Annotated in this window: 47 protein-coding genes and 1 pseudogene (2 of these 48 only partly in view); 27 read left to right on the top strand and 21 right to left on the bottom strand. The window is 42.0% G+C overall.

Annotated elements, in window-relative coordinates; all coding sequences use genetic code 11:
* The 5 genes from map to V7L31_RS19210 form a co-directional block, all read right to left on the bottom strand.
* On the bottom strand, window positions 1-392 hold the beginning of the coding sequence (gene map / locus V7L31_RS19230) for a type I methionyl aminopeptidase (protein ID WP_334697714.1). The gene continues 436 nt to the left of window position 1, outside the view; only the first 392 of its 828 coding nucleotides appear in the window; it begins with the start codon at window positions 390-392; its stop codon lies off the left edge, out of view.
* Between the two features lie 286 nt (window positions 393-678).
* Window positions 679-1,203 (bottom strand): plastocyanin/azurin family copper-binding protein, encoded by a 525-nt coding sequence (locus V7L31_RS19225; protein ID WP_334697713.1) that lies wholly within the window; start codon window positions 1,201-1,203, stop codon window positions 679-681.
* 97 nt (window positions 1,204-1,300) lie between these two features.
* Window positions 1,301-4,165: a M16 family metallopeptidase gene (locus V7L31_RS19220; protein ID WP_334697828.1), complete on the bottom strand. Its 2,865-nt coding sequence runs from the start codon at window positions 4,163-4,165 to the stop codon at window positions 1,301-1,303.
* A 137-nt stretch (window positions 4,166-4,302) separates the two neighbouring features.
* A complete protein-coding gene (locus V7L31_RS19215) occupies window positions 4,303-4,746 on the bottom strand; it encodes a VOC family protein (protein ID WP_334697712.1) in 444 nt (147 codons plus the stop codon).
* 78 nt (window positions 4,747-4,824) lie between these two features.
* Entirely contained in the window at window positions 4,825-5,337 is a 513-nt protein-coding gene (locus V7L31_RS19210; RefSeq protein ID WP_334697827.1) for a TIGR02652 family protein, read from the bottom strand.
* A gap of 239 nt (window positions 5,338-5,576) precedes the next feature.
* Between V7L31_RS19210 and V7L31_RS19205 the strand changes: the two genes are divergently transcribed.
* The 3 genes from V7L31_RS19205 to V7L31_RS19195 all read left to right on the top strand — a co-directional run bounded on the left by V7L31_RS19205 (window position 5,577) and on the right by V7L31_RS19195 (window position 8,012).
* A complete protein-coding gene (locus tag V7L31_RS19205) occupies window positions 5,577-6,104 on the top strand; it encodes a gamma carbonic anhydrase family protein (RefSeq protein ID WP_334697711.1) in 528 nt (175 codons plus the stop codon).
* Between the two features lie 304 nt (window positions 6,105-6,408).
* Complete coding sequence (locus V7L31_RS19200) at window positions 6,409-6,534, top strand: photosystem II protein Y (protein ID WP_179067906.1); 126 nt, start codon at window positions 6,409-6,411, stop codon at window positions 6,532-6,534.
* Window positions 6,535-6,680: 146 nt separating this feature from the next.
* Window positions 6,681-8,012, top strand: coding sequence for a bifunctional folylpolyglutamate synthase/dihydrofolate synthase (locus V7L31_RS19195; RefSeq protein WP_334697710.1), 1,332 nt, complete (start codon window positions 6,681-6,683; stop codon window positions 8,010-8,012).
* 29 nt (window positions 8,013-8,041) lie between these two features.
* Here the strand turns inward: V7L31_RS19195 and V7L31_RS19190 are convergent, their stop codons facing one another.
* Window positions 8,042-9,340 carry an ABC transporter substrate-binding protein gene (locus V7L31_RS19190; protein WP_334697709.1) on the bottom strand — a complete coding sequence of 433 codons (1,299 nt, stop codon included), beginning with the start codon at window positions 9,338-9,340 and terminating at the stop codon, window positions 8,042-8,044.
* 152 nt (window positions 9,341-9,492) lie between these two features.
* On the opposite strand from V7L31_RS19190, the gene pilM reads away from it, so the two are divergent.
* From pilM to V7L31_RS19170, 4 genes are all read left to right on the top strand, one after another.
* Entirely contained in the window at window positions 9,493-10,599 is a 1,107-nt protein-coding gene (gene pilM, locus V7L31_RS19185; protein ID WP_334697708.1) for a type IV pilus biogenesis protein PilM, read from the top strand.
* 4 nt (window positions 10,600-10,603) lie between these two features.
* On the top strand, window positions 10,604-11,380 hold the full coding sequence (locus V7L31_RS19180; RefSeq protein ID WP_334697707.1) for a PilN domain-containing protein: 777 nt from the start codon (window positions 10,604-10,606) through the stop codon (window positions 11,378-11,380).
* Window positions 11,377-12,147, top strand: coding sequence for a pilus assembly protein PilO (locus tag V7L31_RS19175; RefSeq protein WP_334697706.1), 771 nt, complete (start codon window positions 11,377-11,379; stop codon window positions 12,145-12,147). Before V7L31_RS19180 ends, V7L31_RS19175 begins: the two co-directional genes overlap by 4 nt.
* Window positions 12,148-12,286: 139 nt before the next feature.
* Window positions 12,287-14,617: an AMIN domain-containing protein gene (locus tag V7L31_RS19170; RefSeq protein WP_334697705.1), complete on the top strand. Its 2,331-nt coding sequence runs from the start codon at window positions 12,287-12,289 to the stop codon at window positions 14,615-14,617.
* A 125-nt stretch (window positions 14,618-14,742) separates the two neighbouring features.
* Here V7L31_RS19170 and V7L31_RS19165 read toward each other — a convergent pair whose 3' ends face one another.
* The 3 genes from V7L31_RS19165 to V7L31_RS19155 all read right to left on the bottom strand — a co-directional run bounded on the left by V7L31_RS19165 (window position 14,743) and on the right by V7L31_RS19155 (window position 19,223).
* A complete protein-coding gene (locus V7L31_RS19165) occupies window positions 14,743-15,381 on the bottom strand; it encodes a lysophospholipid acyltransferase family protein (RefSeq protein ID WP_334697704.1) in 639 nt (212 codons plus the stop codon).
* A gap of 579 nt (window positions 15,382-15,960) precedes the next feature.
* Window positions 15,961-17,952, bottom strand: coding sequence for an ATP-binding protein (locus V7L31_RS19160; RefSeq protein WP_334697703.1), 1,992 nt, complete (start codon window positions 17,950-17,952; stop codon window positions 15,961-15,963).
* Window positions 17,949-19,223, bottom strand: coding sequence for a DUF4255 domain-containing protein (locus V7L31_RS19155; protein WP_334697702.1), 1,275 nt, complete (start codon window positions 19,221-19,223; stop codon window positions 17,949-17,951). The genes V7L31_RS19160 and V7L31_RS19155 overlap by 4 nt, the downstream gene beginning before the upstream one ends.
* A gap of 631 nt (window positions 19,224-19,854) precedes the next feature.
* Here V7L31_RS19155 and V7L31_RS19150 point away from each other — a divergent pair.
* Entirely contained in the window at window positions 19,855-21,807 is a 1,953-nt protein-coding gene (locus V7L31_RS19150) for a protein kinase domain-containing protein (protein WP_334697701.1), read from the top strand.
* A gap of 213 nt (window positions 21,808-22,020) precedes the next feature.
* Here V7L31_RS19150 and V7L31_RS19145 read toward each other — a convergent pair whose 3' ends face one another.
* The 3 genes from V7L31_RS19145 to V7L31_RS19135 form a co-directional block, all read right to left on the bottom strand.
* Complete coding sequence (locus V7L31_RS19145) at window positions 22,021-22,971, bottom strand: AAA family ATPase (RefSeq protein ID WP_334697700.1); 951 nt, start codon at window positions 22,969-22,971, stop codon at window positions 22,021-22,023.
* 52 nt (window positions 22,972-23,023) lie between these two features.
* Window positions 23,024-24,106 (bottom strand): DUF4350 domain-containing protein, encoded by a 1,083-nt coding sequence (locus V7L31_RS19140; RefSeq protein WP_334697699.1) that lies wholly within the window; start codon window positions 24,104-24,106, stop codon window positions 23,024-23,026.
* A gap of 78 nt (window positions 24,107-24,184) precedes the next feature.
* Window positions 24,185-26,296: an O-linked N-acetylglucosamine transferase, SPINDLY family protein gene (locus tag V7L31_RS19135; protein WP_334697698.1), complete on the bottom strand. Its 2,112-nt coding sequence runs from the start codon at window positions 26,294-26,296 to the stop codon at window positions 24,185-24,187.
* Between the two features lie 356 nt (window positions 26,297-26,652).
* Between V7L31_RS19135 and V7L31_RS19130 the strand changes: the two genes are divergently transcribed.
* Window positions 26,653-27,144: a VOC family protein gene (locus V7L31_RS19130; RefSeq protein ID WP_334697697.1), complete on the top strand. Its 492-nt coding sequence runs from the start codon at window positions 26,653-26,655 to the stop codon at window positions 27,142-27,144.
* A gap of 115 nt (window positions 27,145-27,259) precedes the next feature.
* Window positions 27,260-28,141, top strand: a complete 882-nt coding sequence (gene ylqF / locus V7L31_RS19125) for a ribosome biogenesis GTPase YlqF (protein ID WP_334697696.1) — start codon at window positions 27,260-27,262, stop codon at window positions 28,139-28,141.
* Here ylqF and V7L31_RS19120 read toward each other — a convergent pair.
* Complete coding sequence (locus V7L31_RS19120) at window positions 28,138-28,275, bottom strand: hypothetical protein (protein ID WP_334697695.1); 138 nt, start codon at window positions 28,273-28,275, stop codon at window positions 28,138-28,140. The two genes, ylqF and V7L31_RS19120, sit on opposite strands and share 4 nt — an antisense overlap.
* A gap of 166 nt (window positions 28,276-28,441) precedes the next feature.
* On the opposite strand from V7L31_RS19120, the gene V7L31_RS19115 reads away from it, so the two are divergent.
* On the top strand, window positions 28,442-30,094 hold the full coding sequence (locus tag V7L31_RS19115; protein ID WP_334697694.1) for an adenylate/guanylate cyclase domain-containing protein: 1,653 nt from the start codon (window positions 28,442-28,444) through the stop codon (window positions 30,092-30,094).
* Window positions 30,095-30,283: 189 nt separating this feature from the next.
* Here V7L31_RS19115 and V7L31_RS19110 read toward each other — a convergent pair whose 3' ends face one another.
* A complete protein-coding gene (locus tag V7L31_RS19110) occupies window positions 30,284-30,907 on the bottom strand; it encodes a Uma2 family endonuclease (RefSeq protein ID WP_334697693.1) in 624 nt (207 codons plus the stop codon).
* Between the two features lie 476 nt (window positions 30,908-31,383).
* On the opposite strand from V7L31_RS19110, the gene V7L31_RS19105 reads away from it, so the two are divergent.
* Together V7L31_RS19105 and V7L31_RS19100 are read left to right on the top strand one after the other, a co-directional pair.
* Window positions 31,384-32,751, top strand: coding sequence for an NAD-dependent succinate-semialdehyde dehydrogenase (locus V7L31_RS19105; RefSeq protein WP_334697692.1), 1,368 nt, complete (start codon window positions 31,384-31,386; stop codon window positions 32,749-32,751).
* Window positions 32,752-32,934: 183 nt separating this feature from the next.
* Window positions 32,935-34,578, top strand: a complete 1,644-nt coding sequence (locus V7L31_RS19100) for an acetolactate synthase large subunit (RefSeq protein WP_334697826.1) — start codon at window positions 32,935-32,937, stop codon at window positions 34,576-34,578.
* Between the two features lie 271 nt (window positions 34,579-34,849).
* Here the strand turns inward: V7L31_RS19100 and V7L31_RS19095 are convergent, their stop codons facing one another.
* Entirely contained in the window at window positions 34,850-35,086 is a 237-nt protein-coding gene (locus V7L31_RS19095; RefSeq protein WP_334697691.1) for a hypothetical protein, read from the bottom strand.
* 214 nt (window positions 35,087-35,300) lie between these two features.
* Here V7L31_RS19095 and V7L31_RS19090 point away from each other — a divergent pair, with 214 nt between their 5' ends.
* The 4 genes from V7L31_RS19090 (at window position 35,301) to V7L31_RS19075 (ending at window position 39,673) form a co-directional block, all read left to right on the top strand.
* Window positions 35,301-36,395: an ATP-binding protein gene (locus V7L31_RS19090; RefSeq protein WP_334697690.1), complete on the top strand. Its 1,095-nt coding sequence runs from the start codon at window positions 35,301-35,303 to the stop codon at window positions 36,393-36,395.
* A gap of 17 nt (window positions 36,396-36,412) precedes the next feature.
* Window positions 36,413-36,631, top strand: a complete 219-nt coding sequence (locus V7L31_RS19085) for a hypothetical protein (protein ID WP_334697689.1) — start codon at window positions 36,413-36,415, stop codon at window positions 36,629-36,631.
* Complete coding sequence (locus tag V7L31_RS19080) at window positions 36,628-37,020, top strand: type II toxin-antitoxin system VapC family toxin (protein ID WP_334697688.1); 393 nt, start codon at window positions 36,628-36,630, stop codon at window positions 37,018-37,020. Before V7L31_RS19085 ends, V7L31_RS19080 begins: the two co-directional genes overlap by 4 nt.
* 61 nt (window positions 37,021-37,081) lie before the next feature.
* On the top strand, window positions 37,082-39,673 hold the full coding sequence (locus V7L31_RS19075) for an AAA family ATPase (protein ID WP_334697687.1): 2,592 nt from the start codon (window positions 37,082-37,084) through the stop codon (window positions 39,671-39,673).
* 32 nt (window positions 39,674-39,705) lie between these two features.
* Here V7L31_RS19075 and V7L31_RS19070 read toward each other — a convergent pair whose 3' ends face one another.
* Window positions 39,706-40,020, bottom strand: coding sequence for a hypothetical protein (locus V7L31_RS19070; protein WP_334697686.1), 315 nt, complete (start codon window positions 40,018-40,020; stop codon window positions 39,706-39,708).
* A 365-nt stretch (window positions 40,021-40,385) separates the two neighbouring features.
* Between V7L31_RS19070 and V7L31_RS19065 the strand changes: the two genes are divergently transcribed.
* The gene (locus V7L31_RS19065) at window positions 40,386-41,468 is read left to right on the top strand and encodes a class I fructose-bisphosphate aldolase (protein ID WP_334697685.1); all 1,083 of its coding nucleotides are present in this window, start codon (window positions 40,386-40,388) and stop codon (window positions 41,466-41,468) included.
* Between the two features lie 56 nt (window positions 41,469-41,524).
* Here V7L31_RS19065 and V7L31_RS19060 read toward each other — a convergent pair whose 3' ends face one another.
* Window positions 41,525-42,193: a ribonuclease T2 family protein gene (locus tag V7L31_RS19060; protein ID WP_334697684.1), complete on the bottom strand. Its 669-nt coding sequence runs from the start codon at window positions 42,191-42,193 to the stop codon at window positions 41,525-41,527.
* A 172-nt stretch (window positions 42,194-42,365) separates the two neighbouring features.
* Here V7L31_RS19060 and V7L31_RS19055 point away from each other — a divergent pair, with 172 nt between their 5' ends.
* From V7L31_RS19055 to V7L31_RS19040, 4 genes are all read left to right on the top strand, one after another.
* Complete coding sequence (locus V7L31_RS19055) at window positions 42,366-43,532, top strand: pyridoxal phosphate-dependent aminotransferase (protein ID WP_334697683.1); 1,167 nt, start codon at window positions 42,366-42,368, stop codon at window positions 43,530-43,532.
* Between the two features lie 241 nt (window positions 43,533-43,773).
* Window positions 43,774-44,961, top strand: a complete 1,188-nt coding sequence (locus tag V7L31_RS19050) for a tetratricopeptide repeat protein (protein WP_334697682.1) — start codon at window positions 43,774-43,776, stop codon at window positions 44,959-44,961.
* Between the two features lie 192 nt (window positions 44,962-45,153).
* A complete protein-coding gene (locus V7L31_RS19045; RefSeq protein WP_334697681.1) occupies window positions 45,154-45,618 on the top strand; it encodes a GAF domain-containing protein in 465 nt (154 codons plus the stop codon).
* 122 nt (window positions 45,619-45,740) lie between these two features.
* Complete coding sequence (locus V7L31_RS19040) at window positions 45,741-47,018, top strand: ribulose bisphosphate carboxylase small subunit (protein ID WP_334697680.1); 1,278 nt, start codon at window positions 45,741-45,743, stop codon at window positions 47,016-47,018.
* Between the two features lie 136 nt (window positions 47,019-47,154).
* On the opposite strand, the gene ilvB is transcribed toward V7L31_RS19040, so the two are convergent.
* The 3 genes from ilvB to V7L31_RS19025 all read right to left on the bottom strand — a co-directional run bounded on the left by ilvB (window position 47,155) and on the right by V7L31_RS19025 (window position 51,157).
* Complete coding sequence (gene ilvB / locus V7L31_RS19035) at window positions 47,155-49,050, bottom strand: biosynthetic-type acetolactate synthase large subunit (protein ID WP_442944451.1); 1,896 nt, start codon at window positions 49,048-49,050, stop codon at window positions 47,155-47,157.
* 137 nt (window positions 49,051-49,187) lie between these two features.
* On the bottom strand, window positions 49,188-50,465 hold the full coding sequence (locus tag V7L31_RS19030) for an MFS transporter (RefSeq protein WP_334697678.1): 1,278 nt from the start codon (window positions 50,463-50,465) through the stop codon (window positions 49,188-49,190).
* Window positions 50,466-50,542: 77 nt separating this feature from the next.
* Window positions 50,543-51,157 (bottom strand): hypothetical protein, encoded by a 615-nt coding sequence (locus V7L31_RS19025; protein WP_334697677.1) that lies wholly within the window; start codon window positions 51,155-51,157, stop codon window positions 50,543-50,545.
* A 240-nt stretch (window positions 51,158-51,397) separates the two neighbouring features.
* On the opposite strand from V7L31_RS19025, the gene V7L31_RS19020 reads away from it, so the two are divergent.
* From V7L31_RS19020 to V7L31_RS19010, 3 genes are all read left to right on the top strand, one after another.
* Complete coding sequence (locus V7L31_RS19020; protein WP_334697676.1) at window positions 51,398-51,907, top strand: LemA family protein; 510 nt, start codon at window positions 51,398-51,400, stop codon at window positions 51,905-51,907.
* Between the two features lie 10 nt (window positions 51,908-51,917).
* Window positions 51,918-53,924 (top strand): DUF3137 domain-containing protein, encoded by a 2,007-nt coding sequence (locus V7L31_RS19015; RefSeq protein WP_334697675.1) that lies wholly within the window; start codon window positions 51,918-51,920, stop codon window positions 53,922-53,924.
* Between the two features lie 539 nt (window positions 53,925-54,463).
* Complete coding sequence (locus V7L31_RS19010) at window positions 54,464-55,579, top strand: ferrochelatase (protein WP_334697674.1); 1,116 nt, start codon at window positions 54,464-54,466, stop codon at window positions 55,577-55,579.
* 175 nt (window positions 55,580-55,754) lie between these two features.
* Here V7L31_RS19010 and V7L31_RS19005 read toward each other — a convergent pair.
* A pseudogene (locus tag V7L31_RS19005) lies at window positions 55,755-55,874 on the bottom strand (transposase family protein); the annotation flags it as partial.
* 582 nt (window positions 55,875-56,456) lie between these two features.
* Here V7L31_RS19005 and V7L31_RS19000 point away from each other — a divergent pair.
* Window positions 56,457-57,515 carry an LLM class flavin-dependent oxidoreductase gene (locus V7L31_RS19000; RefSeq protein ID WP_334697673.1) on the top strand — a complete coding sequence of 353 codons (1,059 nt, stop codon included), beginning with the start codon at window positions 56,457-56,459 and terminating at the stop codon, window positions 57,513-57,515.
* 41 nt (window positions 57,516-57,556) lie between these two features.
* A protein-coding gene (locus V7L31_RS18995; protein WP_334697672.1) for an SfnB family sulfur acquisition oxidoreductase crosses the window boundary here: on the top strand, window positions 57,557-57,671 show its start. The gene runs 1,091 nt beyond the window's last position; 115 of the gene's 1,206 nt are visible here — the first part of the coding sequence; its start codon is at window positions 57,557-57,559; the stop codon falls past the right edge of the window.

The following is a 57,671-nucleotide window of genomic DNA, read 5'->3' as shown; positions in this document are numbered from 1 at the left end:
ATGCAAGAATCACCATGAAAACCTTGGTAATAAGCACCCGTATCTACTTTTAATACATCACCGACTCGAATCACTTTCTTGGGACTAGGAATACCGTGTACTGCTTCATTATTAATACTGGAGCAAATAGAACCGGGAAAACCGTGATATCCTTTAAAACTCGGTGTTGCACCCATTTCGCGGATGCGTTTTTCGGCATAATTATCTAAATCAGCCGTTGTCATTCCTGGCTTTACTAGCTCGGCAATTTCTTTTAGGACAGTTGCCACAATTATCGCTGATTGCCGCATGATTTCAATTTCACGCGGCGATTTAATTTCAATTCCTCGGCGCTGTTTTTTTGCAGTTGCAGGCTGAGTTGTTTGAGAAAGTAAGCTACTGAAAATGTTCATAGGAAATTAATCATTACTGGTGGCTTTACTGCTAAAGTATCAATGCTTTCTCTAGATTACTTGAGAAATAATATCTATAATTTAAGTTATTTTAGTCCTTGATAGGGATTCTTCCAGTTTAGGCGCTAACGTATATAGAATAACACATTCGCACGCTCCCAATGGTTGGAGTTGCATCAAAAGCGCTCTAAGTTATTTTTCACTCCACACTACGAAATTTAGCTCAATTATCTTTAATTGCAACATTAGACTGCTGCCAAATACTGAGGCTAATAATTTTGATTTTTTAACTCTTGATCGCAATCTCTCCAGTCATACCGGCTTCTGTATGTCCTGGTATTGTACAACGCAAGCCATAATTACTAGATTTTAGAGGCACAAATACCCATTCTGCCTCTGCACCTGGCTTGAGTTCTAGCTCGTGAATGGCTCCTTTGATTTCTACTTTGCCTGCTTGGACTTTTTGTGTCCAGATGCCATCGGCAAAATCTTTCGCAGTAAAATAGTGCTTCAGTTGGCTGGGATTGGTAAGTGTTAGTTGATAGCGTTTCCCAGCTTGGAATTCCAGATGATTTGGTTCAAACTTCAGTTCGTTAGCCGAATTACCCAAGCTAATTGTAATTTCTGTAGCTGGTTGCTTGAGCAAATCGCCAGACAAACTTGCCGCCATTGCGGGAGTAGCAACGATGAAATTTAGTCCCAAAAGCAACGTAAATATCACGTAGCTACGCCGTAATATTTGTAGCCAAGTAGTAGCGGCAAAAGTAAGAGATGTAATTACAATTTGGAATAAATGGTTGTAACTTTTCATCGGTAGTTCTCAAAAGGCAATGGTGATGAGTAGAAACAATTAATTAATAGATATTCTTCATTATCCATGCCCAGTGCCCCATTCCCAATGCCCATTTTCACCTAATATTTTTCTCTGCTAACACAGATGGGCCAGCAGTAACAACCACGATTTGCTCTGGGTGGAGTAACTCACGAGCCGCTTGATTAACTTGGTCAAGAGTGACTTTCTGAATTTTATCAGTGAAGGAGTGCAATTCTACTTTATCTAGTCCATACACTTCATTCATCAGAATTCTATCTGTTAATTCTTCTGGGTTGGCCAGGGAAACGTTGTAGTTGCTGATGAGAGTGCGTTTAGCTGTTTCAACTTCCAGTGCGGTGACGCCTTGTTGATGGATTTGCTGTAGAATTTCGCGGGTACTAGCGATCGCTTTACTGCTATCTTCAGGACTAGTTTGCATTTCTATCAAAAAAGTGCCCGCATTCTTCCCAGCTTGGAAGTAGCTATAAATTCCATAGCTCAAACCTTGGCGATCGCGCACTTCTGCACCCAGTCTACTAGATAAGGTATCGCCTCCCAAAATCTGGTTCAATACTAAGGCGGCATGAAACCGAGAATCGTAACGGTTAATGCCTGTGTAACCCATATATGTAACAGCTTGGGTTTTATCTGGTAAAACTGGGTTGACACTCACGATTTTCTCCGGCATTGATACCGTAGGATATTTTAATGTGGGTGCTTGGCCGCTAACTTCCCAGTCTCCAAACTCATTTTTAATCAGCGATCGCACTTTGTCTAGATCAAAATCTCCCACCAGCGCTAGCACCGTCGTATCTGGACGATAATGTTTAGCTTTAAAATCAATCACATCCTGGCGTTGAATCTGCTGTAAACTCTCCTCTGTGGGAAAGGTATGTAAGGGATGTTTTTTCGGGTAAATTGACTGAACAAATATTCTTCTAGCTACTTCTGATGGTTCATCTAATTCAAGTTGCAAATCGGTTAAAGTTTGTTGGCGATGCAGTTCCAATTCTTTGACTGGAAAGGTACTATTTTTTACAACATCTGCTAATACTTCAACGAGTATCGGTAAATCCTCTGCTAAACTATCGCCCTCGATATGCACACCTTCGCGGTGGGTTTGAAAGTCTAAACTCGCCCCTCTTTCTGCCAAGACTTTGGCAATATTTAAAACATCCTTGTTATTAGTGCCATTTAGCAAGTTCTCTGCTACAAAAGCAGCCAATCCAGCTTTATTGTCTGGATCAAATTCCGTCCCGGCTTGAATATGGCCGCTTAGGGTAACGGTGGGAGTACTACGATCGGGTAACAGTAATATCCGCAGTCCATTAGTAAATTTAAATTCCTGTGGTAATACTTGAGCGATTGCATCTGTAGCCAAATCCACAGGTGGTAAGTATTTCATCACCTCAGAAGGAAGCACAGGTGCTAGAGGAGAGAAATTTTCTGTAGTTTGGGCTGAGTCTGGTTTGTCGCTAACTTCTGTTATTAGTTTCTGAGTTGGTTCAAAAAAGCCTACTGTCCGCGCTTCTTTTGTGAGATATTTGTTAATTACATTCACAACATCTGTCGGCCTCACCAACCGGACATCTGCCAAATAGCGGTCTGTGTAGCGATAATCACCAGCAGTTGTCTCATCAGTGCCCAATCGCATGGCTTGAGAGGTGATATCACGGTTACTCAAAATTACATCTGCGATTAATTGGGTTTTGGCTTGTTCAACTTCCTCAGATGTTACGCCTTTTTCTGCTACATTAGCGATCGCACTACTCAACATCGAGTCAATTTTTTTCAAATCTTGTTTAGATCCAGCCGTCACCAACACCTCATACCAGCCAGATTCTCGCAAACTGGTAACGGAGGCTGTAACTTCACTCGCTAAACCTGATTCCACTAATGCCTGATAAAGTCTAGAATTCCGCCCCTCTGTCAAGATGTAATCCATCACATCCAGTGCAGGTACATCTGGTTGATTTGCATCCGGTAGCGGATACACAACTTGTAACAGCCGCCCTACTCCCGGTTCTCGCAATACGATGGGAGACGAGGAATAAAGACTTTCCCCTCTGCTCCTCTGCTCCTCTGCTCCTCTGCTCCTCTGCTCCTCTGCTCCTCTGCTCCCCCTGCTCCCCCTGCCCCCTTCCTGCCCCCTGGGTATTTTGCCAAACGTCTCTTTAATTGTTTCTAGAGTGTTTGCAGTTTGAAAATCTCCCACAATTACTAAGACAGCATTATCGGGATTGTAAAAATTGCGGTAATATTTCTCTACCTGCTCAACTTCAAATTTCTCAACATCAGCTTTAGTACCACCTACAGGCAACCCATAAGCATGATTGGGAAACACCGCTTGCATGACGGCACGATTGAGGCGATATTCTGGACTATTTTCGTAACCTTGCAACTCGGAAATTACTACCCGCTTCTCACTCGCTAGTTGCTCTGGCTCAATCTGGGAATTTTGCATTCTGTCTGCTTCTAGCACTAAAAGCGCTTTTAGCTTGTTTCGTTCCACAGTACCGTAATATGCCGTTTGGTCGTAGCTGGTAAAAGCATTGGAATCACTACCTAAAGCACTAAACAAACGTCCAAATTGAATCGGACGATTTCGAGTGCCTTTAAACATCATGTGTTCTAACTGGTGGGCAATGCCATTCACGCCCGGTTCTTCGTTACGTGAGCCAACCTTGTACCACACCTGCACCGTCACCACTGGCGCAGTATGTACTTCCTTTGTCAGGACAGTTAGACCATTTTCTAGCACTGTCTTGCGGACATTTTCTGTCAGTGTTGAGGGCATTATTCTTTTTACTAGCAAGGTTGACTGATATTTTTCTTTATTAGAGATAACTGAATGTTGGCTATGAGCAGGTTGATCGCTCAATAACAAAACTGCTAGTAGCCATAAGCTTAAAATTAATAACGGCAAAGGATATCTATAAAATTTGGAAAATCCATATATGTACCTAGAAAATATATCTGTAAAATAAACTACATAGTTTTTTGAGTGAATACATTTTTATCTGGTAAAAAAATCTTTTACCTCAGCAACAATACAGAAAAACAATATATTAGCAATAAAGGTAATAAAAAGCTAAATTATGGGAGTTTTGCTAAAACCCGAATGAATTCCAGAGGTAAGCCATCGGTATCAGCGATGAAAGCTACTTCGTAAATGCGATCGCCTATTTGCTGTTGTGTCGGTTCTAAAAGTATCTTCAACGGTTGTAATTCTTGGGTTTGACTCTCAGCAGCAAGTAATACACGTTCTTGTAAATTTGTCAACCAGCTAGGTAAATCTGGTGTAATCTCAGTTAAATCGAACGAGAGATGATAATACCCCACATAATGCTCATCATTAAAGGCATCTGGGGCTGGCTTTGGTTCGGGAATTTGGATTAGTTCAATTCTGCCGCCCAACCCTTCCATCCAGCAAGCTAGGGTGTAGCCTGTGGTAAAGCGTTCCGAGATTGTAAACCCTAAATGTTCGTAGAAAGCGATCGCTCGATGAATATTCGCAGTCCGAATAGAAGCGTGATGCATATTAGTCCTTAGTCCTTAGTCCTTAGTCATTTGTCCTTTGTTATTCACTAATGACAAATGACTAATGACAAATGACCACTACTCAAACAACCTGAAATAAGGGTAGCGTACAGGTACGCCAGGCTCTTTTTCCAAGTCAAAATTAATTACTTCCCAAGAGGGATCATCTGAGGTATCGGGGCTAAACTCCACGGGTAAGCCGTACAAACGCGCAGCAGTCGCTTCTGGTTGTCCAGAACGCCAAGGCGTGCTGCGTTCTAAATAGCCACTCATCAATTCCTGATAGCGTCGGGCAATAATCACTCGTGTTGCTCGAAAGCCTTGGGTATAGAGCTTATCTAATGCTTCGTGAATTTCAAAGCGAATACCATCAGGATGAGTATGCTGTCTATACCATTCATTATTCCACCTCCGCCAATGACGCCCCGATTGCAAATGGATTAGCTCTCCATTTTTCGGATTAGCTTCAAAGGCGCCATGACGAGGACACAAATAGGTATCTGTTAGTGTCAGCGCCGGAATAGTCTGGCGACAATGGGGACACTGTATTTCCGGCCCAAACATCGGGTACTGCAAACCTGGATTCATCATGAAGTGCATACAAACATAATTTTGTCTTCACCAGCACTAGTGGGTTGGATTATACAATTCGGCTCAACCACTTTGGGTTACTTGCTCACTGCTGCATAGACACGGTGTTGCGGCAGGAACATTATTCACTAGTGTTTTCCTCAGCGTAGAGGTTTGACGCTGTGATATTCTGGTTATGCAGCCAGCCTCAAAGGTTGGAGTTTCTCCAGTGTTCCTGAGTACCATATTCATATTCTATCGTGTCTACCGCTTCTTACTGGACATCTCCTGATTTTTCTCAAGCTGCCTTTATCGCAGATAATGCTGTTGTTATGGGTTTGGTAAACATAGCACCAGGAGTGAGCATTTGGTATGGAGCAGTGGTTAGGGGAGATGTAGAACGGATTGAAATTGGCGAATGCACAAATATTCAAGATGGGGCAATTCTACATGGCGATCCTGGTTTTCCAACAATCTTAGAAGATTATATTACCGTAGGACACCGGGCTGTGGTGCATTCTGCTTACATTGAGCGTGGAAGTTTGATTGGGATTGGCGCAGTGATTTTAGATGGGGTAAGAGTAGGCGCTGGTAGTATTATTGGTGCTGGTGCAGTAGTAACTAAAAATGTACCGCCTTTATCCCTAGTTGTCGGTATTCCTGGTAAAGTATTACGCCAGGTAACAGAAGTTGAAGCCGCAGAACTGATTGAACACGCTAAACGTTATCAAAAGTTAGCTTTAGTTCATGCTGGTAAAGGTACTGATATTGGTTTTAGCAAGGCTTAGGGGGTGGAGAGAAATCAATTAAAAATTAAAAATTAAAAATTAAAAAAAGACTGAAAAAGAGTTAGCTAAAGCTGCCCGCAGGGTGATGACGCGATCAGGGTAAATAACCAATGTTCAATAATTCTCCACGAAAGGCGACATCAACGACAAGGCTCAGTACAAGTGCGCCATGTTCAATGCTCCATGCCCCACAATTTAAATATTCTTTACATATATAGTTGGAAAAATTGCCCACTTCAGCTAAAAATAAAAATGAGAGCAGTTGACAAAACTTTAATTTCTACTTAAGAGAGGGGTTCTAGATATGGATATCGATTTCCGTATAGCGATCGTTTTAGCACCAGTTGCCATTGCCGCTGGTTGGGCAGTGTTTAATATTGGCGCTGCCGCTTTAAGACAAATTCAAGGCTTTTTGGACAAGGAAGCCTAATTCATTAGTTGGGCATGGGGCATGGGGCATAGGATTTAATATTCTCCCTTATCCCCTTGTCTGCCTCAGCCCGCAAGAAACTTTAGCTATCTCTTTTTTTTAATTTTTAATTTTTACTTTTTAATTGATTTCTCCCCAGTCCCTTCTTGAATATCGATTCTGTAATACAACCCCTGCAACGCTTTGGTGTCCATCTTGGACTCGATCGCATTGTCAATCTATTGGCAAATCTTAGCAATCCTCATCATCAAGTACCAGTAATTCACGTTGCTGGCACTAATGGCAAAGGTTCAGTCTGTGCCTATCTTTCCTCAGTACTCACTGAAGCTGGTTATCGGACAGGACGCTACACTTCCCCCCATTTAGTTGATTGGACAGAACGTATTTGTCTGAATGAACAGCCAATTTCCTCAGAGGAATTGAGTCAATTATTAGAAAAAGTCCAAGGGTTGATTCGCCCTGATGAAGAATCGCCAACTCAGTTTGAAGTAATTACGGCGGCTGCTTGGTTATATTTTGCACAGCAGAAAGTTGATGTCGCTGTGGTAGAAGTTGGACTAGGAGGGCGCTTAGATGCGACAAATGTCTGTTTGGAGCCCCTGGTTACAATCATCACTTCCATTAGCCGAGAACACTGGCAGCAACTTGGCCCTACCATTGCTGACATTGCAAGAGAAAAAGCAGGTATTCTCAAACCTGGATCTCCTGTTGTGGTTGGGCCATTGCCACCAGAGGCAGACAAGGTGGTGCGATCGCGTGCTTTAGAATTAGAATGTCTGCTTTTTACGCCTCAACCCGCCCATGAAATCGCTACAGGATGGGCAGAGTATAGATATGAAGCAGAGGGGCAGAGGGGCAGAGGGGCAGAGGGAGAAATTAAAGAATCAGCCCATCACTCTATTAAATATCCTTTGCCATTAGCGGGACAAATTCAGTTAACTAATTCAGCCTTGGCTTTAGCTGCGTTAGAAATTCTCCAGCAACAAGGTTGGCAGATTTCAGAAGAAGCCATAATTTACGGTATGGCAAAAACCCAATGGCCAGGGCGGATGCAATGGACTACTTGGAAAAACCATAAATTATTAGTTGATGGCGCTCATAATACCGCCGCCGCCCAAGTTCTCCGCCAGTATATTGATAGCTTAGACGCAGTTACTCATAAGCCAGTCAATTGGATTATAGGAATGTTTGCCGATAAGGATCATACTGATATTTTTACCGCTTTACTGCGACCAGGCGATCGCCTTTTTTTAGTACCAATACCAGTAGAACCCTTCCCCGGTAGAACTTCCGCCGATTTAGACTACTTATCAAACCTAGCTTACAACCTCTGCCCCGAATTAAGCGATCGCCAAATCCATCCAGATTTATTCACAGCCCTAGAAGCCGCTACCACAGACGATTTAATCGTTTTGTGCGGCTCCCTCTATTTAGTAGGCGATTTTTTAGCGACCACCAATATAACTCGTAAATCATAATTACGAATTACGAATTACGAATTACGAATTTACCGCTGATTCCACTCTTGCGCCGCATCTTCTACAGCTTTATCTACAGTCTTCTCGCCTAACATTGCTGCTTGCAAGTTCTCATAAATTGCCTTTTGTAGTTTGTTGAAATCCTTTAAAGTAGGGGTTAATATTTCTGCATTTTGTAGTTCTTTAGCAGTGAGAACTCGCGCTTTTTCGATGATTGAAGCATTAGCTGGAATATCTTTAAAGTAACTATCAGACAATGCTTTGGTTGTAGAAGGTAGGACATTTGCAGCTTTCGCAAAAGCTAATTGATTTTCGTCATTGGTGACAAATAAAGCAAACTTCACAGCGCCGTCTGGTTGTTTAGTATCGCGCGGAATAACTATGTTCATCACCGCGACATTTTTCTTGCCTGTGTCACCAGTGAGTTGAGGTGCTACTCCGGTAGCTTGAGCAATCTTTGGGGCATTATTTGCGATCGTTTTGAGAAACTCTGGCCCAGAAGCTAGAAGCACAGTCTCACCGGATTGGTATAAATCGATCGCGTGGCGATGTCCTTGGGTTAAAGCCTCTTTAGGAAGCAACCCTTTTTTATACAAATCTACCCAATACTGAAATGCGGCTTTCCCTTGTGCCGAATTAAACGCCGCTTTCCCATCAGCATCTATGAGATTAACTCCCATTTGCACGAAAGATTCCAGCACTTCACCGGAGTCTTGCGGTACGAAAGTCACAAAAAAGGCATATTTCCCTGTCTTATCTTTAATTTGTTGGGCTGCTTGTGCTAATTCTCCGTATGTCGCGGGTACTTTATTGATACCTGCCTGTTTTAATAAATCAGTGTTATAAATGGTTAGCCGTGTGGTGAGATACCAAGGAATCCCAAAACTCTTGCCATTCAGCACACTTGCTTTCCAGATATTCGGCAGATAGGAGGAACGTACATCATTTGGGACTTTCGCATCTAAATCTAACCAGGCATTTCGTCCGGCAAGTTGGGAAGCAAAACCCGGATTGAGGTTAACTACATCAGGTGGCGTTTTTGCGGAGACAGCTGTTAATATTTTGTTCTCCATTGCTGCCCAAGGTATATCAACCCAGTTAACCTTTATACCTGGATTTTGCGATTCAAAATTTGCAATTAAGCTTTTGAAGTAGTCGGTAAATTGAGGTTGGAGTTGCATTGTCCAAAACTCAACAGTTGCCACTCTTGAAGTAGCTTGTTTTGTACTTTTACTAACATTGCCTGTGCTGCAACTTACAATCCAAGTGGTTAATAAGCCAAGCAGTACGAAAGCAACAAGTTGTTTAAATTTTCGCAATTGAATCATTTTCCCAGTATTTTTACGCTTGATCAGTGTGAAAAGCTTAGACAGAATTGTTGAGATTATAGGCTAAATAAATTACCTGTAGAGACGTAATATATAACGTCCCTATCACAATAAATTTAAATTTTCAATTTAGTAGTCCAGCGGGCACAACTGTGGTAAAAAGTTTCACTAGTCTGTTTGGCAAATCGAAAAAAGGGGTCGGTATTGAACTTGCTCCCGAACGGGTAAATGTAGTTCAACTACGCAAGCACGGTCAAGGCTTGAAACTAGAAACTTTTATATCGGTAGCAGTTCCAGAAGGCATAGTTACCGATGGTCAAATTACCGATCCTCCAGCAATGGCGCAATTAATCCAGCAGGCGCTAACTGAGAGTAAAATCAAAACTTCTCGCGTTGCTACTGGTGTTCCAGGACGAGATTCTATCGTTCGGATTATACCAGTGCCAGCAGAGTTAGATGATAAAGAACTGCGAGAAATGGTGCTGAACCATGAAGCAGGTTTGTATTTACCCTATCCTCGTGAAGAGGCTGATGTAGATTATCAGAAACTTGGGTACTTTGTAGATGAAGATGGCATTGAAAAAGTACACGTACTCCTAGTTGCCACCCGTAAGGAGATCACGGATACCTATATAAGTACATTCGAGCAGGCAGGATTACAAATTGATGTTTTAGAAATTAACAGTTTTGCTCTAATTCGGACTATTCGCGAACAACTGCGACAATTTGGGCCGCAAGAAGCAGCAGTACTTGTTGATATCGAGTTCGATAGTACAGAAATCGCCATCATCGTTAACGGAGTGCCGCAATTTTCGCGCACAGTTCCAATCGGGACTTATCAAATGCAAACTGCCTTAGCAAGGGCAATGAGCTTACCTACATCACGAGATATGGAACTGTTACACGGAATGGTCATTCCTCAAACTTCCCTAGACGGCGGTAAAACTGGCGTTACTGAAATCGATCCTGGCATGGCTGCCATATTGAGAGTCTTGGGAGAACTAACGGATGAACTGCGCCGTTCCATCGATTTTTACCTCAATCAAAGTGAAAATTTGGAAGTAGCGCAGATTTTATTAGCCGGGCCAGGAGGTGGACTGCAACAGCTAGATGAATTTTTTACTCAACGATTGAGTTTGCCAACTACCCAAATAGATCCAATCGGGGCTTTGTCTTTGGATGTTGACACTGAGAAATATCCACAGGTACAACGCTCTGGTTTAGCGATCGTACTCGGTCTAGGAATGCGGGAGGTGTAACAAAATGTACAGCCTAGATGTTAATTTTCTTAAAGACCGCCCAGCATACCAGAAAAAGCCTGAGGGAAAGGGAGGAATAGCCTTCAAGTTTCCTACGGGGGATTTGACACTAGTGTATGTGGGAGTTGGAATAGGTGTAGGTCTTCCAGTTTTACTGGGAGTTGCTTGGTGGTTATTGCAAGGGAAGATTGTGGAATTAGAGGGGACAGTAGCACAACTAGATCAGCAAAGCAAACAGTTAGATACAGAAATCGGAAATCTTAACAAAATCAAAGCCGAAACGAAGTCAGTTAAAGAGGAGACTCAAGCTTTAGTCACTGTCTTTGACCAGATTCGTCCTTGGTCGGCAATGCTGCAAGATTTGCGCGATCGCATCCCCGCACCAGTGCAAATTAAGAGCATTAAGCAAATCCCACCCATTGCGGTAGTGGCAGGTCAGCCACCAAACAATCCTGCTGGGGGATTAGAAATTACTGGATTGGCTCGTTCTTTTAATGATGTCAATGATTTCTTATTGAGTTTACAACAGTCTCAGTTTTTGAAGCCCACAGAAACGAGAATTATCACCGCAGGATTAGTAGACGCCCCTTTACCTCCAAGTGTGGGTAAACCTACTAATAGTGTAATAATTAAGCCACCACAAGTAGTTGAATACACTATTCAGTCCAGCATGAACGATGTTCCAGCTTCCGAATTAATTCGGGAGTTAGAGAAAAAAGGCACAGTGGGGTTAGTGACTCGAATTCGTAGTATCCAACAAACAGGAGTCATTCTAAAATGACGCTGAGTGATGATTTAAATTTTGGCGAACAAGGTGGGGAATTCGAGCAGGCAACGCCAGCATCCCCCGTGGTCTTTGGTATTGCTTTTACACCAAAAATTATTGGAATTTTGGTGGGGGTAATTGGTTTAGGGATAGCAGGTTACATATTGGTAAGCCTGCTGATGCCAGCTTGGGAAAACTATCAGCAGCAGCAGGCCAAAAGCTCAGAACTACAAGGGCAAATTGAGCAAAAAAAAGCCAATATCAAACAGATTGATAAACTTAAAGACGAACTAGCGCAGGCAAAGCAGCAAAAAGTTCAGGTTTTAGCTTTATTTGCTAATGAGAAAAGCTTAGATACATTGTTGTTGGATTTGAACCGCTTAATTGAGTCTGGCAATACTCCAACCTCTGTGAGTACGGTAAGAGCCAAACTGGATAAATTCACGCCAGTTTCCCAAAAACCAGAACCCGTTACCGATGGAAGTCTTGGACTACAGGTTGACAACAAGCTAAAACGCAGCATTATCAATGCCCAAATTACAGGAACTTATGAACAAACACAATCGATAATTCGTAACATTGAGCGGTTACAGCCTTTGTTAATAGTTAAAGATTATCAATCAACTTTGGCTCCAGCCCAAGCAATATCTCCATTAGATAAAAGTCCGGTGCGGGTAGGCCCAGCAGCGATTAATACATTATTTCAGCTACAGGTATTGATGCCACTTAGTCCAGAAGAAATAGCAGCGGCCGCGGCGGCTAAAGCTGCCCCGAAAAAGTAGTTAGGAATGAGAAGTTAGGAGTTAGGAGTTAAGAATTATGAATTACGAATTATCATTCCTAACTCATAACTATTCACTTCTAACTTCCAACTTCTCATAATTGTTTGTAAACAAGGTTTTATCAGGTGAGGAATGAACTGTGAAACAGCTTCACGGTAATAGTTTTATTTTAGGTACTGCCGCTTTTGTTTTTTTGGCAAGCCAACCAGTTTGGGCACAAATTAGTCAAGTGACTGGTGTCCAATTAAATCCAGTTGATGGTGGAATTAGCGTTGCTTTGAAAACATCTTCAGGGTCGCGCCCCCAAGTTTTCACTACGAAAAGAGGCAAGGCTTTAGTTGCAGATGTTATCAATGCTCAATTACGATTACCACAAGGTAATAGCTTTCGTCAAGATACCCCAGCACCAGGAATTGCGTCTGTTGAGGTTAGTCAGCTTGATGCCAATAGCATTCGGGTAACGGTAACTGGTAGTAACAACACGCCTAACAGTCAACCTGTGGTGCGATCGCCAAATGGAATTACACTCAGCTTTAGCCCATCGGCAGGCAATATAGCATCAGCACCAACGCCAACAGCACCAACATCCACAGCACCGCCTGTTACTACTCCAGCCCAACCTGGTCAAAAGCCAGGTGTTCTTGTTCCTAACCCCCAAGTCACTATTGACGGGCAACCTGCACAAGCCGCCGGGCCAGGTCAACCTCTGAGTCAGGCTCCACCTTTCTTACCCAGAGCCGTCGCCCCACCAGTGGGAGATATTGCCATCTCTAATACTGATGCTTCTCCTAGCACTATTGACTTGGGAAGTCAGGAACGCGTTCCTCGTCTAGTGCTGCGAGATGCGCCGGTGCGTGAGGTTTTGTCATTGCTTGCCCGTGCTGCTAATTTGAACTTGGCTTATATCGGAGGCGATCAAGCTGCTGGAGGTCAAGGTGGTGCAGCATCACCAATCTCTCAAACAATCTCCCTAGATATAGAAAATGAGCCAGTGCAAGATGTGTTTAACTACGTTTTGCGCCTGAGTGGTTTAGAAGCTAATCGTAGTAATCGCACAATTTTCGTTGGGCCTAAACTGCCAAATTCCACACGCGACATGGTTATGCGTAACCTGCGACTCAATCAGGTAACAGTAGGAGTTGCTATCAATTTTTTGGTTGGTTTGGGAGCAGAAAGTGCCATCAGCCGCGAACGACAAGTTACCAGCGTTAATGCTGTGGCTGTGGGTACTGGAGTTGCGCCTATCACACAAACTCAGACGACCACGGAAAGCAGAGTTGAAACTCAACGCGTTAATTATACAGATTCTAGCCCATTACTTAGAGGTTTACAGGCATTAGGAGATGAACGCACCAATTCTCTAACCTTAATCGGGCCTCCTAAACTCATTGAGATTGCAATGGCTCAACTAACTCAGCTTGATATCCGCCGTCGCCAAGTGGTAGTTAATGTCAAGATTATCGATGTTAACCTCTTGAACACTCAGGACTACAATACTAGTTTTTCTTTTGGACTTGGTAACAACTATTTCACCAATGATGGAGGTGCAGCATCTCTGAATTTTGGTGGTTCCAGACCAGCTACGGCTGCCGAAACATCAAGTAGTGTAACTAGTACACCAATAATTACAAATCCCATTTCAGGACAAACATTTCTGGGTGATGGATTTTTTAACCCAGGAAATTCAAGACCATCTGCTGATGCACCCGTATCCACTAATGCTCTAGGCACTGGAATTACAACATTTACTCCCGGAACTGTATCTAATGGTGTTAAAAGCCCTGATACATACGCATTCTCTCTAGCATCTCTTTATCAGTTTCCTAAGCGTTTTCTGGGAAGCTTACAGGCTCAGGTTACAAATGGCAATGCCAAAATTTTGACTGACCCTACCTTAATTGTGCAAGAAGGTCAAACGGCTAATGTCAAGCTGACGCAAGAAGTGCTAGGAAACGTTACGAGCTTGATAACTAATGCTAATAGTCTCGCTACGCAAACAATTACTGCTGAGAAAACAGAGGTGGGTTTAACCTTAGCAGTCAAAGTAGATCGGATTGATGACAATGGTTTTGTATCCCTATCCGTAGCTCCCATTGTTAAAGCACCACAATCGTCAGCTAATCTAAATTTGGGAGGAGGTAATGTCCAACAAATATTCTTAGTATCTGAGCGATCGCTAAATTCTGGCACAATTCGTCTACGAGATGGTCAAACACTCATTCTTTCAGGCATCATTCAAGATACAGACCGGACAACTATCTCCAAAATTCCTATTTTGGGTGATTTGCCCTTAATTGGTTCGCTGTTTAGAAAAACAAACAGAAATAATCAGCGAAATGAAGTGATTGTATTACTCACACCTCAAATTATGGATGATTCTGAGAACTCCTCCTATGGCTATAACTACAACCCTAGCCCAGAGGTACGGCAAATCCTTGAGCGTCGAGGTTTGAAGCTTCCTAGTAAGTAATAAAAGTAATGGTTAGGTGAGTCACCTCTCAATACGGTTTGACTAAAGGGGAAAGGTTTTGAATATATCCTTTGCCCTTTTCGTTTTTCCACAAGAGTGCGATTTTTATTTGTCAGTACCTAAATTCAACGTCCTAAATCATGCATTTCGTTAATTACTGTCGCACACTTTTGTGTCAACGTTTCTAATTCCTCTTTATTTGTGGAACTGGGAGCATCAATCAAGTTACCAATTCTCACAGTGATAGTAACTGCGCGAGGGATTTTCGAGCCTTTGTCTAAAATACCGTCAGTACCCCAAACACTCACCGGCAATATTGGGGCTTTTGCTTTCGCCGCCAACAGCAGCGCACCTCTTTTCGGGTCTGTAATCCGACCATCTGGGGTACGAGTACCTTGCAAGAAAACACCGACAGCCCAACCGTTATCCAGATATTCTATGGCAGAACGGATGGCATTGCGATCGGCATTTCCCCGACTTACTGGGTAAGCGCCATACAATTTAATCGCTTGCGCCAAAATGGGAATATTAAATAACTCTTCTTTAGCCATATACGCCACTGGACGACGTACACAATTAGAAACAATCGGCGGATCAAAATAACTAGCGTGATTACTCACTACCACTAGCGGCCCTGATTGGGGGACATTTTCCGTACCATAAATCTGGCCCCGAAAGTAAGCGTGAAACATGGGGCTGACGACTGACCATTTAAAGGCGTGGTAAAGTGCCAGACTGATAAACGGTTCGCGGTTTTTGTCCACAGAAGATAATGCAAATCAAACTCAACTTAGCATAAGCGATCGCAACCCCCAGAGCAAACGCAAAATTGAAGGAATGGGAAGTCGTAAGGGCACAGCATTGCTCATAGGTGTCAACTTCAGCTGGAAATAGCTTAACTGTTGGCTTCGTCGCCCCCCAGAGAATAAATTCTCTGGCTAATAGCTAAAGTCTACTGAAGTAGACTGGAGATTTTTGGCGATATTTAGTCATCTTCAGATGACTTTAGCTATGAGACGGGGATTTCAATTCCCGGCGGACAAGCGGTTTGGCATTAAGTTGAACTAATGAGCATTGCTGTGCCCCTACTGCGTGGTCTATTTACCTGAAAATAGCTGTAAATATCCGCTTTGCTCCATTCGCAATGACATTGTGTAATTATAGGACTAGTATTTGATTTATGAAAAAATCCAAGTATGTGTAAGGTGTGTTACGGTTTCCGTAACGCACCAAAATCTTCGGGTGGTGCGTTAGCCTACGGCATAACACACCCTACAAGGCTACTGAGATATTTTCAGAAATCAAATATATTCCTATAATTCTGTCTGGATTACTTAGAATCCTCACGTCCAACCTCCAATTTCCGCCTCAGTTAAAGGCTTCTCTAACTTACTATATTCGGTTTGAGCAGCCCGCAATACGTGTTTCATCTGCACTGCTTCCCCAGCATCGGCAGCGAGGAAAGCTGCATTTAAGGCGATGTTACGGATATTTCCTCCAGCGACATTGAGCCGTGCTAGTTGCAGAGCATCTAAACCTCTGGTTGGTGTATCATCTGGGAAGACGCGTCGCCAAATTTCGGCTCGTTGTGTTGTGTCGGGGAAGGGAAACTGCACTACGAAGCGAATCCGCCGCAAAAATGCTGTATCAATTGCACTCTTCAAGTTTGTAGTCAGGACTGCTAAACCTGGGTAACTTTCCATCCGTTGCAATAGGTAGCTAACTTCTATATTGGCATAGCGATCGCGGGCATCTTTAACTTCACTCCGTTTACCAAATAAAGCGTCAGCTTCATCAAATAACAAAATCACCCCGCCTTGTTCGGCGGCATCAAATACCCGGCGCAAATTCTTCTCTGTCTCGCCAATATATTTGCTGACTACCGATGATAGGTCAATGCGATAGAGATCGAGGCGTAATTTATGAGCTAGCACTTCTGCCCCCAAGGTTTTACCAGTGCCGCTACCGCCTGCAAATAGAGCGCTGATTCCCAATCCTCTAGCACTCTTGCCCCCAAAACCCCAATTGTTATATACAGTACTACGTTGGCGTACATGAGCCGCAATTTCCCGAAGAACTTGTTTCTGTGCCTCTGGTAATACTAAGTCTTCCCAATCACCAGATGGCTCAATTCGTTGGGCGAGTTCATCCAAGCGTGGACGTGCTTGCACACGGCAGGCATCCCATAAAATATCACCGATATCGGTTTCTGGGGTTTGTGCTAACTGTCCGGCGGCTTCTGCACAAGCAGCGCGAATGGTTGCAGCACTTAGGTTAAATTGCTCCACTAAGGTTTTAACTTGCCCGTTCATTGTTGGTGCAATCCCATTTAGTGCATCTTGCCAAACTGCACCTTGTTCTTTGCTGGTTGGTTGATGTACGTCAAAAGTAACTACTAGGCGTTGTGATAAACCTATGCGTTCCCGACTTGTGACTATTAAAAAGCCCTTGATGCGTTCAATGAAATGAGCGATCGCATTTAGCCGCGCTATATCATTAGTATCCAGTTCGTTGCAATCTATGAGTAAGGCACATTTACTTAAAATTGTCTCACGAGTCCACAAGCGGATGAGGTTATCCAACTCGCCAGGTGCTAAGGGAATGGCTTGTGCAGCCATTACCCACACACTTAAACCATGAAGCTGAGAAATTTTGGCGGCAATGGCACGTTTACTAGTAGTTTCCCTACCACATAACTGGACGATTGGCAAGCTATTAACCTTGGAAGCTTGTGACCAAATTGCTGCGACTCGCTCTGCTAAATCTTGGTGCGAAGGTACTAAATCACTAACTTCTGGTAATGGTTCAATGATGCCAGCCAAGCGTTCGTCAAGATATTGAATGCCGGTGAGATAATGTAAAATCCGCTCGTCAATTCTTAGGGGACTGAGAGTCAAGGCATGACCATCACCAATTTGAATTAACCGCCAATGACGTAAGGGAGCATTTGGTGCGATCGCATCCCAGTGGACATCGGGTAAAGCTGCCAGAGCTAAACCCAAAGTTGGGTAAGCTCGTTGCGAATCGCCGTGGATTATAGCACATAATTTGGCAAAATCCCCATTTAATTCCATACCTGCACACAACAGCAACAAATCACGTTCAAAGGATGAGAGGCTAAACATTTTGCCTACTCTCTCCAATGTCGATGGTGCAGGCATAGCAGCAGCAGCTTCTTGTAAAGCTTGCTGTAAAAGCGCTTGGTTTTTCTCTGGAGCTTGATTTTGCTCTTTTGCCGTGTGATTTTCTAAAATACCACGCACCACGGCTAGGGCTGCTGATAGGTAGCGGTAGTTCGCCTCATCCCAATTGCGATTAATTGTTGTAGCATTCATAAAATATTCACCTGTGGCGAATCATAAGCCCCAGACTGATTTTTGTGCAGTAGACTTTGGGCGCCATCTACCCGCACCTGGACAAGATAAGTTCCTGGCTTGACATTTTTGATCGGAATAGTGATTGCATCAGTATCTTCAGGGCGTGATGGCACAACAAAAGAGTAAGCAGATGGAGTATCATCTGACACTTCATTGAGTAGTAAAACTACTCGCTGTGCTTTACCTACCTTGGGCTGGAATTTAACGTTAATTTCTGCTGTGCGTAAATTGTCGCCACTATTTTCCACTTGGGTGACGAATGCTGTAATTGTTGGATGTAGGACAAAAGCCGCAACGTTTGATTCAACGAGATGATCCATTTGCCCCCCATTGCCCATTGTCAGGTGTACGATTTGAACACCCTGCACACTTGGGTACAAATCTAGCGGAACTAACAAGCTGATTTGGGTTTCTTTAACTTCTTGAGGTACTAGTAATGTCTCCGTATTACCCAAACGAACCCGTGTGATTTCACCGCGTAACCGTTTACCACGAATTACTAATTTTGTGCCTGCAACAATCATTTGCTCAGTCTTTGCCGGAGACATCACTTGCTCTATAATCGGCTGAGACGAGGGCATCATGTAGAAACCTTCGGGGTTGTCAGATTTGCTACTCTCAATCAATACCATTGATGCCAGATAGGTAGCTGAAGGTCGATAGTGCGTTTGTAAAGCAGACCATAACTTAGAAGTTTCTTCCATGTTAAAAAACTCTGGAGTCAGTTTGATCTGTCCAATTTGTTCAGCTAAATCGGATACAGATACATTTGCTACAGCTTGCGAAAAAGCACTTGAAGTATTGGTTGTGGACGCATTGATCAAAGTATTTTCAATAATATCAGATGTGATCGCTGGTGTTTTGTGTAATAAATGCATCGCATAGCCAAGTAAAAGCTCCGCCTGAAAATCCTTGGCCCCGTAGGCTGTTAGCAAGTAATGGAGGTCAAGCGCTAGTGGGGGAATTGGAGAAAACAAGTTTTTATTTATACGTGAGTGCTTGCTCCGAAATTCCTGAGATACCCAATCGACATTGCGATTCTGTGTCACTTGATAGAGAAAGAGGTTGAGTTGAGCGCGTTCATCAGCTTCAACTGAAATTCGATCGGGTGGTAGGGCAGTTACAATCACATCACCAACACTAGCAGCGATCGGATCGCTGACTAAACCATTTTCCAGCAAGACTTTTAGTACTGCTGTCACGGCGGCTATAGAGAGCATATTACCCATCCTCATTCCTCATGGCAATAGCACATACTAATCATGTACGCCAGAGTACATTGACAGAATATATTTTGCAAAACTTTAAATATTCTGGGGATTGGGGATTGGGGACTGGGGATTGGGGACTAAATATCTATAAGTTCTGCGATAATACAATGTATTAGGATTTACACACATTCTATGAATTATTCTTTTCTTTACAAGAGGCTGCGTGTACTCCTGCAAAGAAGCAAGCTATACGTAGTATTTCGTAGAAAATGGGGTTCGATAGATTAAGCTTTTTGGCAGTTTTTGCGTAAGTGCTGTATGTAAATCTCCCACCAAATTTTCCCAGACCCAATCTCAATCCCTAGTCCCCAATCCCCAGTCCCCGATCCCCAGTCCCCAGCCTAATTTACCTTAACTTCACATCAGGAACCAATTTCAACTACCAAAAGTCTTAATTTTTAAACATTTTATCAAATTGTCAGCCTTAGTTTTATGTTAAGCTGAGTATAATTAGATAAACGGATAGTAGCATATATTACAAATATTCATTTAACCTACGAAGCAAGTAAAAAATTGTAATATTTGTAACAATAGTATTATCTTTGACTAAAGTTAAAACTTTAACGTAACTTAAGATGGGTTGCCCCAGATGAAATCCCCACCTTCTTCAAATTCTTGGAATGGTCGCTTAGTAGGTGATAACCAGCGATACCGTTTAGACAGACGGTTAGGCGGGGGTGGTATGGGAGAAGTCTTCCTAGCAACGGATACCCGTGTTGGTCAACAGGTAGCTTTGAAGTTGCTCAAAGATACGCTGGTAGCATCACAAGAAATGAGAAAGCGTTTTGAGCGTGAAGTGGCAGTTTGTGCTGCTTTGCAAAGCGATCATATCGTCAAAATTAGTGACTGTGGTGTAACTCCAGAAGGTTTTCCATTTTATGTGATGGAATATTTGCGGGGGCAAACGCTCAGACAATTACTGCTACGCGAAAAGCGGTTATCTGTTGAGCGGACTGTAAAGATTATGACGCAAGTTTGTAAGGGTCTACAACTTGCCCATCAAGGAGTTACTCTGCAACGAGAAGGTGGCAAAACTACTGAGCATATTCAGGTAGTTCACCGCGACTTAAAGCCAGATAATATATTTTTAACGCCTACAGATTTGGGAGAGTGGGTCAAGGTTTTGGATTTTGGTGTTGCCAAAATTCGTAGTGAATCTTCAGAAAATTCCAATATTACAAATATAACTAGTACATTTATTGGTACATTTCGTTACGCACCACCTGAACAAATCCAAAGCGATCAAAACTTGGATGCCAGGGGTGATATTTACAGCTTAGGGATTATCCTTTATGAAATGCTGAGTGCATCTGACCCATTTGGAATCAGCATTAAGGGTAGTCATATTAGCGAGGCTTCTTGGGTATTAGCTCATGCTTATGAGCCACCAAAACCACTGCGATCGCAATCAGGATGTGAGCATTTACCCGTACAATTGGAAGATGTGGTGATGAAATGCCTCCACAAAAACCCAGCTAACCGATTTGCAACTGTAGAAGAACTCAGTCAAGCTTTACAATCTGCTGCCAAATTTGTTACGGGTAATACTAGTGTATCTGGACAGATTACTGGGCGATCGCAATCTTCCGATAATCAGGGTTCAAATCACGAAACTATTCCCAGACAACCGAACGACGACACCATTCTGCGTCCTTCATCTGCACACAATCAGGGTTCAAATCACGAAACTGTTCCCAGACAATCGAACGACGACACCATTCTGCGTCCTTTATCTGCACACAATCAGGGTTCAAATCACGAAACTGTTCCCAGACCATTTAACCCGATTGAGCAAAACCAACCTGAGGAAACTGTTCCTCCTCTTCAGCCTGAGTACAATCAAGGTTCAAATCACGAAACTGTTCCCAGACCGTTTAACCCCGTTGAGCAAAATCAACAGAGTCCTGTGAATAATCCGAACACCAGCAAACCAGACGTAACGTTATATCAACCACGACAGGCATCTAATCAAGGCGGGCAACAAGTACCACCAGATAAAACGCTGTTTCAACCACGACAGGCATCTAATCAAGGTGGGCAACAAGTGCCACCAGATAAAACGTTATTTCAGCCACGACAGGCATCTAATCAAGGTGGGCAACAAGTGCCACCAGATAAAACGTTATTTCAGCCACGACAGGCATCTAATCAAGGCGGGCAACAAGTGCCACCAGATAAAACGTTATTTCAGCCACGACAGGCATCTAATCAAGGTGGGCAACAAGTGCCGCCAGATAAAACGCTGTTTCAACCACGACCAGCGTCTAATCAAGGCAGACCACAAGTGCCACCAGATGTGACGTTGTATCAACCTCGGACTGCATCTCATCAAGGCAAACCACAAGTGCGAACCGATGACACTATTTACCAACCAAGGCTAAATGAGCAGCTAGCTACGAAAATTACTCCCAATTTCTTGCGAATCCTGGGAGTGATCTTAGCCATTGGACTGACTTTAGCGTTAGTAACCTATATATATACTCAATCGCAATCTCGTAAAGAGCCAAGCAACCAGCAAGATTTACCTAATAACAGAATTTAGAACTAAGCAACCCAAAGGACGGTTAGAAATCGCAGGCTATTAGTCTCTTTCTTAGCACCTTAAAATCAAAATTTTATATGTCAGAAATTTAGTATTGTATAGAAATAACTCTTGTGGGGTGGGCATCTCGGCCGCCCAGTTTATTATATGGCGCTCATGTTGCCCACCCCACAATATTGGATAATTTATGTCTTGCAGTTCCCAAATAGTTTTTTACCTTGGAACTGGTACTTGATTAATTACCGAGGCAATTACCGCATCAATTTGTAAACCATCCAGCATTGCTTCTGGTTTCAAAATGAGGCGATGACGTAGTAGTGGCGATGCAACTGCTTTAACATCATCTGGTGTGACAAAATTCCTTCCAGCTAACCATGCTAAGGCTTGAGATGTCTGCAACCAAGCACCAGCGGCGCGAGGCGATGCGCCCAAAGTTAAATCAGGATATTGACGTGATGTTCTCACCAACGCCAACAAATAATCAACGATCGCTTCTGATACTTTAACTTCTTTGACTGCTTGTCGTGCCTGCAAAATGTCAGCGATTGTTGCGATTGGTTTTAAACGGCTAATATCCAAACGCCTTGCGGCAAAACCCGCCTGACGATTGAGTAACATTTGTTTCTCAGCAGCTTGGTCTGGGTAATCTACCACCAGCTTAAATAAAAATCTATCCAACTGCGCTTCTGGTAAGGGATAAGTACCCTCAAATTCAAGAGGATTTTGGGTTGCAATCACCCAAAATAAATCTGGTAATGGCAAACTTTCACCATCTAGCGTTACCTGCATCTCTTCCATTGCTTCTAGTAGCGCCGCTTGTGTTTTGGGAGGAGTACGATTGATTTCGTCTGCTAGCAGCACTTCAGTAAATATTGGCCCTTTTTTCAAAGTGAAATTGCGGCTATTCAAATCAAAAATGTTTGTACCAGTAATATCTGAAGGTAAAACATCTGGTGTTAATTGAATTCGGCGAAACTCACCTTGAATTAGCTGCGCCAACACTTTTACTAGGAGGGTTTTACCAGTTCCCGGTACTCCTTCTAAAATTACGTGTCCACCTGCTAGCAATGCTACTAAAAGTTGTTGTATTAGGCTAGATTGTCCAACAATTACTTGATTAAGACTTTGACCAAGGCGAATTAAGATCGGATGAGTTTCGCTCATATTTTTTATTGATAAATAACTAACGCAAAGATATTATGCTTAATTCCAAAAATTAATTACGAATTAACCTAATGGTTCGCCATTTCCCCAACCAGCTTAACAGGTCTTGTTCACTGATGGGTTGTTTGCGAGATTGTAGCTTTAAAACTGCATCTAGTTCTGTTGCACTTGCACCTGTTTTTTCGATCCAAAAATTGATCAAGGCTTCACGTTCTAAAAGTATTTGTCCTAATCCCAAGGCTTTTTGGAGTTGTAGTTGTTCTTGTTTACCCACCATCTCTACAACAAAGTCGGTGGTATCAGCTTTCTGTAAGACTCCAGCTAAAGCTTGGATATATGCCTCGCTGTTATCTGTAACTGGTATATCTAAAGCTACTGGCTTACCAAAACGGCGATTCTGCGCCCAAATTAGCACCAATAGCAAGATACCTACCTGCACCAATATTGGCAATAAAGGAGTTTTAGCAAAAAAGCTAGATAAATCTCCTTCGTTTTCTTTCTTCCTGACATCGGCATCTTTGTAACCGTGGATGTATTCATCGACAAAGATTGTGTTATTTTTTTCAGTTACTAGACTAGCTAGATACTTAAAATTACTTAAATTATCTTGGTAAGCGTTAGCGGCTAAATAAGGAGTGGTAGAAAAAATCACTTTTCCCTGTTCGTAATTTTCTTTCCAGACAACAGCACCAAAGCGATCGCCTAAATCAACTTGCTCCTGTTTAGCTTTCTTATTTCGTCTACGTGTATCAATTTTAATATTACCTTGGGGAGATTTCTGCATAGTACTAAACTCCGCTTCAGTAACCCGCGCTCCCGCACCCAAAATTACCAAAGTATTTCCTTTTTCTACCCATTCACGCTCTTGACTACCTAGTATCGTCTCCCCGCCTACCTGGAGGAGGGTAATTGGGCTATTTTCTGGCTGAATATCACTAAAAGGCTTTTGCCAGCGTTGAATAGAGGTTCCCTGCTGTTGCATAAAAGCATACCAAGCAGCATAGCCATTAGGTGCGCGGTTATAAGTGGAACCAGCATTAAGTTTAGTATTATTGGGAGCCGCGAATAAACTAAGTATAACCATCGCTAATAGTGCGATCGCTCCGATCCAAGCAAGGCGATTTGGACGTTTCATATTCGACTTTTATTGCCTTTGAATATTACTAGTGCTAATACTTACTTATTTTTCAGATAAAGTCAAAATATACTTGCTTTAGTTTTTCAAAGCGATCGCCTGCTTGATAAATGCTTCTAAATTTTGGGTAGCAGTGGGATTATCAAATAGAACGTTCCTTGAGAGTTTTAGAGCTTCACGAACTGAGTATCGCCAATTAATATCTACGGCTAATCGCACTGCAATCTGAATATATTGCGAGGTATCATCTGCAATTGTCTGTGTTACACCGATAGCTTGCAAGAAACCATAAGAATGACGCCCCCTCATAAACTCACCAGGACAAGTGACAATCGGTAAATGACAGGCGATCGCATCCAGTGTTGTGTTACCACCCGCCCAGTCGAAGGTATCTAAGTAAATATCTGCCAAAGAAAGCAAGTCAAAGTAATCATCACGCGGTAGAACAGGAGAGAATACACAATAGTCAAGGCTATCTAACCCGACAGCCGCGAATGCCCGTTTCAGACGTTCTTGAGAAATCCCAGAGCGCAGGAACATAAACTGAACATTGGGAACTTGACGGGCAATTTCTGCATAAATGTAATCGTACTGCGGTAGATATTTATAGGCAGCTTGACTAGAGATATAGACGATCGCATCTTCTCGTAATCCAAAAAATAATCGGTTCCGGCGAACTGAGTCAACTTTGATACTAGGATAGGAAATCCCAACACCAGGCAAACGTACCAGGCTTTCGGTGTAGTGATATTGGCCATTCAGAGGCTCCATCAGTTCGCTAGATAAAAAATAGTCAATGGTGGGTAGTCCAGAAGTGACCGGTTGCCCCCAAGCCATACATTGAATCGGTGCTAAACGGAGTCCAGCAATACATAGTGTGGTGGCATCCATGCCTAATTCTGGAAAAATTAACACATCAAGGCGATCGTCAATAACTTGTTGACAAACCTGTTCTAAACTATTTGGCAAATGATAAAACTTTTTACTATAAGACTGAAATAATTGAGTAGCAGTATCAATTTGATGTCCTATGTGATACGAATAAATTTCAAACTTTTGATTATCTACATATTTCAGCCAGTTTAAGAACAAAACTGTTCCACTCCAGCTACATAAAAAATAGGAAAGATAGCCAATTTTAATTCTTTGATTGTTGCTAATAGAAGAAGTCGGATGCTTCTGACTCCATTGCGGATAATTTGCCGCCATAATTTGGTGAACTAGCCGTCCATACTCCTGCTGTAACAACAGATCATTTTTTGCCTGATATGCAAGAAAAAAATTTGTATGATGGCTGATTCCTCTGAGAGCTTTTTTTTGCTCCTCAGGGCTACTAATTGTTATTTCTTGAATCAGCTTTTCTAACCCATGCTGAAACCATGCCCGGTAGATATCAATTTCTTGAGGAGTATGATAAGTTTCTGGGAGCATAAGATAGCTCAACATTTTAAATACGTAGTTTTCAGGAAACTTCTCTGTAACCTGTTGAGCGAAGTTACGAGCTTCCAGATAGTTCTGGCTTTGCTTTAGACGAATAATCAGCCAGTAATAGAGTTCTTCTGCTTCAGGACAATTGCTAATACCGTTCTGCAATGTTTCGATAGCTGCTTGCATTTGGCCAGTTTTATACAAAACATTACTTAGCTTCAGATAATAGCTAATCTGGTGCGGACAACTGGATAAATACTTGCTGTAATATGGGATAGCGTTTTCAGGAGATTCACTGTCTGCGAAATAGTCACCCCATCTGTGCCAAGACTCTAATCGAGCCGCTTCATAAATAGTTTGCTGTTCAAGTTCTGACAATTCACATCTGGGAATTTGGGCGATTTCTTGCTGCTGGATAATGTGTCGATCTTCGTTATTAATTACGATGCAAAAGTTAATTAATGATTTAATAATAGACCATTCTTGGGTGGTTAACTGACCTGTAAGCCCTACATTCAATTCTTCAGAGACATCCTCTTCTAAACTAAGTTTTAGAACTGTTTCAAAAAGCAATGAGTTAGCATTATCTTGTAATTCATCAGATAAACTTTGACTGTCAATTAGCAGTGTTATATCTTGTCTAGCTGGATGTGTGGAAAGAGTTTTGAGAACATTCATCAAGTCTTCTGCGATCGCAGCTTCTAAATTAGACCAATCAGGAAAAATAATAAAATTAATATCTCTTAATTCATTAATTAACATAGCGTTGCAATTACTAATGACAACTTGCCTTGCGTATAGGCACTACTATATATGTTTTTACAGCGATGTCATCAGTAATATCAGAACAAAAATATCCCTGACTTCTTTAATAAGTCAGGGATCTGAGGTTATAGGTATTTGCAAATCAAATAGAATTGCCAAAGCTATTTAATTGCACATAATATCACTCAAATTGCACAAGCGATCGCTCCGATCTAAGCAAGGCGATTTGAAGGTTTCATTTTTGACTTTCATTATAATCACTTCGTTTCAATATCACTAGTGTTAATACTTACTTATTTTTCAGGCAAAGTCAAAAATATAATTAAATAAAGTTCAAATGGCGATAGGCAAATATGGTTTTACATTACACTAACGCATTTGTCACCATAGCATCAGTTAATTGGGAGAGTTTAGTAAATTTTTATACTAAATTGTTAGAGCAGAAGCCAGTTCTTTTGACACCCAATGTCTATGCTGAGTTTAATTTGGTTGGTATGCGATTAGGTATTTTTCAACCAAAGAACACAAACGAATCTGAATTTGAAGTGATGTCTAACGACAACCCTTTCGGGTTTGAAAGTGATACTCTCGGACTCGCTAATGCTGCGTTAACAACGGGAACCATCAAAACTACGACCCCTGCACCACTTTATTTCTACACCAAAAGTAAGATAAGTTTGTGTTTAGAGGTGAGCAACTTAAAAGATGCGATCGCTCACCTAACATCTTTGGGCTATCCTCCACCAGGAGAAATTTCCATTGCTTCTCACGGCAGAGAAATTTATGCCTATGACCCTGATGGTAATCGTCTGATTTTACATCAAGCCAAAGAGAGTGATGAGTAATGAGTAATGAGTGCTGAGTTAGGAGTTAGGAGTTATTATTCTCCCCAATCCCCAATCCCCAGTCCCCAATCCCTCTTATTGGCGATAATAAGTAATTAATAGTTAATAATCAAAAATGGCCATAACTCAAAACTATAGATTAAACCTGATTCAATGGTATCCAGGTCACATTGCGAAAGCCGAAAGGAAGCTGAAAGAACAGCTGAAGCGCGTAGATGTAGTATTTGAGGTACGAGATGCCCGGATTCCCTTAGCAACTCACCATCCCCAAATAGGGGAGTGGGTGGAAGGTAAAACACGGGTGTTGATACTTAACCGAGTAGATATGATTACGCCGCAAATGCGATCGCTATGGATTGATTGGTTTAAACGTCAAGGAGAAGTCCCTTATTTTACTAACGCTCAACATGGTAAAGGTATAGCAGAAGTAGCACGGGCAGCACAAGCCGCTGGGGTAGAACTCAATCAAAGAAGAAGCGATCGCGGGATGTTACCCCGTCCAGTGCGGGCTGTGGTGATTGGTTTTCCTAATGTCGGTAAATCAGCTTTAATTAACCGCCTATTGGGAAAACGAGTCGTGGAAAGTGCAGCCCGTCCTGGGGTAACTCGTCAACTGCGCTGGGTGCGAATTTCCGAACATTTGGAATTGCTAGATGCTCCTGGTGTCATTCCTCTAAGATTAGAAGACCAAGACGCAGCATTAAAATTAGCTATTTGTGATGATATCGGTGAAGCATCTTACGATAACCAGCTAGTAGCAGCAGCCCTAGTGGATTTACTGAACTATTTGGACGCTGTAGCCGCAGATTTATTACCAAAAAAACCATTAGAGTCTCGTTACCAACTCGATTCAACATCAGACACCGGAGATACCTATTTACACGCCTTAGCAGAGCATCGTTACAAAGGTGATATCGAGCGAGCTGCAAGGCAACTTTTAACAGATTTTCGCAAAGGGTTGTTGGGTGAAATTAGTTTAGAATTACCACCTAACTAGATTAAAAGCATTCTCAGCCCATTTTTGAGTAGTAGGCGAGTAGCGTTCCAAAAATCTGGACACTCGGCTTCAGTGATATCTGGGTGATAGTAGATCAAAACTGTTTGATGTGCTACTTTTTCAGGTGATGTCACAGATGCGATCGCTCCATCACAAGAGCATTATTTAATGTAATATCTGTCACATGCAGTTGTCGGAATGCATTTAACAGTGTCATAAAGCAACTCTAAGGTTAACCTGTAGGGTATAACTTAACCTTAGAGTTGCTTGACCCCTAGCTTCGATGGATCTATCACACCCATGACTGAACTCACACTACGCCTACAAGAGGGAGATAACGAGACAACGATCGCAGTTGACCAAAATGTATTTACAATTGGTCGTTTGCCGGAATGTAACTTGTACTTACCTTTTGCTGGAGTATCCCGCAACCATGCTCGCCTAGTGAAAACAGCTGACGGGGTGTGGACTATTGAGGATATGGGCAGCAAAAACGGAACGCAAGTCAATAAATATCTTGTTAACTATCCCCAAGAGTTACATCACGGCGATATCATTTGGCTGGGCAATGTTAGCCTGGTAGTACTGCTCACCAGCCCTGTTTCTCAACCGACACCTGGATATCCCGAAATTTCGGACATTAATGAGCAAAGAACAATTCTTCACAATGTCGAACAACTACAACAGCAATGGATTGCAGCTGATAGCAAAGATGGCAACATCAATAATAAGGACAAAACCATTGCCCGTCTCAAAGATTTAGTAGACATAGCGAAAAATCTCTGTGCAGCGGCGTCTATAGAAGAGATTTTTTCTCAAGTACAGCAAGTAGTTTTTCGTTACCTTGATAGTATCGACCGCTTGGCATTACTCATTGATGTCAACGGTTGCGGCCAGTTGGAATTAGTCAATGCTGCTACTAGAAATATTTCTCAACAGAAAAATCTCCCTGCTGATGGTAGTTGGATTAGTCGTAGTATCTGTCAAAAGGTATTTGAGGAAAAAGTCGTCATTCAAACTGGTGATACTCATCAGGATGAACGGTTTGCTAGCGAACAGAGTATTTTAGTCAAAGGCATTCGCAGCGCGATGGCTGTGCCTTTATGGGATGAAAATAAAGTTGTAGGCGTACTATATGCCGATGCCAACTTTTCTTCTTACCATTGGGCAAATGAAGGTGAAGAAGAATTGAGCTTTTTCTCAGCTTTAGCAAACCTTGTGGCTTCTAGTGTGCAGCGTTGGCTATTAGTAGAGAAACTCAAAACTGAAGAGATGATTCGCCACCGACTAGAACGTTACCATTCTCCAGCAGTTGTACAGCAGTTAATCTCTGTAGGCGGATTACCGGGTGGCCGTTTAGCTCCTGCCGAAAGCGAAATCAGTATTTTGTTCGCGGATTTAGTTGGCTTTACAGCAATTTCTGAAAGGTTAACACCAACTGCGATCGCAAAACTATTAAATAATTTATTTGAAGAAATGCTAAAAGAAGTATTTACTTGCGGCGGCACTTTAGATAAATACATTGGCGATTGTATTATGGCATTTTTTGGCGCTCCAGAACCGCAACTAGATCACGCCGATCGCGCTGTTACTGCTGCCAAGGGAATGCTTACTCGCCTCGAACATCTTAATGCCAATGGTTTTTGGCACGAACCCCTGCAATTACGCATTGCGATTAATAGCGGTAAGGCTGTGGTGGGAGATGTCGGTAGTTCCCAAAGAGTAGATTATACGGCATTAGGCGCGACAATTAATCTTGCTGCTCGGATGGAGGCAGTTTGTCCTCCTAGTGAATGCGTGATTAGTGAAGCCACCCATAAAATGCTTTCACAACCCTCAGACTTCCAAGAAATGGGAGATTATCGTTTCAAAGGGATTGAGCGACTAGTTAAGGTTTATCAGACAAATTTGCAGCAAGTACCAACTATCATTGCTCCAATCATTAATCTTTAGCGATTGGGCTTTGAGGTCTAGATTCTATAACCCATCTAGTGACATACTCCTACATCTGGCAGTATGTCACTAAGTGACATATTCCTGTAAAGATGAATAGGAATGCTGGCAATTACGAATTACGTTAGCGAAGCAGTAGCGAGTAATCGAGCGTCCGTAGGAGCGTCATTACGAATTACGAATTACGAATTACCTAACTGTGCCAGCACTAAAAATTTGCTCTGCTGTCAAATCTAACTCTGGAAAAGTTGGCGACTGGATAGGGTCATTTCCTCGAAATTTACTAACGCGATACTCACCTTCTTCTAAACAGCAAACTAAAATAGTCGGTTGTTTGGGTTTCCCAATAAATTCTCTACCGCCCAATGCACCATAATCGACAATCCAGTATTCAGGAATCCCCATTTCTTCATAGTCAGCGTATTTTTTTAGATAATCATCACGCCAGTTTGTACTTACCACCTCAATTACTAAAGGAATTGATGCTGCTTGAGTAACAGTTGATGTTTTTTTCCACAGAGGTTCATTAACTAAATTAGGCTGATTTAGTATCAGGACATCTGGGGAATAAGCCGATTCGTTCTCAACTGGTTTGACGAATACTGTTTTGGGGATGAAATAACGAAGATTTAAGCGACTGTATTCTAAAGTTATTTTTGTGGCTAAAAATCCAATCACCTCTTCATGGTCGCCTGTTGGTGGTGGCATTTCTACTACTACTCCATCATATAGTTCGTAACGTTGTCCCCTGTTATCTGGATATTTAGCAACGAACTCATCGAATGTAACTACTTTGCCTAAGACTTGAGTCATGGCTTGATTCCTCAATTGTGCAAATTATAGCAACTTTCTCGAAACAGAATTCAGGAGTCAGGAGCCAGAATTCAGCAATGTTTTTTGTGCGACTGGTGGATGAATCCAGGGCGTTTTTGCACCCCCACTAAATCTTTTATTTAGTGGTTTTAAATCAGTGGCGGGTCTGAATTCCCCACTGATAGCGAGTCCGCGTACCCTTACAGGGAAGCAAGCTACGCTTTTAGCGTTTCGTAGGGAGCGTCTTCATTCTGACTCCTGAATTCTGACTTCTGAATTCTTCTTCAATTGTATTTAATTCATCAACATTAATACTTATTGATTGGTATACTTTGATTCAATTAAAATTGCGAAATTGTAATATTCAGCAGCTAACTTTTGGCGAAAAGACTAGAATTTGGGTGGTAGCTTCCTCAGTTTATATGTATAACATTAGGAAGCCAACTTCAAGCTATTTTTTAACGGGAGGTCAGGTAATGGCGATTGCCACCATTAATCCCGCCACTGGGGAGACGCTCAAAACCTTTGAGGCGCTCAATGATACAGAAATTGTCGCTAAACTCGATTTAGCTAATCAGACTTTTGAACAGTATCGTCAGACTAGTTTTTTGACACGATCGCAATGGTTAGAAAAAGCTGCCGACATTTTAGAGCAAGACAAAGCAGAATTTGCTAAGTTAATGACTCTAGAAATGGGTAAACCATTTAAAGCTGCGATCGCAGAAGTCGAAAAATGCGCCGCCGTCTGTCGCTACTACGCCGAACACGCCCCTAGTTTTCTCGCTGATGTCAGTGTAAAAACTGATGCCAGTCAGAGTTTTGTACGTTATCAACCAATGGGTGCGATTCTCGCGGTGATGCCGTGGAATTTCCCTTTTTGGCAAGTTTTTCGTTTTGCCGCACCAGCTTTGATGGCCGGAAATGTCGGCTTACTCAAACACGCTTCCAATGTGCCGCAGTGCGCCTTGGCAATTGAAGATATTATCCGACGGGCAGGTTTTCCTGGAGGTGCTTTTCAAACTCTATTAATCGGCGCTGCCAAAGTTGCCGATTTAATGGCTGATGACCGCGTAAAAGCTGCTACCTTGACCGGAAGCGAACCAGCAGGTGCATCCCTCGCCGTCGCCGCCGGCAAACAAATTAAAAAAACCGTTTTGGAATTAGGAGGAAGTGACCCGTTTATTGTGTTAGAAAGTGCTGACTTAGAGACAGCAGTTGTCACAGCAACTACAGCGCGGATGTTAAATAACGGGCAATCATGTATTGCAGCGAAACGTTTTATTGTCGCAGATGCGATCGCAGACAAATTTGAAAAATTACTTTTAGAAAAATTTCAGGCGCTAAAAGTAGGCGATCCTATGGAACCGGATACCGATTTAGGCCCCCTGGCAACACCTGGTATTCTCCAGGATTTAGATAAACAAGTGCAAGACGCAATCAGCAGCGGTGGTAAAGTCCTCACCGGTGGACATCCTTTATCAGATCGTCCTGGAAACTTTTATCCGCCAACGATTATCATAGATATCCCGCCTGATACACCAATCGCAAAAGAAGAATTCTTTGGCCCAGTAGCCTTGTTATTCCGGGTTCCTGATATCGATGCTGCCATTAAACTCGCTAATGACTCACCCTTTGGCTTAGGTGCAAGTGCTTGGACAACCAACAACCAAGAGAGCGATCGCTTAGTTGAGGAAATCGAAGCCGGTGCCGTGTTTATCAACAGTATGGTCAAATCCGATCCCCGATTGCCCTTTGGTGGCATCAAGCATTCTGGATATGGCAGAGAATTGAGTATCCAAGGTATACATGAGTTTGTCAATGTGAAAACCGTGTGGGTTAAATGATTAGTCATTGGTCATTGGTCATTGGTCACTTGTACTGAGCTTGTCCTGAGCGTAGTCGTTGGCGCAGCCTCTCGTAGAGAAAGGCGTAGTCGAAGTATTAATCAAAGGACAAATGACAAAGGACAAATGACTAATGACAAAAAACAAAAGTCTTATTCGTTAATAGAGTTGTCGGCAAGAAAAATGAATACAGCAGAATTATTGGTGCAGTGCCTAGAAAATGAAGGAGTGCAATATATTTTTGGACTCCCTGGTGAAGAAAACCTGCACGTTTTGGAAGCTTTAAAACATTCTTCGATTAAATTTATTACGACTCGTCATGAACAGGGTGCAGCATTCATGGCCGATGTCTACGGACGCTTAACCGGAAAAGCTGGAGTGTGTCTTTCTACTCTTGGCCCTGGGGCAACTAATTTGATGACTGGGGTAGCAGATGCTAACCTTGATGGTGCGCCCTTAGTGGCGATTACCGGTCAGGTGGGAACAGATAGAATGCATATTGAATCCCATCAATATTTAGATTTGGTGGCAATGTTTGCACCTGTTACCAAGTGGAATAAGCAGATTGTGCGACCGAGTATTACACCCGAAGTAGTGCGGAAAGCATTTAAGCGATCACAATCTGAAAAACCTGGTGCAGTTCACATCGATTTGCCAGAAAATATTGCTGCTATGCCCGTCGAAGGCAAACCTTTGCGTAAGGATAATAGCGAAAAAACTTATGCATCTTTTGCTAGCATTCGGGCAGCAGCCGCCGCAATTTGCCAAGCAGTTAACCCATTAATCTTAGTCGGAAATGGAGCAATTCGCGCTCACGCAAGTGATGCAGTCACACAATTTGCCACCTTGCTGAATATACCTGTTGCCAATACCTTCATGGGTAAAGGCGTTATTCCCTACACACATCAACTAGCTTTGTGGTCAGTAGGATTACAGCAAAGAGACTTCATTACCTGTGCCTTTGATAACACAGATTTAGTAATTGCGATCGGCTATGATTTGATTGAGTTTTCCCCCAAGAAATGGAATCGAAATGGTGAAATTCCCATTGTGCATATTGGGGTAAGTCCAGCGGAAATTGATAGTAGTTATATTCCTAACGCCGAAGTCGTGGGAGATATTTCAGATTCCCTCTATGAAATCTTAAAATTAGCAGACAGACAAGGTAAACCCGATCCCTTTGCTATCAGCTTAAGATCGGAGATTCGCGCTGATTACGAACAGTATGCCCATGATGACGGATTTCCCATCAAGCCGCAAAAGTTAATTTATGACTTACGTCAAGTCATGGGCCCAGATGATATCGTCATCTCTGATGTTGGCGCACATAAAATGTGGATGGCTCGTCATTATCATTGCCATAGTCCCAATACTTGCATAATTTCCAACGGCTTCGCGGCTATGGGTATTGCCATTCCTGGCGCTTTAGCAGCAAAACTGGTTCATCCTAAGCGTAAAGTCGTTGCTGTCACAGGCGATGGCGGCTTTATGATGAATTCTCAAGAATTAGAAACAGCCTTGCGTGTCGGAACGCCCTTTGTCACGATAATTTTCAATGATGGTGGTTATGGGTTAATTGAGTGGAAGCAAGAAAATCAATTTGGTAAAGGAAACTCATCCTTTGTGCATTTTAGCAATCCTGATTTCGTCAAATTCGCCGAAAGCATGGGTTTAAAAGGCTACCGAGTTGAATCGGCTTTAGATTTGATTCCCACTCTCAAAGAGGCCCTCGCTCAAGATGTACCTGCGGTGATAGATTGTCCCGTAGATTATCGGGAGAATCACCGCTTTAGTCAGAAAGCCGGCGAGTTGAGTTGCGCGGTGTAAAAATTAGAGACGCGATTAATCGGCATCTGTACAAGAGTTAGGAGTTATTTATTCCTAACTCTTTATTAATTTCTACTCCTTTAGTATTTTCGTAGCACCGCTTTACTTCACTTCATTTATAGATATATTTCTCCTCTTTCTTTGCGTCCTTCTCTAACGAGACACTGCGCGAATGTGTCCTTTGCGGTTCGCAAAAAAAACCACAAAGCTCAGAGGTTCATTCACAATGACTCAGAATTAATAACTTCTAACTGATTACTGATTTTTACTCCTAATTAATTGTATTCTGGTCTAAATTTGTGCTTTCCTGCTCTTGGGCAATATCTTTTACTGCTTTGCATTGCCTTTTGTCAATATCTGACTTAATAATGAGTCCCTTAGTATTGAGCGATATTTCAACTTGGTATTGACCATTCACCATATTAATCGCAGCGTAAGTTACTGTACCAAACATCATTACTCCGCAAAGTGATAAGATAATTTGCAGAATTCCCAGTTCTCGTTTCATTTTCAAAGCCCTTAATTCCTTACATTCTCATTACAACTTGGTGCTGGCTGAGAACTGAGTTGAGAAACAGTCACCGATTAGACAAGTTTTAGTTGATTATCGGTTAAGTTCAGGATGACTCTAATATCTAGAGTGCAAGACGTTATGACTAAACAGCTTTGCTATTTAGCGAGTATAAAAACCTGATATACTCACAGCAGTTTCTCGATGAGGAATGATGGCGCGATCGCTCCGAGTAGCCCCAGAGTATATTGAAAAAGTTAAGTCAGCACTTGGGCGTAATGACTATCACAGCCAGCAGTCTTTGGCTGATGACACAGAAATTTCTCTCTCCACAGTCAAAAGCTTTCTCACTGGTAAACCTGTTGACTATCTGAATTTCGTAGAACTTACCAAAAAACTGGGGTTAGACTGGAAAGACATTGCATACAAAAAACCAGAAACTCAACCGCCTAAACCTCAGCCAACTAACGGGGAAGCATCACCCTTCATCACAGGCCCACCCATCACCCAACCACGTTACTTTTTTGGACGCGAAAAAGAATTAAAACGTCTCTTCAACTTACTCAAACGCCATCCCCTGCAAAACGCCGCCATTATCGGCAAAAAGCGTAGCGGTAAAACATCCCTGCTGCACTACTTAAAAAATATCACCACCACCCCAGCAGAACAGCTACGTCCTGACCAAAAATCTGACTGGCTACCGCATCCAGAAAATTACCGTTGGATTTTTGTAGACTTACAAGACGCACGAATGCAAAGCCGAGAAGGACTGCTAAAGTACATCTTAGAATCACTAAAGATGCAAGTGCCGACACCTTGCGATTTAGATCATTTCATGGATGTAGTCAGCGATAATTTGCATTCTCCCACAGTCATCTTATTGGATGAGATTAGTGTTGGGTTGCAACGCTGTCCAGAATTAAATGATGGCTTTTGGGAATGTTTGCGGTCTTTAGCGACTAATCACACAGGGGGGAATCTAGCATTTGTCTTGGCTACCCCCGAATCACCGATTGAAATGGCGCGAAACACAGGACACAGTTCACCCTTTTTCAATATTTTCGGCTACACCGCATATCTAGGTGCATTGACTGAGACACAAGCGCGAGAATTGATAGCAAGTTCGCCCATTCCCTTCACTAATGAAGATGTAGAGTGGATTTTGACACAAAGTTGCTGCTGGCCACTGTTGTTACAAATTCTGTGTAGAGAAAGATTATTTAGCTTAGAAGAAGGGGAGAATGATGATAATTGGTGTGAGGAAGCTTTACGACAAATGAAATCATTTACTCATTTATTAGATTGACAACTAGCGGAGTAACTATGAAAGCACACCGAATTGAAACAAAGTTAACTCAAAACGGAACCTTGATTCTTGAGGATTTACCGTTTAAGGCTGGCGAAGCAGTAGAAATTATTGTTTTAGAACGTTTTCCCCAACCTTCAGAATCTAATCCTTATCCTTTACGGGGAACAGTTATTCACTATGATGATCCCTTTGAGCCTCCTGTACCTATAGAGGATTGGGAAGTCTTGCAATGATAATCTTAGATACTCATATTTGGATTTGGTGGGTAGATAATAGTGAACGACTAAACCAGAGATATCGAGATTGGATTGAAGAATATCAACCTCAAGGACTAGGAGTCAGCATTATTTCTTGTTGGGAAGTCGCCAAACTGGTTGAAAATCGCAAACTTGCTTTTTCAATTTCAGTTGACGAGTGGATAGCAGTAGCTTTAGCTTATCCAGGAGTGCAGCTACTCGAACTGACAATTCCAATTATCGTTGAATCAACCAAACTCACAGGTTTTCACCGAGATCCATCTGACCAAATCATTGTAGCCACTGCCAGAATTAACGGCTGTCCGTTACTAACTGTTGACGCCAAAATTCTGGCATATCCTGGGGTACAAACTCTCAAAAATTGAAAGAAAAGTTAGCGTTGTTGGATTAACCCATGAATTGTTCTTTGCGTTTTTGCGCTTTTACGTGAAGTTCTTTAATATCCTGATTCAGCAAAGCCGAGTATTAGATAGGAGTGCAGAAAAGTTGACCTCACCACAACTACCCCCCAACAGCTACACCAATGCACCCCAGCAACACCGCAACTTAATCCTCGGTAGTCTACAACTGCTTTTCTGGCTTGTTTTCCGTCCTTCAGCTTGGCGTAACCACCTTAAGCGCATTGACGCTGACCTAAAATTGGACTCCTGGCTGATTATCTTGTTGATACGAGGAGGATGGCGAAACCTTGCTCTGTGGCGGCTGTTTTTCCAGGGATACTTCATCTTACCTATCTTGGCTAACGTACTGCTGGGCTTAGTACTATGGGCATTGGGTGAACCAATCGCAAATATAGCTTTTAGGATAGCGTTAGGTGTGGTATTTGGGGTGACGTTAGGTGTGATGTTTGGCGTGACGTTCGGCATAGCGTTCGCCGTGGCGGGAGCGGTGGCATTCGCTGTACCAGGAGCGGTGGCGGGAGTGGTGGCGGGAGGCATGGCGGGAGCCGTCACGGGAGTGGTGGCATTCGCCGTGGCGGGAGCGGTGGCAGGAGCGGTGGCAGGAGCGGTGGCAGGAGCGGTCGAACCGCAAGGACTAGTGCTCGCCGACACGGACAGCATTATAGGAGGCATTATAGGAGGCATTATAGGAGGCATTATAGGAGGCCTGGTGGGAGGCATGGCGTTCGGCGCCGCGGTAAGCATGGTGTTCGGCGCAGTGGTAAGGGTGATGGTGATGTTGTTCGACATGATGTTTATGTTCATTTTGCTTCATAACACGGGAGTAAGGATATTATTGCTAATAACTATTCATTTTTGGCGGCCTGTTCTATCCTTTCCATTTCTCAGCGCCTGGAATTACCTTCTCTATAGATTAGACAAAGAGCGTAATGCTAAAAGTCCTTGTTTATTACGCTTTCACTCCGCCTTCTGGGATGAGTTGCAGTATTTACATCTACCAGCTCTAGACAAGCATCTCCTCTTTGTCATCGAAAATAACCCAGTCGAAGGCAAAGCTGCTCTAGAATATCTCAGTACCAGTCTTCAGTTCTGGGCAGTCCAAGCTGCACAAATTGAGCTGGATGTACGCAGTTTACAAGGCTGTGCTGATGTGGAAGCTATCCGTAAAGCTCATCGCAGTTTAGTAACTGCCTCTATAGAGAGTAAAGTTAGTCCTCTACGACGAATCTTTTTTGGGAATTTCGACGAAAATGTAAACGATACTCTCAATACTGGCGAAGTAGAGAGTGAAGTTAGCCCTCTACTACGAATCTTTAGCCGTATCAGTGAGGATGTAGATGCTGCTCTCAATCAATCAAGTACTTATAACGAGCGCTTACTCCTCAGACATGTTGCAGATGAATTAAATCTACAGTTAGAGAATTTGTATCGTAGTGGTAACAAAAACACAGTCCGTTTCTACCTCATTATCAAAAGTTGGCATGAGATAGTCACTAATTATGTAGAGGAACTGGCTAAAATTACTGAACTACGTCAAGAAATAGACTCTCCTCACATTATCGGCGTACCCCTCACACGGAAGCAAGAAATTTTTACCGGGCGCGATGACATTGGCTTACGCATTGAGCAACTACTTTTAGACCACCGTCGTCCACCTCTGCTACTATACGGTCAGCGACGCATGGGTAAAACTTCCCTCCTCAATAACATAGGAAAGTTACTACCTAGTAACATCATCCCCATGTTTGTAGACTTGCAAGGCGCACCTTCATCAGCTAATGACCATGCAGGTTTTCTCTACAACCTGGCTAGAGATATGGAGAAGTCAGCGAAAAAGCAAGGTGTAACTCTACCATCCCTAACCCGCGAAGTGTTAAAATCTGACCCCTTCACCTATTTCTATGAATGGCTAGATAAAGTAGAACAAGCTCTAGAACAAAATAGCGCCTTACTAGCGCTAGATGAATTCGAGGTGCTAGACAATGCCATCGCCAAAGGTCGCTTTGATGAACAGGATGTTTTAGGAATGCTGCGTCACCTCATCCAACATCGTCCCCGCTTCAAGGTGTTACTGGCTGGATCTCATACTATCGAAGAATATCAGCGCTGGGCTAGTTATCTAATTAATGTCCAAGTTGTGCATATCTCCTACCTCAAAGAAGCGGAAGCACGACAATTAATTGAACGTCCCGTCAAAGATTTTACTCTCCGCTATGAACCCAACGCCGTTGAGCGAGTGCTAGAACTCACCCGTTGTCATCCATTTTTAGTACAACTACTCTGTGCAGAAATTATTGTCCTTAAGAATGAACAAGACCCCTCTATCCGGCGATTGGCAACTTTAGCGGATGTAGAAGCAGCGATACCAGAAGCTTTGCAAAGTGGGGGCTTTTTCTTTGCTGACATTCAAAACAACCAAGTAGACGCTACTGGACAGGCTATTCTACGTTTTATCGCCACTCAAGGGGAAGGGGCTATAGTCAGCCGCCAAACTCTATTGCAACAGTTCCCTCATGCTGATATTACTTTCAACTTGCTGTTGCAACGTGAATTAATTGAGGAAGTTGACGACGGCTATTGCTTCCAAGTGGAGTTGATTCGTCGCTGGTTTATTTGAATCATGTCCGGTAAGTTAAATTATGACAAATACTACTTGTGCTGGCGTAATTGCTCTACTATATATTCTTCCAATTCTTGTTTTTCTCTGTTACTAGCATTTCGTTGATAAGTTCTTCCGGTTTCTTGAATAAACCGACGTTTCTCGCTGGGTGAAGATTTGAGTTTACCTCCAGTTGCTTGCAGCTTTAGCTGTAATTCTTCCCAAGTCTTTTCACCCACACTTTCACCTAGTTTGATCAGTGCCTTTGGTAGTAATATTTTTGCCTCTCTTTGAAAATCTTCTTCTGTCTCAAGGGAAGCTAAATCTATACTGCTAAAGTCGATATCAATTTGAAACTTACTCATAGAATTGTATTTATTCTGTTCAAAATTATTACCACAATTGGGGGAAGATGGTTTTTCAATTTTCAGCTACGATCTGAGGATAGTATGATTGTACTGTTTGAAGCTGATAACTGAGTTGAAAACATCAATTCCAAAAGTTGATTGAATACTTCCGGTAGTATAGCCCTACTTAATCATTCACAACAAGATTCCTGACTTATTAAAAGTAAGTAGGGAATCTGAGCCTTTTGATTTTCACTTATACAATAAGATTGCTATATCTTCAGAAAGAAGACATATCACTAATCTCCGTACAACCAAGTTAGCAATATTAGAAATGCTATGTTAAAGGCAAGGTCATTTGCTCAAACTTTGAGGATAATACTATGACTACAACGCTAAAAGAGGCTAATTCTATTGAGTCATTGCTAGGTAAAGAGGCTGAAGACCTGCTTACCCACAAAGCAAAAGTTTCTCGTGATTTAATACATTTGCCGGGGCCAGACTTTGTAGATCGAATCTGGCTTAACAGCGATCGCAATCCTCAAGTATTGCGTAACATCCATTTACTTTACTCTACTGGTCGTCTGGCAAATACAGGTTATCTCTCGATTTTACCAGTAGACCAAGGGATTGAACACTCAGCCGGCGCGTCTTTTGCGCCCAATCCGATTTACTTCGATCCAGAAAATATTATCAAGCTAGCGATCGCCGCAGATTGTAATGCTGTTGCTACCACTTTGGGAACATTAGGTATAGTTTCGCGCAAGTATGCCCACAAAATTCCCTTTATTGCCAAAATAAATCACAATGAATTGCTGACTTTCCCCAATCAATTTGACCAAGTATTGTTTGCGGATGTGGAACAAGCTTGGAATTTAGGGGCGGCTGCCGTAGGTGCGACAATTTACTTTGGTTCGGAGAATTCTACCAGACAAATTCAGGAAATCAGCAAAGCTTTTAAACGCGCCCATGAACTGGGTTTGGCGACAATTCTCTGGTGTTATCTGCGGAATAATGCTTTTAAACAAGACAAAGATTACCACCTTGCGGCTGACCTCACCGGACAGGCGAATCATTTGGGTGTAACCATTGAAGCCGACATCATCAAACAAAAGTTACCCGAAAATAACAATGGTTACGGTGCAGTTGCTAAAGCTAGTGGTAAGAGTTACGGGAAAACAGATGAGCGCGTTTACACAGAACTGACAACCGATCACCCAATTGATTTAACTCGTTACCAAGTACTGAATTGTTACTCTGGGCGTGTGGGGTTGATTAATTCTGGTGGCGCGACTGGTAAAAATGACTTCGCCGAAGCAGTACGCACCGCCGTGATCAACAAACGCGCTGGTGGTTCAGGATTAATTTCTGGGCGAAAGACCTTCCAACGTCCCTTTGAGGAAGGTGTAAAACTATTTCATACCATTCAGGATGTTTATTTGTCACCGGATGTGACGATAGCTTAGGGACTGGGGACTGGGGACTGGGGAAATAATCAATGCCCCATGCCCAATCCCCATTTTTATCTAACGTTTCTCAATAAAAAATCTGGCTGACCACAACTTGTTTTTGATCGCTTCAATATTTCGGCGCTACAAATACCAGGTTCGCCGTTTTTGGAATAACAAAAGAAGACTTCTTGCAAAAATCTTCCCGAACCAGAACAAAAAGGTGCTACACCATCAGCAGTAATTTGATTATTCGCACTCACAAATGAATTTTTAAAATTTGTAATTGTGGTACGCACGGGTTTATTAGGACGATTATAAGCTGCGGGAATAGCGATCGCATCTTTTAACTTTTTACTCAATCCCAAGTATTCCGCAGGAGTTTTCCCAGAACAAGTACCATGTTTTTCCCATTCATGATCGTAAAGCTTATTACTAGGATACAAATTGGGAAACTGTCGTTTTACTTCCGCCGGTAATTTTTGCGTGGAACAATTAGCTGGGTAGCCAGTTTGGTACTGCGGCCACAAACCATGTAGTACAAAACCAAGTTTCCTTCCAGAACCGCACTGCTGCGGGTCACGTGTGCCATTTGTTGCACAATAATCTGGCGACCAAGAAAGTGTCAGTACATAAAAGTCAAATTTTCCCGGAGTACCGCGATTTTGAGCGATGGCAGCATTCGGTATAAAAAGACTAGTAATTAACAGAGAAGATGCGATGAAAAGTTTCTTAATCTGCATATAAACACTGATTTTATTCTAAAATTAAGTTTATACAAGATACATGGTTAAGAGTCAAGAATTCTTTCCCACTCCCCGATCCCCAGTCTCCAACAAATTCAGAAAAAGCAAATCTTGGTAGGGATTCTGGGATATCCTTAGATCAGTGAAAGATTTGCCAAAAATAGTAAGAATGAAGCTGGCAGCAAGAGTAAGTCAGGTAACACCTTCATTAACCTTAGCGATCGCAGCCAAGGCTAAGGCACTGAAGGCAGAGGGAATAGATGTTTGTAGTTTTAGCGCTGGAGAACCAGATTTTGACACCCCAGCGCATATTAAAGCCGCAGCAGTCAAAGCTTTGGAAGAAGGCAAAACCAAATATGGTGCAGCAGCCGGAGAACCAAAGTTAAGGGAAGCGATCGCCCACAAGCTTAAAATTGATAACGGTCTTGATTACAAGTCTGAGAATGTCATTGTCACCAATGGTGGTAAGCATTCTCTGTACAACTTAATCGTGGCGCTAATCGATCCAGGTGATGAGGTAATTATCCCTGCACCTTACTGGCTAAGTTATCCCGAAATGGTGACTTTGGTCGGTGGTGTTTCAGTAATTGTGCCCACAGATGCCACGACGGGTTATAAAATTACTCCCGAACAACTCCGTAAAGCAATCACGCCGAAAACAAAGTTATTTATCCTCAACTCTCCATCTAATCCCACAGGAATGGTTTACACGCCAGATGAAATCAAAGCACTGGCGCAGGTAATAGTTGATGCAGATATCTTTGTTGTCTCTGATGAGATTTACGAAAAGATTCTCTACGACGGTGCAGAACATATCAGCATCGGTTCTCTTGGGAAGGAAATTTTTGACCGCACTTTGATTAGTAATGGCTTTGCGAAAGCTTATTCTATGACTGGGTGGAGACTTGGTTATTTAGCGGGGCCTGTGGAAATCATTAAAGCAGCCAGTACCATCCAAGGGCATAGTACATCTAACGTGTGTACCTTTGCCCAATATGGTGCGATCGCAGCCCTACAAAGTTCTCAAGATTGTGTCGAAGAAATGCGCCAAGCCTTCGCCAAACGCCGCCAGGTAATGCTAGACGGACTCAACGCCATTCCCGGTTTGAGTACCGCAAAACCAGATGGCGCTTTTTATCTGTTCCCAGATATCAGCAAAACCGGTCTAAAATCTCTAGAATTTTGTGACGCTTTGCTGGGAGAACATCAAGTTGCAGTCATTCCCGGAATTGCCTTTGGCGCTGATGACAACATTCGCCTTTCCTACGCCACAGATTTGGCGACGATTGAAAAGGGCATAGATAGGTTAGAGAAATTTGTCAAATCGCGTATTTAGTTAGTTTTTATTTGTGAGGAGAATTTAGCAACTCTCCAACTTTTTCACTTCACCTTTTCGATTTAGCAATAACAATGCCCTCTTAACATGAGGGCATTTTTGTAGTTGTTAGACTACTCATGAAATTCGAGATAATATAGGATTGCTTCTCTGCATAAGCAACCAATATACGCAGATTTACAGAAAGCAGCTAACCTATTTCAAAAACAAGGGAATATCCCCCACTCCCAATTTTTAAATTATGAGTTTGAGTCTGTGCATGATTGTGAAAAACGAAGCAGCAACACTGCCTAAATGCCTGAACAGTGTCAGAAAAGTAGTGGATGAAATGGTAGTGTTGGATACAGGCTCAATCGATCGCACTCCCTATATTGCTCAACAACTCGGCGCAAAAGTGCATCATTTTAAATGGTGTAATGACTTCAGTGCTGCCCGCAATGAAGCTCTAAAATATGTCAGTGGTGATTGGATTTTAGTATTAGATGCTGATGAAACTCTAACATCAGGAATTGTACCGCAGTTGCAAGAGGCGATCGCTAGCGATGAATATCTGCTAATCAACCTAGTTCGCCAGGAAGTTGGTGCAGAACAATCTCCCTATTCTCTGGTTTCCAGGCTATTCCGCAATCATCCAGATATTCGTTTTGACCGTCCTTACCATGCCTTAGTGGATGATAGCGTGTCAGCAATTTTAACCAAAGAACCCCATTGGCAAGTAGGTTATTTACCAGGAGTGGCACTTTTACACACAGGATATCAAAAAAATGCGATCGCTCAAAATAACAAATATGCTAAAGCCGCAACGGCAATGGAAGGGTTTCTTGCGACTCATCCTGATGACCCCTATGTTTGCAGTAAATTAGGAGCATTGTATGTAGAAACTGGGAAAATTACCCAAGGGATGGATTTACTTCGGCGAGGCATCACTGTTGCTGAAGAAAACTACGATATTTTATATGAACTCCACTATCATTTAGGCATTGCCTACAGCCGATTGCAAAAATTTCCACAAGCTATTTCTCATTATCAAGCTGCCATCAAATTACCAATTTATCCCATGCTCAAATTAGGAGCATACAACAACTTGGGTAACTTACTCAAAGCAGCAGGAGATTTTAACGGTGCGAAAACTGCTTACTCCACAGCTTTGAAAATTGACCCGACTTTTGTTTTTGGGCATTATAATCTGGCGATGACATTTAAAGCTTTGGGTTTATTTATAGATGCGATCGCTTATTATCAAAATGCAATTGCGTTAAATCCAAACTATGCTGAAGCCTATCAAAATTTAGGAGTAGTATTGCTGAAAGTTGGCAATCATCAAGATAGTTTAACAGCTTTTAGAAAAGCGATCGCTCTTCATGAAAGGTATAATCCTGAAGAAGCTAAAAGGCTGCGCCAAGGGCTACAGGAGATGGAATTGATGTAAGTGGGTATTGCAGAGAATTACTATACTCAAATTTTTAATCAGCCTTAGAATCAATTTTTGCCTTGGTTGTCGTTTCCGCGTTTTTGATCATTCATTTCTTACCACTATGACCGAAAACGACTCATGATACAAGCCCCTAAATTTATTTATGGCGATCATTAATTTTGAATTTTGAATTCGGAGCAAAGCGACGTGACTTCAGATACCAAAGCAATTTTTGATACCCTGGCAGACCCAGCTATCGACTGGAATCGTCTGCTGACCGAAATCCTGGCTGCTTTCGATTGTTCTACAGGTACTATCCATACCCTAGATCGAGATAGCCAGTTATTGCACTTAAAGGCTTACCAAGGCATTCCAGAATTTCTGTTGCCTAAAATGACGGTAATTCCCATTGGTAAAGGAATGGCCGGTGTCGCTGCCGAACGTAAGCGACCTGTGCAGATTTGCAACTTGCAAACCGATGAATCGGGTGTGGCTAGACCCTCGGCAAAGGAAACCAAGGTGGAAGGTTCTATCACCGTGCCGCTAATGCTGAATGGCCAATTGTATGGTACTTTGGGTATTGCCAAGCCAATTTCCTACGAATTTACTCCAGAAGAAGAAGAGATACTGATGGAGATTGGAGATGCCATTAGCCGAAAAATCGTCAGTTAACAGAAATAGCTAAAAGGATGCCTAAAGCTAAACTTTGTTCTGTGTGAAAGAAAAGTGATCGCTATCCCCAAAAAAAACTTAACATTAACCTTAGAAGTGTTAATTTTTCATAAGATAAACTCATGGGTTACTACATCGCTCCTCGCTTTTTGGACAAACTTGCTGTCCATATCACTAAAAACTTTTTGAAGCTTCCTGGCGTGCGAGTACCCTTGATTTTGGGAATTCATGGACGCAAAGGCGAGGGCAAAACATTTCAATGTGAGTTAGTCTTTGAAAAAATGGGTATTGAGGTGACTCTAGTATCTGGCGGCGAATTAGAAAGTCCAGATGCAGGAGATCCAGCGCGGTTGATTCGGCTGCGCTATCGCGAAACAGCAGAACTCATTAAAGTACGCGGCAAAATGTGTGTACTGATGATTAACGATTTAGATGCTGGCGCTGGACGCTTTGATGAAGGCACTCAATATACTGTAAATACCCAGTTGGTAAATGCCACACTGATGAATATTGCTGATAATCCTACAGATGTGCAGTTGCCGGGAAGCTATGATTCCACGCCTTTAAATCGTGTGCCGATTATCGTCACAGGTAATGATTTTTCTACCCTCTATGCACCGTTAATTCGGGACGGACGGATGGATAAATTCTACTGGGAACCAGATAGAGATGACAAAGTGGGAATTGTCAAAGGAATTTTTGAACCCGATGGACTGTCACCACGGGAAGTTGAACAGCTAGTTGATACTTTTATCAATCAATCCATTGACTTTTTTAGCGCTTTGCGATCGCGGATTTATGACGAACAAATCCGCAACTATATCCATAAGATCGGTTTTGAGCAGGTATCTTTGAATGTGGTTAACAGCGTTGAAGGGCCACCAGAATTTAAAAAGCCCAATTTCACCCTGTCTCACTTAATCGAGTCTGGTAACTTGATGGTTGGCGAACACAAACGGGTAGAAAATTCCCAATTGGTTGATGAGTACAACCGACTAAATCGAGGCAGAAATTCTTATCAATCTGCACCACCTGCTGCTGTCACACCAACTAGTCAGCCATCAAATGGTGCAACCCCAGAAGTAAAAACTAATGGATTCCAGCAAAAAGAACAAGCATCAAGTCCACATTTGACTCTAGAGACACAAGAACAGATTCGGCAATTATTATCTCAAGGTTACAAAATTAGTATTGAACACGTTGATGAACGCCGTTTTCGCACAGGTTCTTGGCAAAGTTGTGTTAATAGCCACATTGATGCCGAGTCTGATGCAATCTCTAATTTGGAATCAACTCTCACAGAATATAGCGGTGAGTATGTACGTTTAGTAGGTATCGATCCAAAAGCCAAGCGGCGGGTAGTGGAGACGATTATTCAGCGTCCCAATGGGAAAAATTAATGAAGAGTGCTGAGTAACAATAACACTCAGTACTCAGCACTGAGTATGGTAAAATCTCTTTTTCTCTCCGCGCTCTCTGCGTCTCTGTGGTTAAACAGTAATTAATTCAACCTTATGAGACACAGAGAACACAGTGTTACAACTTTGTCCCACACTCAGCACAGAAGTTATGAGTAGGAGCATTTTTAGCATTGCAGTGACTACAATACACTGGCTCTGATGCAGCTTTCGGCGCTTGCTTCTGCAAGCCGACCATTTGAGCATTGCTCTTGCCAGGGACTACCATTGGATAGCAGTTTTCGTCTCTGGTGACGTGGACATTGACAATCACGGGGCCTTTGTGTGCTAGCATTTCGGCGATCGCATCTTTTAATTGACTGCGATCGCTAATTACCATCCCTTTAATCCCGTAGGCTTTTGCCAATAACTCTACGTCTGGCATCCCTACTTCCATGTTGGAGCATGAGTAACGCTCACCATAGAAGGCTTGCTGCCACTGGCGTACCATCCCTTGCCAACCGTTATTGATAATTATCGTCTTGACATTTATTCCATACTGTGCAAGCGTTCCTAGTTCCTGTAAACACATTTGGAAACTAGCATCACCACTGATACAGATGACTTCTTCATCAGGAAATGCCACTTTTGCACCCATCGCCGCAGGCAAGCCAAAACCCATAGTTCCCAAACCGGCGCTAGAAATCCAGCGTCTTGGGCCATTCTTCAGGAATTGTGCTGCCCACATTTGATGTTGTCCGACATCTGTGGTGTAGAAAGCTTGAGGTGCTTGGTTGCTGACTTCTACAATCACTTCTTGGGGTGAAATGCTGTCATGATGGTGCGGCACGATGAGAGGATATTCTTCGCGCCAGCGATTAACTAGATTTAGCCATTCTTGGTTTTGATTTGGTGTAGCCTTGACGCCTGCTTCTTTGCATCGACGCAATAAGTCTATTAACACGTTTCGCACATCGCCGACGATGGGCACTTCGGGAATGCGGTTTTTGCCGACTTCTGCCGGGTCGATATCAATGTGAATTACTTTAGCGCGGGAGGCGAATTCGTCTAATTTGCCTGTAACGCGATCGTCAAATCTAGCGCCAACGCAAATTAGCAAGTCACAATCACTCACCGCGAAGTTAGCGTAAGCAGTGCCGTGCATCCCCAACATTCCCAAAGCCAGGGGATGATGTTCGTCAAATGCACCGATCCCCATTAAGGTTGTGGTGACAGGGATATCGAATAATTCAGCTAGTTGTTTGATTTCTTCATGGGCACCAGCTGCGATCGCACCACCACCGACATACAATAACGGCCGGCGACTTTCGGTAATCAACTGGATGGCGGCATTAATCTGCCGAGGATTTCCCTTGACAGTGGGACGATAACCGCGTAATTTCACTGAACCTGGTTTTACAGGTACATAGTCAAATTCTTCTAAAGCTACATCTTTGGGAACATCTATCAAAACTGGCCCCGGACGCCCAGTACTAGCGATGTGGAAAGCTTCGGCGACAATTCGCGCCATGTCTTTAGGATCGCGCACTACATAAGAGTGTTTGACGATTGGTAGAGTAATTCCGTAAATATCGGTTTCTTGAAACGCATCTGTACCAATCGACGGACGTGCTACCTGTCCTGTAACCACAATCATTGGAATTGAATCCATGTAGGCGGTGGCGATGCCTGTCACCAAGTTAGTTGCTCCTGGCCCAGAAGTACCAAAGCAGACTCCGACTTTTCCTGTGGCACGGGCGTAACCATCAGCAGCGTGGGCTGCACCTTGTTCGTGTCTCACGAGAATGTGCTTAATAGCACCAGTTGCTTCCACCTTATACAGGTCGTCATAAATTGGTAAAATTGCTCCACCGGGATAACCAAAAATATAATCAACGCCGTGGCGGTGAAGGCTGTCAAGTAGAGCAAAACCGCCAGATGCACGTTTGGGCACGACTGGCAGACTAGAATTACGGGACTGTTTTTGATTCTCGGTTTGTGGGAGACTAATTTGGGAAAGCGATGGCACGGTCAAACCTCAGACTATAGCTAAAGTTAATGCTGAATTCTGTAGTTAAGATTTCATTTTAATGGAAAACTTCAATTAAATTTCGATAATTTCATATATATCTAATATGTAAATATTAAAGCTAGATTATTAGCCTACATTAATTAAATTACGTCTTGCAAGACATTGCGGGTATTTTTCCAAGCCCAAATACCGACAACTGCAACGACAAGACTCATTGCAAGTAGGACAATTCGCAAGCCAAACTCTTGATTTAACCAGCCTGTAATCGCCAGTGGTGCGGAAAGGGCTATATTAACGGCATGATTTTGAAAGCCAAAAACCTTACCATGCATAACTGGTGGAGTCTGCTGCTGAATGAGAGTTTGCATTGGTACACCAATTAAAGAACCACTCACACCCAGTAAAATACAAAATCCGAGTGCTAATACTTGACTATTGGTGAAAGAAACTACGCCCAAAATGAGCGCCATACCCAAAAAGCCAATTAAGGGTAAAGGTTTGTGATGGGTTTTTTCGCCCCAATGACCCAAAACGCCAGCACCTATAACCATACCAATCCCCACTGCGGCGATAAAGCGTCCAGATTGTTTTCCTTGTAAACCAAACTTTTCTGCTAAAGGCAGGGCAAGTACCATCAAGGCGGCAAAGACGCAGTATAAAACTGTAGTTTGCAGCATTGCATTTAACACCAAACGGTTTTTCTTGAGGTAGCGTAAGCCTTCTTTAAAGTCCGCCCAAAGGTCGATGCGATCGCCTAGAATTTCGCTCGATGATTTTTTTTCCCGAAAGTGAATCGGCAGCATAACTACAGCCGACAACAAGTATAGTAGCGCCACCACTAACTCTGGCCCATAGTTTTTAGCTATCCCAGTTTCAGCCAAACTCAGCAGTGGATCTCCTAACAAAAAACCGACAATTAAAGCACCCATCATTGTGCTAGTAAACAGCGCATTAGCTGCTATTAGACCCTCTCGCTTCACCAGTAAAGGAATCGCCGCTTGTTCGGCTGGGGCAAAAAATTGGGTAACGGTGGAAACCCCAAAAGTGATCAGCAGAAGTATATGAAAATCCCTTGGTAAAAATACAAGTCCAATAACCAATAGCCCGCGTAAAATATCAGAGCCGATCATAATCAGCTTTTTCGGTAGGCGATCGACAAATACACCCCCTGCTGAACCAAATAAAATTGCTGGTATGGTAAACGCCACCATCAAAATGGGGTACATCGATTCTTTTGCTACTCCCGCAGGAGGAAAGTAGCTACTGTTTTTGTCTACTACCAGATCGACCAGCATCAAAAAGAAGACCTTATCTGCTAACTGAGACACCAGTTGTCCAAGCCACAGGAACATAAAAGCACGGTTTTTTAGCAGTGCGCCAAATCCGTTATTAACAGCAGCCGGTTCAGTTGGAAACATTTAGATACTTTCTTTTGGGTAGATGGGGAGTCGCAGAACTAATGACTAACTCCTGTTTAATTACTCCATTGTCCGGATTAATTTGCTTCATAGCGCTTTAACAGCATAAGCAAAAATTCCGCTGCTGTCAGACGACCTTTGGGTGGAATAATCTCAATGGAAGAATCTACCCAACAGCCTTGTACAGTTTGGGGAGATTTCCAAATCGATAAATGATCGACTGCGGGATCTGCATAAAAGTTATTTTGCCCACTACCTAGCAAAGAGGAACTCCAATGAGTGAAATAATCATGACTCATCCGATGAATAGGGAAATTCCCCTGTAGTGGTACTCCCCATCCATCTATAGCAATAAACGCTTTGACACGACCACCTAATATCTGCCACAAATGCGCTGCCCCTATTGCTCCAACGACACCAGCACTAAAGCTAATGAATATAATTGGTGATTTTAATGAGCCAGTCAAGCAATACCTGCGGTGAGCTACGCTAACGCGCAAAAACTGCAAAATATGCAATGCTGATAAAACCGAAACATCTTTACCTGGATAAATCAGTATATTTGCGGAATTGGGTGCGTTAGCGTAGCTCACCGCAGGTATCGCGCTATGAGAAACTAAATCTAACAATCCGACTCTAAAGCTTTCAGTTAATTCTGGCTCATGAATTCCAGGGCAAATAATTATACTCATCTGTAACACTACCTTTGATTTTTTGACTCTTGATATATAGAGTTTCTTCAAAAATCAAGCAATATTATTATATATTACCTTATTTTTACTGAGCAAATTATAGCTGCTTTACATATCTCTTCCGAAAGAATACTATTTCAAAAAAATATTAATCTGGAATATAAATAATATTAGATTAATCTAATAAATTAAATGTTTATTTTTCTAGTTAGTTTTATATTTCTATTCTTAATTATTTTTGTGGCTTTATATAATAATCTAATTCATAAAAAGAATCAAGTTGATAATGCGTTTTCTACTGTTGATGTCATTCTGCAAAAAAGAAGTGATTTGATACCTAGACTTGTTACCTTAGCTCAAATGTATATGCAGTTTGAGCAAAAAATATTGACAGAAATTAGCAGACTTAGAAGTAGAGCGACTTCAAAAGATTTAAGTGACAATAGCCGAGTCGCGACAGAAGACCAAATTTCCAGAATTTTAACCAAAATCATCGTCGTGTTTGAAGCCTATCCCGAATTAAAAACAAACGAACATTTTATCAAATTACAATATTCCTTGAATGAAGTAGAAGAACAACTTTCCGCCGCTAGAAGATTTTATAACTCTGCCGTCACTGAATATAATAATGCCGTAGAGATGTTTCCGACAAATATTATAGCTTCGTGGCTGAAATATAAATTAAAATTGCAATTTCAAGCTAATCTGCAAGCAAGAAACAATGTGAATATTGAAATAACCCATAAGTAAATTTAAAAATATGTCAAAATTGAATTCTGTACAAAATCAGGAATTATTAAACGGAATAGCTAAACTATTAGAATATAAAAATTACAATTTAGCACTTCAGGGATTAGAAAGATTTTTTCAAAACAATACAGAATCCAATACAAAAGAATATTTGTATGCACGAGTCTTACTTTTAGACGCATATCTCTACAATGGACGCTTTGATAAGGCAATTAATTTATGTCAAGAATTGAGCAACAGTAAACATCAAACGACTCAGATATTAGCACAGTACTATCTTGCCGAAATATTTCCAGAGGCTAAACCTACAACACAAAAAGCATCACTCAATTCAACTAAAAGTTCACTCACTCCTACACAAGAAACTGAGCTTATAAACACTGCATATGAAGCTATTACTCAAAAAAGCTATAAAAAAGCAATCCAAGCATTAAAAGTTTTTTGTATAGCTGCTTCTCCCGATACAAAAGAATATTTAAAAGCACATAAATGGCTGATAAAAGCATATCAAGAGAATGGGCAAATTAATGAAGCGATCGCTCTTTGTCAGCAACTCCTGATTAATGAAGACGAACCAACGAGAAAATGGGCAACGCAACTTTTATTTACAGAACTCTTTACAGATAATATTGATGTGTCTGCGACTCCACCAAACCCTACTGAATCAGAAGTTAAGCTACAAATATCAAGCGAAACCTGGCCAAAAGAACCCGAACCCGCTATTGAAAAATTTACCCCAAAAACATTAAAGGAATTCAAAGTATTTTGTCAGAAAAATCTATTGAGTGAATTAAAAGTATTTGAATCTCGTAGGAAACAAGTTTTATTATCTATTGTTACTGCTCATCTAATTTTTTTATCTCTTGTAATTGTACTACTTAGGGTTTTTACAGTTATATCTCCTTTTTTGGAAGTTTCTACTGACAATAGTTTATATTTTAAAATTTGGTCTGAAACAATAATAATACCATTTGCATTTATAATTTTATTTTTCAATTATTTATTAGCTTTCTTATTTATTTTTTGGGCTTGGATAATTTTTTATAGCGCAGCATTTGAAACATTTTCTAGCCCATATAAATCAAAAATACCTGAAAATATATTCAATTTTATTCATGAAAAAAGAACATTAAGGTATATAAATCGTTGTTCACCCATAGATATCAAAAATATTACAGATAGCTTTGATCACAGCCAATTGTTTCAAGGAATTATAAAATCAAGTAACATTATACACGATGATTATATTTATGGTAGAATCAATGGTGTTGATATCTATTTTTCTAATATTCGCGCAGAATCAGAATTGAAACACTCTTGGATAAATCCTCTAGATATTCCATTAGTTACAACTTTGCAAGAAGACACAACTGATTCAAATTGGTATTTATTGTATCATCTTACTATTATTCCACCATTTATATTTTATGTATTTTTTTTAATTTTTAGATTATTAAAAATAATTCCATATATATTTGGCAGTATTTTGCAAGGTAAAAACATTGACTACAAAAAATTTGAATCTGAAGTTTTGAGAAATGAATTTACTAGGACAAATTTAGTTTTCAAAGGCTTGTTTTTTAAAGCTAAATTTAATAAAAAACTCCGCACTGTTACAATCATTCAGCCAAAAGTTATCAACGCTAATATTCATGCTCTTAATCATGCTAAGAAACAGGTAATTAAATTAGAAGATCCAGAGTTCGCTAAACTTTTCACTGTTTATGGTGATGACCAAATAGAAGCACGTTATGTCTTATCTACTAGTTTAATGGATAAAATAGTTAATTTTCGCAAGAAAACCAATAGGAATATTTATATTTCCTTTGTTGATGACATGATATACATAGCCCTTGAAGAAGCAGTAGAAAATAATCTATTTGAACCTAATCTATTTAAAAGTGTGTTAAGCTTTGCGCCTTTAAGAGAATATTTTGAAACTCTCAACTTGATGTTGGGAATTGTTGAAGACTTAAATCTGGATAGACGCATTTGGCAAAAAACTGCACCAAATTAATTTCACTGATAACGCAGCTTTTTGGCATCTTAACCGCTTTCGCTATTCCAGCTATATCCCTCTTTTGTCACTCTCCGAAAACATTTGCCATTTCTGGATTCTAGAGCTTTTGTATAGCAAGCGATCGCGCGATTCTTTTCTAATAACAAATACAAGACCAATTTTTTTCTAATAGTATAGCTTGTATTGATTGCCTCATCAGGCTTCTAGCGATCGCCCTCCCGGAGAGTGACAGAAGAGGGATATAGCAGATGAGGTATTGGTTCAATTTTCTATACCTAATGCCCCATGTAATTTTTGTATGTCAAAAATTACGCAAAATACCTTTCAAACTCTTACTCCTCCGTGTTCTCTGCGTCTCTGTGGTTCGATTTTCCGTTATCTGTGCGTAAGTTTTGTATGTCTTTTGATGTATTATCTTGATTTTCCCACCTATCCTATCCCCCTGGATGGGATAATAAGTTACAAGTGGGGAAAATGTGCAAACTATTCCCTAACTTTATATTTCTCTGCACTCTGGTTATATTGAGGAACTAATTGTGGTTGCCACGCCGGAAAAAGTACAACACACCCACGAGCATCTATCAGGTAAAGACCGTGTAGCCGTACTGCTTATGGGCTACGGCGAAGTCGAAAGCTACGAAGATTTCGCCAACTATAACGAACAGGCTTTAAATCTACTGACAGCAAAATTTGCACCAGTACCAACCTGGATTTACCCCCCCCTAGCAAAGCTTTTGGCGCTATTTGACCGCCACGAGTGGGGACATACACACCACGATTTTATCTCCCCACACAACGCCATCTTTGAACAGCAACGGGCTGGCATTGAGAAGAATTTACAAGAAAAATGGGGCGATAAGGTTCAAGTTTTCAAGGCTTTCAACTTCTGCGCCCCTTTTCTACCTAATCAAGTCTTGGCAGAAATCAAAAACCAAGGCTTCGAGAAGCTGCTAATTTACCCACTGCTAGTTGTTGATTCTATCTTTACCAGTGGGATTGCGATCGAGCAAGTTAACAATGCTCTCGTTGAGTTGACTGATGGTGATGAACGCTGGGTTAAAGCACAGCGTTACATTCCTTCTTTCTTCAACGAACCAGCTTACATCGATTTGATGGCTCATCTGGTTGAAGAGAAAATTGCTGAGTTAGCAGGCGCTTATCTACCTTCTCAAATCGGTATTGTATTAATGAACCACGGCTGTCCCCATAAAGCTAAAGGCTTTACTTCTGGGATTGCTGAAAGTGAAGCAATGTACGACTTGGTTCGGGATAAGTTGATTAACCGTTATCCTTTAATCTCAGTGGGTTGGCTAAATCATGACACACCCTTAATTGATTGGACACAGCCAAATGCAGAGCAAGCGGCAAATAACCTGATTCAATTGGGTGCGAAAGTAGTAATATTTATGCCAATTGGCTTTGCGACAGAAAACCACGAAACTCTATTGGATGTGCATCACATCATCCATGCTTTAGAAAAACAGCATCCTGGTACAAATTACGTGCAAATGGCTTGCGTCAACGATCGCCCAGAATTTTTGGCAATGGTGGCGCAATGGGCTGATGCTCATATTGCAGAGTTGTTGTCAGAGCAACCTTTAGCAGTTAATCCTCAATTAGCTGGGCATCATCATCACCACCATCATCATTAAGCTTTATCAGGTGTCAAAGTTTTGCCCACCTGACATTTGTGGTGTATTTATTTGAAATCTCCCACGCCTTGAAGCGTGGGATTTTTTATTGAACCTGTGTTTTCTCTTATAGTAAAAAAATTGTAGATTGGGTGGAGGCTTTGCGTAATCCAATCTACCTCTAATGCACTTTGAAGACGCGATAAATCCCAATAGTTAAAATATCAATTAACTTGTGTCGCTTCGTGCGATCTATTCGTGGGTCTGACATTTGTGCAAAGTGGTCAGCAATGGTAATTTTGGGCTTGAGTTTCATGCCTTCTTTGGGCTTTACTCTACTTTTACTATGACTTATACCATCAATGCCTAATTGCTTATCGTTCATCCCACACGCGATCGCCCAAAGCCGATAGACCTTACCTGTGGGTGTAGCTCTGCGATCATTTGAGCCTGTTGCCTATCTTAAAATGACCATATCCCGTTTGCAACCCCAGGAAAACCAGAACGTTGAAGACTTCTGCTGTGCCTGTCATATTGGCAACGGTAAAGTGAACAGCGAGAACAAACACCAAAATCTGAGATTCTTCAAGAAAAGCTTGACTTGCTTTATCTAGCCTTGTAAAGTGTTTCCTAGTTTATCATTTAACACCTTTAACTCGATAGACTTGCCGTAGTTTATGAAACTAGTCTAACTTTGCCAGTTCTTTGAATGTCTGTTTAATAAACAAAATATGCGTGAAAAGCATGATTTTGTTTATGAACATAAAAAATGGATATTTGACTCTAAAATTTGTAGTCTTTTGAGAGTCGTTATTAATTAGGATTAAGCAGCGATCGCAGATGTTTTGAATAACTGATTGTAACTGGTAGTTCTCATTGAAATTGGAGCAAAGCGACCATGACTGAACCACGCTATGGAATTTGGATTCCGGTCTATGGAAACTGGGGGCCGCTAAATCAACCCGAAGATCCATTTGATGCCAGTTATGCCAGGGCGCGATCGCTCTTGATTCAAGCGGAACGAGTCGGTTTTTCATCTACTCTCCTTGCACAACACATCATTAATTGTTACGACCAAGATTTCGATCAACTAGAAACCTGGACAGCAGCAGCAGCCCTCGCCGAAGCCACAGAAAAAATTGAGATTATTGCCGCAATTAAGCCCTTATTATTTCATCCTGCTGTTCTAGCAAAGATGGCACTGGGTATTGACGCTATTAGTAATGGCAGATTTTCGATTAACTTGGTTAGTGCCTGGTTTCGCACAGAAATGGAAAAGGCTGGTATTCCGTTTCCTGAGCATGACGAACGTTATCGTTACTCCCAAGATTGGATTAAAGTTGTCAAAGCCCTGTGGAGTGGGGAAAGAGTAAACTATCAAGGCGAATACTTTCAAATTCAGGATCTCAGTTATCGCCCAACACCTGTAGCTCAACCTCGTCCACGAGTTTACCTGGGGGGTGAATCAGATCCAGCTAGATCCTTAGCGGCTCAAGAGGCAGATGTCTTCTTTATTAATGGTCAGCCGATTGCAGAAGTCCGCAAGATTATTACTGATGTCTCCCGTAGACCTCGCAAGCAACTCCAGCCGCTACGGTTTGGGATGTCAGCATTTATTATTGCTCGTCCAACTGACAAAGAAGCCCAAGAAGAACTAGAGCGGCTGACATTTTTGCAAGCACAGGAAACTGAGCCATATATGCCAAACATCTTAAATGGCAATGATCCCGCCACCGTTATGTTCAAAACTTTTGAGAAGTATCCCCATGTAGGTACTAACGGTGGTACGGCGGCTGGTTTAGTAGGCAGTTATGACACAGTGGCATCTCGAATTCTTGAGTTTGTAGACATTGGTGTTGAAACCTTTATGTTGCAGTTCTATCCCTTTGCACGGGAGTTAGATCGCTTTGCCGCAGAGGTGATACCAAGGGTTAAACGCTTGCAGCCTGTGGTATAGCGCCCTCAACATTTGCAGTTTATGACCAGGAGAAAGTCAGTATGACTCAAGTTTCTACAAGCGAACGCACTGCACATATTATTAGCAGCGATCGAGAAGCCATTGAAATAGCGCAACAATTAGCGGCAGAATTTGTCCAAGAAGCAGCACAACGCG

It is taken from the genome of Nostoc sp. (assembly GCF_036916655.1).
Lineage (GTDB): Bacteria > Cyanobacteriota > Cyanobacteriia > Cyanobacteriales > Nostocaceae > Nostoc.
This window is presented reverse-complemented; position numbering and strand designations above follow the sequence as displayed.

Coding starts and splice junctions, on each gene's coding strand:
- V7L31_RS19070 (WP_334697686.1), bottom strand. CDS start 40,020: ATGAGTAAGTTTCAAATTGATATCGACTTTAGCAGTATAGATTTAGCT.
- V7L31_RS19140 (WP_334697699.1), bottom strand. CDS start 24,106: ATGAAACGTCCAAATCGCCTTGCTTGGATCGGAGCGATCGCACTATTA.
- V7L31_RS19040 (WP_334697680.1), top strand. CDS start 45,741: ATGGGTTACTACATCGCTCCTCGCTTTTTGGACAAACTTGCTGTCCAT.
- V7L31_RS19090 (WP_334697690.1), top strand. CDS start 35,301: ATGATGGCGCGATCGCTCCGAGTAGCCCCAGAGTATATTGAAAAAGTT.
- V7L31_RS19160 (WP_334697703.1), bottom strand. CDS start 17,952: ATGAATGCTACAACAATTAATCGCAATTGGGATGAGGCGAACTACCGC.
- V7L31_RS19115 (WP_334697694.1), top strand. CDS start 28,442: ATGACTGAACTCACACTACGCCTACAAGAGGGAGATAACGAGACAACG.
- V7L31_RS19145 (WP_334697700.1), bottom strand. CDS start 22,971: ATGAGCGAAACTCATCCGATCTTAATTCGCCTTGGTCAAAGTCTTAAT.
- V7L31_RS19095 (WP_334697691.1), bottom strand. CDS start 35,086: ATGAAACGAGAACTGGGAATTCTGCAAATTATCTTATCACTTTGCGGA.
- V7L31_RS19050 (WP_334697682.1), top strand. CDS start 43,774: ATGAGTTTGAGTCTGTGCATGATTGTGAAAAACGAAGCAGCAACACTG.
- V7L31_RS19060 (WP_334697684.1), bottom strand. CDS start 42,193: ATGCAGATTAAGAAACTTTTCATCGCATCTTCTCTGTTAATTACTAGT.
- V7L31_RS19130 (WP_334697697.1), top strand. CDS start 26,653: ATGGTTTTACATTACACTAACGCATTTGTCACCATAGCATCAGTTAAT.
- V7L31_RS19080 (WP_334697688.1), top strand. CDS start 36,628: ATGATAATCTTAGATACTCATATTTGGATTTGGTGGGTAGATAATAGT.
- V7L31_RS19015 (WP_334697675.1), top strand. CDS start 51,918: ATGTCAAAATTGAATTCTGTACAAAATCAGGAATTATTAAACGGAATA.
- ylqF (WP_334697696.1), top strand. CDS start 27,260: ATGGCCATAACTCAAAACTATAGATTAAACCTGATTCAATGGTATCCA.
- V7L31_RS19225 (WP_334697713.1), bottom strand. CDS start 1,203: ATGAAAAGTTACAACCATTTATTCCAAATTGTAATTACATCTCTTACT.
- V7L31_RS19180 (WP_334697707.1), top strand. CDS start 10,604: ATGTACAGCCTAGATGTTAATTTTCTTAAAGACCGCCCAGCATACCAG.
- V7L31_RS19155 (WP_334697702.1), bottom strand. CDS start 19,223: ATGGGTAATATGCTCTCTATAGCCGCCGTGACAGCAGTACTAAAAGTC.
- V7L31_RS19210 (WP_334697827.1), bottom strand. CDS start 5,337: ATGATGAATCCAGGTTTGCAGTACCCGATGTTTGGGCCGGAAATACAG.
- V7L31_RS19200 (WP_179067906.1), top strand. CDS start 6,409: ATGGATATCGATTTCCGTATAGCGATCGTTTTAGCACCAGTTGCCATT.
- V7L31_RS19100 (WP_334697826.1), top strand. CDS start 32,935: ATGAATACAGCAGAATTATTGGTGCAGTGCCTAGAAAATGAAGGAGTG.
- V7L31_RS19110 (WP_334697693.1), bottom strand. CDS start 30,907: ATGACTCAAGTCTTAGGCAAAGTAGTTACATTCGATGAGTTCGTTGCT.
- V7L31_RS19030 (WP_334697678.1), bottom strand. CDS start 50,465: ATGTTTCCAACTGAACCGGCTGCTGTTAATAACGGATTTGGCGCACTG.
- V7L31_RS19150 (WP_334697701.1), top strand. CDS start 19,855: ATGAAATCCCCACCTTCTTCAAATTCTTGGAATGGTCGCTTAGTAGGT.
- V7L31_RS19055 (WP_334697683.1), top strand. CDS start 42,366: ATGAAGCTGGCAGCAAGAGTAAGTCAGGTAACACCTTCATTAACCTTA.
- V7L31_RS19175 (WP_334697706.1), top strand. CDS start 11,377: ATGACGCTGAGTGATGATTTAAATTTTGGCGAACAAGGTGGGGAATTC.
- V7L31_RS19065 (WP_334697685.1), top strand. CDS start 40,386: ATGACTACAACGCTAAAAGAGGCTAATTCTATTGAGTCATTGCTAGGT.
- V7L31_RS19025 (WP_334697677.1), bottom strand. CDS start 51,157: ATGAGTATAATTATTTGCCCTGGAATTCATGAGCCAGAATTAACTGAA.
- V7L31_RS19190 (WP_334697709.1), bottom strand. CDS start 9,340: ATGATTCAATTGCGAAAATTTAAACAACTTGTTGCTTTCGTACTGCTT.
- V7L31_RS19105 (WP_334697692.1), top strand. CDS start 31,384: ATGGCGATTGCCACCATTAATCCCGCCACTGGGGAGACGCTCAAAACC.
- V7L31_RS19135 (WP_334697698.1), bottom strand. CDS start 26,296: ATGTTAATTAATGAATTAAGAGATATTAATTTTATTATTTTTCCTGAT.
- V7L31_RS19085 (WP_334697689.1), top strand. CDS start 36,413: ATGAAAGCACACCGAATTGAAACAAAGTTAACTCAAAACGGAACCTTG.
- V7L31_RS19215 (WP_334697712.1), bottom strand. CDS start 4,746: ATGCATCACGCTTCTATTCGGACTGCGAATATTCATCGAGCGATCGCT.
- V7L31_RS19000 (WP_334697673.1), top strand. CDS start 56,457: ATGACTGAACCACGCTATGGAATTTGGATTCCGGTCTATGGAAACTGG.